This is a genomic window from Burkholderia sp. THE68, from assembly GCF_009938265.1.
In the GTDB taxonomy this organism is placed as follows: Bacteria; Pseudomonadota; Gammaproteobacteria; order Burkholderiales; family Burkholderiaceae; genus Caballeronia.
In genome coordinates, this window is the sequence record NZ_AP022315.1 from 2,665,233 (window position 1) to 2,722,903 (window position 57,671).

Sequence of the window (57,671 nt, forward strand, 5' to 3'; positions counted from 1 at the left end):
AGACAGTCGTTTGCGTGCACAAAGTCGAGCGAAGAGTCGGCGATGCTCGCCATGTAAGTCTCGCCGCCCAGCGACGTGTTCCACCAGAGCACGTGCGAGAGACGCGGAAAGAGATGCGTCAGCGGTCTCAGGAACGACTGGTCCGGCGCGAGATCGATGCCCTCGCCAGCCAGATAGCGTTGTACGAATTCCGGGTCGCGCGCACGGCGCTCTGCAGTCTTGATCGCTTCTTCCACTTTGTCCTCGTTTCCTCCGAAGGGTTCGGTCCTGTACGTGTTACGGCCGTTCGAAAAGCTTATTCCCGAGCGTCTGCGACGGGCATAGGACAAAGCCGATATAGCCGACAGACGCGCCGAATCAAGCAGCTTTTCAGAAAGGAGGGGGCGGCTCGGCACGCTGGCGTACTCGCAACTTTGCTGCAACATGCCGTTTCTTCAGCGGATCTTTGATGTGGGAATCGCGCAGGTGGGACGTCGGAGATACGGTCGCCGGAATAGTTGTTCCAGTAACAATAGAAGCATCTCGGCATTTTCCTGTGCCAGTAGTTCGCGCAAGCCCGCGCGGGGAAGACGCAATCGCGGGATCAAATACCGTCGATGCAGTTCCAGCGAGTCGCTTCTGCACCGCGTTCCGTCAAATTCAAGCATCTTCGCAACATAGTCCGGGTTCCTCGTCCTCGCCGCGAGTTGCCCGATCTCGCCAATTGTATTGCCCGTGTGATATTCAAACGGCTCAACCTCTCCAAGAGGCGTCGAAGCCCGGATCAACTCGTCCACCATGATCGGAATCAGAAATGCCGCCCGCACGTAAAGCTCGATCATGCATTTCAGTGCGTGCGCCGATTCGGGCCTGCAGTGAAACTCTCGGCCCAGCAATTCCCCCAGCGCATCGGGTTCAGTGCTGTCGTGTGTGCTTGGTCTGGTCAGGTTGTAGGAGGTAACCAGCCATTGCGTTCGACTGAACACCCAGATTCCTGATTGCAGACCACATCAAAGCAAATAGGGAGCACCGCGTCCCCACGATGCTCCCTACAAAGCCACACAAACCCCGCCCGCTCAATTCCCGATGTAATCAAACAACGACATCTTCTGAATCTGCGAAAACGCCATCTGCGCCGCCTGCAACGAGTTCTGCGTCAACTCATACTGACTGATCGACGAAACCAGATCGATGCTCGTCAGGTTCGCGATATCGCTTGCCGTCTGCGTCTGGCTCGTCTGCATCGCGGTCTGCGTCGACTGCACTTCCTGCTCGCGTCCGCCCACCACCGTCTGCGCCGACAGCACGTTGTTGAACGTGTTGTTGATCTTCGTGCCCGCCGTCGTCAGCGCGTTGGTCAGCGTGGCCTGCGCAGCCGGCGTGCCCGTCGGTTGCTTGAGCGCGCTCACGATGTTGTCGAGCGTCGAGAAGATGTCGTTGTTGTCCGTCGCCGCTGGCTGCACGGTGAAAGTGTCGCCGTCCGCGGGCGTTCCTTCGATCGTCACCTTCTGGCCGCCGAGCGTGATGTCGCTCTTGCTCGTGTACGGAACATTGGTCGGCAGCGTGTTGTCCACCGGGTTCGACTTGATCGAGTAAGTCGTCGAGCCGTCCGTCTGCGAAACCGCGAACGTGATCGTGTACTTGCTCGCGTTGCCGGCGTTGCTCGCGTCGCTCATGCTCACCGGGCCGATCGTCGCCGTGCCCTTATTCGACGCGCCCGCGCTCGACACCGGATCGCTTTCCGTCGGCGATACGCTCTGGAAAATCGACACGCCGGTATCGCCCACCGAGATCGAACGCCCTTCGCTGATCTGCACCGAGCGCTGGCCGAAATCGCCGGAGTAGTTCGCGCCGACGCCCGAAGGATCGTTCGAGAACGGCGCAGTGCCGCCCTTCAGCCCGGAGAAGATGTAGTTGCCGTTGCTGTCCGTCGTGTTCGCGAGGCTGAAGAGCTGATCGCGCAGACCCTGGATCGTGTTAGCGACCGATGTGCGGTCGGCATCGGTGAGCGAGCCGTCGCCCGCATGCACGATCTGCGTCTGGATGCTCTGCAGCACGCTGCTCACGTTGCCCAGCGTCGAGTCTTCCTGCTGCAGCGACGAAAGCGCGGTCGTCTGGTTCGTGCTGTACTGCGCGAGCGCGCCGCTCTTCAACGTGAGCTGCACTGCCTGCGCCGCGCCGAGCGGATCGTCGGACGCAGTGAGAATGCGCTTGCCCGACGAGATCTGCTGATACATCGATGCGAGCGTGCTTTGCTGGTCGCTCATCGAAGCGACGTTCAGATTGAAGTACTGGGAACTGGAAATACGCATCGCGTTTAACCTCAGTTGAACATGCCGAGCAGCGACTGGAACAGCGTCGCGGCGGTCTGAATCACCTTGCTGTTCGCTTGATAAAGCTGCTGATACTGAATCAGGTTGGCGGCTTCTTCGTTCAGGTTCACGCCCTGTACCGATTGCTGCGCCGACGTCGCCTGCGTGAGCAGCGCGGTCTGTGCCGAGCTGGTCGCCTTGAGTTGATTGGTCGTGTTGCCGATCGTGTTGATGTAGCCCGCGTACGAGCTCGTCAGCGTGTCGGTGCCGCCGTTGAGCGACTTCGCCGACACCAGGTTCGCCATCGCGAGCGCGTTGCTGCCGTCGCTCGTGCCGCCCTTGTTCTGCGCGATCTTGAAGGCGTCGTTGTCCTTCGGCGTGCCGCTGATGGTCGCGGAAACGCCGTTCGCCGAGACCGTCAGGCCCTTCGACGCATCGTAGGGAATCGTCTGGCCGACGGCGTAACTGGTCCCGTTGACGGTGACCGCCACGTCAGAGGTGAAGCCGTTCGCCGCCGCGCTGTACTTCAGGTTGATGTCCGACGACATCGCGTTTTGCGTCACCGTCGCCGACGAAATCGACGCCGTTCCCGTGTTCGTGCTGCCCGCCGACGTCACCGCAGGCGATGCCGCCGCGATCGCCGCGCCGTTGCTTGTCGTGAGCTTGAACGCGTCGAGCGCGCCGCGCGTCGGCTGGATCGTGAACGAGTCGCCCTTTTGCACGCCGGTCAGCGACGACACGTCGATGTTCAGGCCGTTGATCGTCTTCTGCGTCTCCGTCGCCGGATCGATGGTGCCGAGCTGCTGGCCCGACGCGGGGTCCGTCACGGTGTACTTGCTGCCGTCGTAGGTGACGGTGAAATCGTTGGCGGGCGGCTGCGTGCCATCGGCGATGGTCGCCGTCGGCAAGCCGGTGCCCTTGTTGCGCGCGTTGGCGATGATGTTCGGATCGCTGGTCGCGAACAGCGCGCCGCCGGGCTGGCCGTTCAGATCGAGGCCGAGCGCGTTCTGACCGTTCAACTGGCTGGCGAAGCTCGTCGCGATCGCGCCGAGTTGCGCCTGCGCCGGGTCGAGCGTCTGCGTGCGGAAGTCGATGAGACCGCCGACCACGCCGCCCGTGAGCGCCGAGTTATCGAGGTATTGCGTGTTCGCGGCCGTTTGCGTCGAGCCGTCGCGGCTCTGGAACGCGACGGTGAGTTCGCTCGGATCGGACGCCGAGGGCACGGCTTGCAGCCCGTATTGCGTATTGCCGACGACGAGCGGCTGCCCGTTGCCGATGAACACGTTGTAGTTGCCGTCCTGCTGCACCACCTGCACGCCGACCATCGAGCTCAGGTTCGTGACGAGCTGATCGCGTTGATCGAGCAACTGGTTCGGCTGCTGGCCGCCCGCGCTGGCGATGTTGATCTGCTTGTTGAGATCGGCGATCTGTTGCGAGTAGCTGTTGATCTGCGAGACTGCGCTCGTGAGTTGCGTGTTGACGCTCTGGCGCAACTGGTCGTATTGCTCGCCCGCCGAGTTGATCTGATCCGCGAGCGTCTGCGCGTTGCTCATCAGCGACTGGCGCGCGGCCGTGCTGCTCGCGGAGTTCGCCACCGACTGCAGGCCGGAGAAGTAATTGGTGATGCCTTGCGCGATACCTTTGGTCGGATCGCCGACGAGGTTGTTCAGTTGCGAGATCAGCGAGTAATACGTGCTGGCCGCGCTGCTGGACGATTGCGTGTTGTTCACCTGCGTCGACAGGTACTGGCTGTACTGGCGCGTGACGGTGACCGCCTGGACGCCGTTGCCGAGATAGCCCGAACCGGTGAATTGCCCCGACGCTTCCTGATACGAGACCTTCTCGAGCGTATAGCCCGGCGTCGCGGCATTGCTGATGTTCTGCCCTGTCGTCGTCAGACCCCACTGGGCCGCGTTCAGACCGGAAAGACCAATGCTGAAGATGTTATTGGACATGCATGAATCCTGGTGAGGCGGCGTGGAGATGGCGCTGCCGCATGGCTGATTTGTATATCGGCCGATTGCCGGGGAAATTGAGTGGGGCCGCGCTCTGCGTTTGCGGGTTTTGTTAGGGCGGTTCTTTGCGATGGGGCCATTATCGGAGGAGGGGCGCAATGGCTATTGCGCGAAGAGCGTGGGGTTTTGGGGTTAATTCGTTGGTTTTGTTTTTTGCTCTTTGCTCTTTGCTCTTTGCTCTTTGCTCTTTCGATTTCGCCGGATCCCGTGGTCGTGTCGGTCTATTAGCACTGCCCCTGTGCGGGGCGGCAGTCACTTTCTTTGCTGCTGCAAAGAAAGTAACCAAAGAAAGCAGCTCGAGACGCCCGCGGTCACACGCAATTTGAGTGTTCTTCTCGTCGATCGTGGCGTCAGTAGCGAGTGCCCTCGTAGGCCTAACCGGGCTTGGACCGCGCACGGTCTGACTAGCTAGAGCTTCTAGCGCGCTGGTTCAGCACGAAAGAGTTCCGGCACAGCGCTACGCGCTGCCGCCGGGTATACAAGGGAAACCGTTGGTATGGATAGCTTAGTAATGAAGCGCGCGCAAACCCGATTGACCGGTCGGCCGCGAAGCGGGCCGGAGCCATTTGGTGCTGAACCAGTCCGTTATGCGGCGCGACGTGTCAGACCGTGCGCGGTCCAAGCCGAATGTGGCCTATGAGGGCACTCGCTACAGAGGCCACGGGTGAGGAGAAGGATACCCAAATTGCGTGTGACCGCGGGCGTCTCGAGCTGCTTTCTTTGGTTACTTTCTTTGCAGCAGCAAAGAAAGTGACTGCCGCCCCGCACAGGGGCAACGCTAATAAACCGACACGCCAACGGGATCCGGCGAAAACAAACTCACTTCGCCAGCGAGCGCCGCTTCATCTCCAACTGAGTAATCAACCGCTGCAGGGTATTCTCCGCCGACCCCGGCATCGAAACAAACTTGAACCCGATCGTATACCGCCGATCCCCCTTCGCCGTCATCGACTCCCGATGAGAAACCAGCTTCATATCCAGCGTAACCCTGCCATTAGCGCTGAAATGCAGCTCAGCATCCTGAATCACGATGCCCATTTCCAGATCCGCGACGCGCTCATCCGTCGTACGCAACGCGACGCCACCGAGCGAAAGATCATGCACCTCGAAGCGAAACCGCTCGCCATCCGGCAACGAGCCCGTGCAGATGTAAGGATCCAGCACCGGCGCCTCGACGCGGAAATACTCGCGCCGCTGCATGTAGTACAGCACCGGCGGAAACTCAGCCTCGAACGCCGGACGCCCGTCGAACACCGTCTCGCGCGGCGTCGGTGTCGTGAACTCGACGCGCACGCCGTCCGGCGCCGCGCTGAACACGAGCCTCTGCGAGGCGAGCACGCCGCGGTTCTGCTCCGGCACGCCGCCCCAGTCGAACGTGAACCGGTGCGCGGTCACATCGACGTCGAGCAAGCGCGTGACGATTTGCCCGTCGCCGTATTGCGCCGTCAGAAAGTCGCCGCGGTTGGCGAGATTGCGCAGCGCCACGCCAATTTCCAGCGGATTGCGCCGCCCGAAATCCACGATCGGCGCAATATCCTCGTCGGCAACGTCATGCTTTTGATAGGTGTTCATGGTGCTAGCCGTGTTCATTGTGCTCGCGCCGTCCAGTCCCGGGCGTCGCGCGTCGACCGAACCTGAATCGGTCCGGCACTTCGATTATTCAGGTTAGCGGCATACCTCTTCAAAAGTTTAGGGTCGCCCGGCGATAAATGTATGTGGTGCGCCGTCCCGACGAACGTAAAACGTTTGCCGTTACTTTTGATCGGAACATTCGCGCTTCCCGCGCGCCGTCAGACGATCTGACGCATGATCGAAATCAGCTTCTTCGCGTACTGCGGATCGGTCGCGTAGCCCGCCTTCTGCATGCCGTGCGCGAAGCCCGCGACATCGCGCGAAGCCTGGATCACCGGCGCATAGCGCGGATTGTTCTTGATCACGCTCGCGTAATCGGTGAGCGCTTCTTCGTACGAATCGTAAGCGCGGAAGCGCTCGACGACCTTCTGCGGCCGGCCGTTCACGTATTCGGTCGTGACCGAATCGACGGTCTTGCCGGTCCAGTTGCTCGTCGCCTTGATGCCGAAGATATTGTGGCTCGTCGCGCCGTTCGCGCTCTTGATCTCGCGCTTGCCCCAACCCGATTCGAGCGCCGCCTGGCCGATGATGAAGCGCGCCGGAATGCCCGTCGCCGCGCTCGCGGCCTGCGCCGGCACGGCCAGGCGGTCGACGAACGCGTTGACCTTGTCCGAACCGTTGCCGCGCGCGGGCGGTTCGAGCGAGTCAGCCGCCGTATAGCCCTTGCCCGCGAGCGACGCACTGCTCTTGCTGGCCTGCGCCGCCGCATAAGCCTTCGCCATCGCGTTCATCGCGGCGAGATTGCCCGCGTTCGCTTCGAGATCGCCGCTGCCGCCCGACATGCCGCCGAGCGCCTGCATCGCGTTCATCGCATTGGCGCCGCCCGTGCCGCTCGCGTCGGTCTTGCCGCCCGCGTTGCGCATGAGCTGCTTCAACATCATGTCCGCCACGCCGATGCCCTTCGACGACATCTGCTGCGAAAGCTGCTGATCGAGCATCGACGTGAACGATTTCGTATCGTTCGATTCGAACGGGCTGTCCGAAGGCGTCGCGTCGCGCATGCTCTTGAGCATCATCTGCGTGAAGACCGCGTCGAACTGTTTCGCGGCCTGCTTCAGTCCCTGCTGCGGATTCGCGCCGGCCTGCGCGCGCAATGCATCGAAACCCTGCGTGTCGAGCGCGAAACGGTTCGACAGGTTCGATAAGCCGCTCGTCGTATCGGTCGATGCCAGCGCGGTGCCGGCGATTCCGCTCGTGTTCGAGTTCATGTGGCTTCGTTCCTTAGATGATTTCGAGGTCTGCGCGCAGCGCGCCCGCGGCCTTCATCGACTGAAGAATCGAGATGAGATCCGCCGGCGTCGCGCCGAGCGCGTTGAGCGCCTTCACGACATCCGCGAGATTCGCGCCCGCGTTGAGCATCTTGAGCGCGCCGCTATCCTGTTTCAGTTGAATCGACGATTCCTTCGCGGCCACCGTCTGGCCATTCGAGAACGCACCCGGCTGGCTCACCGCCGTCTTCGTGTTGATCACGACCGACAGATTGCCGTGCGCCACCGCGCAGTTCTGCAATGTGACCATCTGGTTCATCACGATGGAGCCGGTGCGCGCGTTCAGGATCACCTTCGCGGCGGCCTGCGCCGGACGCACGTCGATGTTCTGCAATTGCGCCATGAACGACACCTGCTCGCTCGCGTCCTGCGGCGCGCGCAGTTGAATCGTGCGGCCGTCGAGCGCGAGCGCCGTGCCCATGCCGAACTGGTTGTTCACCGCCGCGACGATCCGTTGCGTGGTGTCGAAGTCCATGTCGCGCAGCTCCATCTGCATGACGCCGCCCTGCTGCTGCAACGCCGACGGCACCGCGCGCTCGACGATCGCGCCCGCCGAGATGCGACCGACGGCAAGCTGGTTCACCTGCACCTTGCTGCCGTTCGCGCTCGCGCCCGCGCCGCCGACCACGAGGTTGCCCTGCGCCATCGCGTACACCTGGCCGTCGGCGCCCTTCAGCGGCGACATCAGCAGCGTGCCGCCGCGCAGGCTCTTCGCGTTGCCGAGCGACGAAACAGTCACGTCGATCGCTTCGCCGGGGCGCGCGAACGGGGGCAGCGTCGCGGTCACCATCACGGCGGCCACGTTCTTCAACTGCATGTTCTGCGTCGTCGCCGAATTCACCGTGATGCCGAGGTTGCCGAGCATGTTGGTGAGCGATTGCGTGGTGAACGGCGTCTGCATCGTCTGGTCGCCGGTTCCGTCGAGACCGACGACGAGACCGTAGCCGATTAGCGGATTGTCACGCACGCCCTGAAACGAGACGAGGTCTTTCAGACGCTCGGCGTGCGCGGACGGTGCGGTATGGATCGCCACCAGCGCGGCGGCGAGCGAGAACGAAACGAAACGAAGAAGCGGATTCATGATCAGAACGGCGCGACGTTGAGGAAGAAGCGCTGCAGCCAGCCCATGTTCTGCGCTTCGTCGATATAACCCTTCGCCGAATATTCGATTTTCGCGTCGGCGACTTGCGTGGAGAAGACGGTGTTGCTGCCCGAGATCGTCGTCGGGTTGACGACGCCCGAGAAGCGCACGAATTCGTTGCCCTGGTTGATGAGCATCTGCTTTTCTCCGCTCACCATCAGGTTGCCGTTCGACATCACTTCCGTGACGGTCACGGTCAGCGTGCCGCTGAACGTGTTGGCCGCGCTTGCGCCGCCCGCCGCGGTGAACTTGTTCGCGCCGGTGGCCGACAGGTTCGTGTTGTTGAAGAGACCGCCGAAGAGGCCCGGCGTCGTCGGCACGGAGAACGAGCCGTTGCCGGCGCGGTTGGTGTTCGCCGCCGACGACTTGGTCGCGTTGACGTTTTCCGAGATCACGATGGTCAGGATGTCGCCGACGTTGCGCGGACGCTGGTCTTCGAACAGCGGCCGGCCCGCGTAGCCCGCGTTGTAGATCGCGCCGGGCGAGCGCGTGCCGACGGGCGGCTGCGGCGGACGCGCGGTCATCGGCTGCTGGACGATCGGCTCTTTCGGCACGAGGCCGCACGCGCCGAGCGCTGCGATGAGCGCGGCGATCGTGGCACGCGAGAGGATTTGAGTAGGCGACATCCTGGTGACTCGAAAAGTTAAACCTGCATCTGCGAGAGCGTCTGCAGCATCTGGTCGGACGTGGTCACGGCCTTGCTGTTGATCTCGTAGGCGCGCTGGGTCTGGATCATGTTGACCAGCTCCTGCACCACGTTCACGTTCGACGCTTCCACATAGCCCTGCTGCAGCGAACCCGCGCCGTTCAGACCCGGCTGCGACACGTTCGGGGCGCCGGAGCTGCCCGTCTCGGAGAACAGGTTTTCGCCGCGCGCTTCGAGGCCGGCCGGGTTGATGAAGGTCGCAAGCTGGATCGCGCCGACCGTCGTGCTGTTCGTGCTGCCCGACTGCACGATCGACACCGTGCCGTCCGAGCCGATGGTCATCGAGGTCGCGTTCTGCGGAATCGTGATCGCCGGATTCAGCTGATAGCCGCTCGACGTGACGAGCTGGCCCTGGGCGTTGGTCTGGAACGAGCCGTCGCGCGTGTAGGCGGTCGTGCCGTCGGGCATCGTCACCTGGAAGAAGCCCTGGCCGTTGATCGCGACGTCCTTCGAGTTGCCGGTCTGCTGCAGGTTGCCCTGCGTGTAGAGACGCTCGGTCGCGACCTGTTGCACGCCGGTGCCGAGCTGCACGCCCGATGCGAGTTCGGTCTGTTGCGTCGAGTTCGCGCCCGGCTGACGCGTGGTCTGATACAGCAGGTCTTCGAACACCGCGCGCGAGCCCTTGAAGCCGTTCGTGCTCACGTTGGCGAGGTTGTTCGAGATCGTGTCCATCTGCGCCTGCTGCGCATTCATGCCGGTCGCGGCGATATAGAGTGAGCGATTCATGTCTGTTTCCTGATGTCCTTGCTTCGCCGCTTAGGAGAAGTTGAGCAGCTTGTTGGCCGATTGTTCGTTCTGGTCCGCCGATTCCATCAGCTTCGTCTGCATCTGGAACTGGCGCGCGTTGGTGATCATCGAGACCATCGCGGAGACCGGGTTCACGTTGCTGCCCTCGAGCGCGCCGCCGGCCACGACGACGTTCGGGTCCGCATCGGCAGGATCGCCGGTCGCGGTGCGGAAGAGGCCGTCGTCGCCGCGCGTGAGCGTCGCCGGATCGGGATTCACGAGCTTGAGCTGATCCACCACCGCGATCGCCGTCGGCGGGTCGCCCGGAATCAGCGCGGAGATCGTGCCGTCCTTTCCGATCGTCACTTCCGCGCCCGGCGGGATCGACAGCGGGCCGCCGCCGCCCAGCACCGGCAGGTTGTTCGCCGTGACGAGCTGACCGTTCTGATCCACATGCAGATTGCCCGCGCGCGTGTACGCCTCGCTGCCGTCCGCCGCCTGCACGGACAGCCAGCCGGGGCCCTGGATGGCGACATCGAGCGGATTGCCGGTCTGTTGCACCGGGCCCGCCGAGTAGTCCGCGTTCGGCGTCGACGACAGCACGAAGGTGCGCGTCGTGCCATCGGCGGACTGGTTCTCGAACGACATCGGCACCTGGCGGAACGCCGCGAGCTGCGCCTTGAAACCCGTGGTCGACGTGTTCGCGAGGTTGTTCGCCACGACGGCTTGCTGCTCGAGAGCCTGGCTTGCGCCGGTCATCGCGGTGTAGATCAGACGGTCCATGAATCGCTTCCTTCCTTGCGTGCGGACGACACTTACAGATTGATCAGCGTCTGGTCGACGGTCTGCTGCGTCTTGATCGTCTGCGCGTTCGCCTGATAGTTGCGCTGCGCGGTGATCAGGTTCACGAGCTCGCTCGTCAGATCGACGTTGGAGTTTTCCACCGCGCCACCCTGCAGCGTGCCGTGGTTGGTCGAGCCCGGCACGGAGACCTGCGCCGCGCCCGAAGCCGCGGTTTGCGCGTACACGTTGCCGCCGAGGTTCTGCAGGCCGTTCTGGTTGTTGAAGTTGGCGATCGCGATCTGGCCGAGCGCCTTCGTCTCGCCGTTCGAGTAGTTGCCCGTCAGCATGCCGTCGGTGCCGACCGTGAAGCCCGTCAGCTCGCCCGTGCTGTTGCCGTCCTGATGCAGGTTCGTGAGGCCGCTCTTCGCGCCGTATTGCGTCGTGCCGGAAAGATCGAGCGTCAGCGACTGGGTCGCGCCCGCCGTCGCGCTCGCGCCGTCCGGAATCGTGAACGTGAAGGTCTTGCCCGAGGTCAGGTTGCCCGACGAATCGAACGTGACCGGGCCGAGATCCGTGTGGGTCGTGACCGGATCGCCGTAGCCCGCGAACGCTTCCCATGAGTTCGTGCCGGACTTCGTGAAGTACACCGACACCTTCTGCGTGCCGCCGAGCGAGTCGTAGGCATCGACGGAGGTCGACGCGTTGTACGTGTTGCCGTTGGTCGGGTCGAAGTCCGCGGCCGCCTTCACGCTGTCCTGCGAGTTCAGGTTGAATGCGGCGGTGATCGTCTTGGTCGCCGTCGGCGCGATGTTCGCGGTCGGCACCGTGAGCGGCACCGTGCTCGCGCTGTTGACGACGCCGCTCGAATCCGCCGCGTAACCCATCAGCTGCAGGCCCGACGAGTTGACGATCTTGCCGGTGTCGTCGAGGTGGAACACGCCGTTGCGCGAGTACACGACCGAGCCGTTGTTCGACAACTGATAGAAACCGTTGCCGTTGATCGCGACGTCGAGCGCCTGGTTGGTCGTGGTGATCGTGCCTTGCGAGAACTGCTGCTGCACTTCGGAAAGACGCGTGCCGATGCCGATCTGGTTGCTGACGGCCGTGGCCATCGAGTTGGCGTACATGTCGGCGAACTGCGCCGCGCCCTGCTTGAAGCCGACGGTGTTCGCGTTCGCGATGTTGTTGCCGATCACGTCGAGGTCGCTCGATGCAGCGCCCAGACCGCTCAGTGCTTGTTGATAACTCATGTTCTGTATCTCCGTGAATGCGGAATCAAAGAATCGAAGCGACGCTCGTCAGCGCAACGGTCGAACCGTTCGCGAGCTTCAGGCCCGGCGCGCCGCCCGTCATCTGCACGACGCTCTGGACCTGCGAAGCCGACAACGTGGTCGCCGTCGCCTGCTGGCCGTTGATCGTGCCTTGCGCGGTGATCGTGTAGCTGCCGTCGGCGAGCGTGGCGCCCTTCGAATCGACCGGCTTCCAGCCCGTCACCGGCACGACGCCCGCGCCCTGCGCACCGAGATCGAGCGTGTTGACGATCTGGCCCGATGAGTTCTTCACGACAATCTGCAGGTCGCTCACGTCGTTGGCGAGCTGCACGCCGAAGCTCGACGACGCGCCGCTCGACACCGTCATGCTGTTTCCTGCCGCGAGCACGTTCGAGCCGATGAGCAGCGCGGCCTGCGTCTGCTGGCCGGCGGAAAGCTGCGTCGCGAGCGACGACAGCGACGTGTTCAACTGGCCGATGCCCGTCACCGTGTTGATCTGCGCGAGCTGCGAGGTCATCTGCGAGCTGTCGGCGGGATTGGTCGGGTCCTGATTCTTCAGCTGCGTCACGAGCAGCGTGAGGAAGGTGTTCTGCAGATCCGACGCCGATTGCGCGCCGGTCGCCGAGGTCGACGTCGTCGACGCACTCGACGCGCCGTTCATGGTGTCGAGCAGCGTCTTCGACACGTTCGTGCCGTTGCTGCCGATGGTTGTGCTGGTCGTCACGTTGTGTTCCTTGAATGTCTGAATCAGGTTCCGATGGTCAGGGTCTTGAGCATCAATTGCTTGGCGGTATTGAGCGTCTCGACGTTCGCCTGATAGGAACGCGACGCGGAAATCATGTTGACCATCTCCTGCACCGGATCGACGTTGGGCATCGTCACGTAGCCGTCCGCGTTGGCGGCGGGGTTGCTCGGGTCGTAGCTGGTTTTCATCGGAGTCGGATCGTCGATCACGCCGGTCACCTGCACGCCGCCGACCTGCTGGCCCGACGCGGTGCGCGCGCCGCCGAGCGGATCGACCGCGAACACGACCTGCTTCGCCTTGTACGGCTGGCCGTCCGGGCCGGTCGTGCTGTCCGCGTTCGCGAGATTCGACGCGGTGACGTTCAGGCGCTGCGCCTGGGCGGACATCGCCGAACCGGCGACGTTGAAGATGTTCATCAAAGAGGGCATCGCTATTCCTTAACTGTTCGACGTGATCGCCGCGAGCATCGACTTGATCTGCGAGCTCAGCACCGTCATGCCTGCCTCGAAGTGCAGCGCGTTGTCCGCGAACTGCACGCGCTCGGCGTCGAGATCGACCGTGTTGCCGTCGAGCGACGGCTGGCTCGGCACGCGATAGGCGAGCTTGCCGTAGTCATCGCTCGAACCGCCCGACGCGGCGAGCTTCGACGTGCCGCTCATGTGGCCCTTCGCCGTCGCGGCCATCCCGCCGCTCGTGCTCACGCTGACGGGCTGCGCCATCTTCAGCGTCGAATTGTTCGAGGCGCCGCCGCTCTGCTTGAGCGCGCCCGACAGCGCGCTCGAGAAATCGACGTCGCGCGCCTTGTAGCCGGGCGTGTCGGCGTTGGCGATGTTCGACGACAGCAATTCCTGCCGATACGCGCGCACGTCGAGCGCCTCACGGCCAAAAGCGAATTCCTTGTCGAGTCTGTCTAGCATTGCGGTTTCTCCTGTCGGCAGCGCCGAGGCCTTTTTGCATGACACGAATCTTAGGAGCGACGCGCAATAACTAATCCGACGAATAACCGGGAAACGGGGCCTCTATTCGACGCTTGCCCGCGCCAGCCGATATCTAGAATTCGTTTCGTCAGTAGTCGCCGCGTGTTTTGCGGCTCGTTCGAATCACGTATGGAGAAAGTCGATGAGCAGGTCCGTCAAGCGTGCATCGAACCCTACGGCTCGCGCCGCAGCGAAGTTCGCGCGCCGCACGCTGTGTGGCCTGCTGTTCTCGGGCGTCGCGGCGAGCGCGTTTGCGCAGCAGAGCGACGGCCCGATCGTCATTCCGGGCAATGCGGAAACCAATCCCGCCGCAGCGGCCGATATGGCGAAGAGTCTGAATGCAACGGCGTCGCGCGCTCCGGCTCCGGTTGCGGCGATGCCTGCGCCTGAAGGCGCGCGCCCGAGCGGCTATCGCTCGGCGACGAAAGCCGCCGACGCCGCGATGCGCAATGCCGCGCTGGCGCTCGAAGCCCGCGCCGATGCCGCCGACGATTCCATGAACGATGCGAGCGGGATGATCGTGATTCCCGGAGCGGGCGAGGCGAAGGCCGCTGCTCCTGCGCCCGTACTTCAGAAAGCGCCGGTAGCGTCGCTTTCGCGCGACGTGATGCCCGTCGTCGTGACGCGGGATGACGGCGCGCCGGTTCGCAACACGAATACACGCCCCGTCGCGGCAAGTCCCGCGACGCCCGTCGCCGGCGCCGCTTCGCCGATGAGGCGCGTGAGCTTCAATCCGTCTGCCGCGCCCGTCGCCGCCGCGCTGCCGCAAGCGCCCGGCGCGCCCGCGACGATGCAGGACGGCGAATCGATCCGCGTCGCCGCGCTCAATTTCCTCCAGCAACAGGCCGCGGGTCTGCCGGGCAAGGTCGACATCACCGTCACGCCCGTTTTCCCGCGCGGCCTCGCCGCCTGCTCGTCGCTCGATCCGTTCATGCCGACCGGCGCGCGGCTCTGGGGCCGCATGACGGTCGGCGTGCGCTGCGTCGGCGAGCGTCCGTGGACGCTCTATGTACAGGCGCGCGTGTCGATCAACGCCACGTACTATCTGGCCGCGCGCGCCATCGCGCCGGGCGAGGTGCTGAGCAACGCCGATCTGGTCGCCCGCGACGGCGATCTCACCGCGATGCCGCAGGCCATCGTCACCGATCCGGCGCAGGCCGTCGGCGCGGTCGCGCTGTCGCGCGTGCCCGCCGGATTGCCGCTGCGCACCGACATGCTGCGCGCGGCAAGTTCGGTCGCGATCGGTCAGAACGTGCATGTGGTCGCCGGCGGCTCCGGCTTTTCGATTTCGGCCGAAGGCACCGCGATGAACAACGCCGCGCCAGGCCAGCAGGTTCGTGTAAAAACCGCCGGTGGCCAGATCATCACCGGCATCGTGAAGGACAGTCAGACGGTGGAAATCGCGCTGTAACGCGCGAAGTGTTCGGTCCCCCACGTTTGTTTCATTTTGTTGCAAATGCGCTCGAAGCCCGCCAGACAAGGCTTTCACGGCGATGAGCGCGGCGAACGGAAGTTGGCGGTCCCCCGGCAGGGTAAAGTTTTCAAGCACCCTCGCCGATAAAGGACTCAACACGTTCGGGAATGGACATCGTGAAAATCGAAACGAATAGCAACACCACGCTGGCAGGCCTTCAAGACAACCTGCAACGCGCGTCGCAAAACGACGCGAAGGGCGCCACGGGCGCCGCGCAACAGTCGGGCGCGAACCCGGCGAAGAACTCGACGGTGAGCCTTTCGCCGCTGGCGAGCGACCTGCGCGCATCGAACGGTTCCGACATCGACACGGCGAAAGTCGAATCGATCAAGGCCGCGATCCGCGACGGCAGTCTGAAGATGGATACGAGCAAGATCGCCGACGGCATTCTGAGCACCGCCCGCGACCTGCTCCAAACGAGAACCCCGCCGACCGGCGGCTGAACGCGGTGACCCGGCCGCGCCTGCATCAAGGGCGCGCGGCGGCAAGCGGCGTTCGTGACACCGGCGGCTTTTGTGAAACCGCTTTTCGAGCGATGCAATGAGAGACGCCCTGCTTGCCACCGTCACCGAAGAAGTCGCCGCTGTACAGGCCTTCGAATCCCTCCTCGTCGATGAGGAAAAAGCGCTGATTGCGGCGCAGCCGCTGCCGGTGCTGCCCGAGATCATCGCGAACAAGACCGCGCTCACCGAGCGCATCGCCGCGCTCGAAAAAGCGCGCGACGAACAGTTGAACGCGCTCGGTTTCCCCGCCGGATTCGCCGGCATGGAGGCCGCCGCCGCGGACGACAGCCAGATTGCCGAGCAATGGGCGCTGCTCACCGCCGCCGCCCGCCGCGCGAAGCAGGGCAACAACAACAATGGCGTGCTGATCCGCACGCGCATGGAATACAACCGCAAGGCGCTCGCCGCCTTGCAGGTCGCGCCGTCCAAAGCCGGTTTCTACGGCCCGGATGGCCGCGTGCCGGGCGCCTGATCGTCCGACACGCATTACTCATCGAACGGCGCGTGCTTCCTGCGAGGCACGCGCCGCTTTTGTTTCCCGCGCTTTCATCTACCGAATAACCCCCTTTTCCCCAGCCTTATCCGTCGATGGCTGCTCGACGCCATCCGCAATAATCGCTTTCATCAAAAAGCGGCTTCGCGCCGCCCGCATGTGACAACGATGCAAGCAACGGAGTAAGGCCCGGTGGCAGAAGAAAGCGATCTCGAAAAAACCGAATCAGCCACTCCCAAGCGCCTGGAAAAGGCGCGGGAGGAAGGCCAGGTTGCGCGTTCGCGGGAACTCGCGTCATTCGCGCTGCTGGCGGCGGGATTTTTCGGCGTGTGGGGTTTGTCGGGGCCGATCAGCCAGCATTTGCAGTCGATCCTGCGCGGCGCGTTCACCTTCGACCACGCGACCGTGCTCGACACGCGCCAGATGATGATCGGCGCGGCGAACGCGGGCAAGGAAGGGATGTTCGCGGTGCTGCCGGTTCTCCTGCTCTCCGGTTTCGCCGCGCTCGCCGCGCCGATGGCGCTGGGCGGCTGGCTCATCACGACGAAGCCGCTCGCGCCGAACTTCGGGCGTCTGAATCCGATCAGTGGTCTCGGCAAGATTTTTTCGGCGCAAGGCCCGGTTCAGCTCGGCATGTCGATGCTGAAGACGATGGTCGTCGGCGGCATGGCGGGCTCGGCGATCTGGAGCCGCAAGGCCGAAGTGCTCGGTCTGCTGACGAAACCGCTCACGCTGGCGCTCGCCGACGCGATGCATCTGATCTTCGTGTGCTGCGGCATGGCGATCGGCGGGTTGTTTCTGGTCGCGGCCGTCGACGTGCCGTATCAGCTTTACTCGCACGCGAAGAAGCTGCGCATGAGCAAGGAAGAAGTGAAGCGTGAGCACAAGGAAAACGAAGGCGATCCGCACATCAAGGGCAAGATCCGCTCGCAGCAGCGCGCGGCCGCGCGTCGCCGGATGATGCAGGCGATTCCGACCGCCGATGTGATCGTCACGAACCCGACGCACTTCGCCGTCGCGCTGAAATACACCGATGGCCAGATGCGCGCGCCGAAGGTCGTCGCGAAGGGCGTGAATCTGGTCGCGGGACGCATTCGCGAACTGGGCCGCGAGCACAACGTGCCGCTGCTCGAAGCGCCGCCGCTGGCGCGCGCGCTGTATCACAACGTCGAGATCAACCGCGAGATTCCGGGCGCGCTGTATGGCGCGGTCGCGCAGGTGCTGGCGTGGGTCTACCAGCTCAAGCGCTACAAGGAAGATGGCGGCACGAAGCCGGACGAACCGTCCGATCTCGACGTGCCGAAGGAACTGGACAAGGGCGGCGTATCCGACGCCGACGCCGAACAGGAAGCCTCCGAGGCCCTGACCGGCGACAACACTGACAAGGGAGCCGCAGCATGAACGCGCGCGCTGGATTTTTCGCCAAACGGCCCGACGCGCTGGGCACGCAGAACTTGCGAGCCCTCGCCGGCCCGATCCTGATCTGCATGATCTTGGGCATGATGATTCTGCCCTTGCCCGCATTTTTGCTGGACTTGCTGTTCACCTTCAACATCGCGCTGTCGGTGATGGTGTTGCTCGTCAGCATGTACACGCAAAAGCCGCTCGACTTCGCGGCGTTCCCGAGCGTGCTGCTGTTCTCGACGTTGCTGCGGCTGTCGCTGAACGTGGCGTCGACGCGTATCGTGCTGCTCGAAGGCCACACCGGCCCGGATGCGGCGGGTCAGGTGATCGAATCGTTCGGGCATTTTCTCGTCGGCGGGAATTTCGCGGTCGGTATCGTCGTGTTCGTGATTCTGATGATCATCAACTTCATGGTGATCACGAAGGGCGCGGGGCGGATCGCCGAAGTGGGCGCGCGCTTCACGCTCGACGCGATGCCCGGCAAGCAGATGGCCATCGACGCCGATCTGAACGCCGGCCTCATCAACGAGGAAACCGCGAAGAAGCGCCGTCAGGCCGTGGCGCAGGAAGCCGAGTTCTACGGCTCGATGGACGGCGCCAGCAAATTCGTGCGCGGCGATGCGATCGCGGGCCTGCTGATCATGGTGATCAACGTGGTGGGCGGGCTGATCGTCGGCATGCTCCAGCACGACATGGACTTCGGGCACGCGGCGACCAACTACACACTGCTGACCATCGGCGACGGCCTCGTCGCGCAGATTCCGTCGCTCATCATTTCGACGGCGGCGGGCGTGATCGTGTCGCGCGTCGCGACCGAGGAAGACATCGGCACGCAGCTGACGGGCCAGTTGTTCCAGAATCCGCGCGTGCTGATGATCACGGGCGTGATCATCGGCATCATGGGTCTGATTCCGGGCATGCCGCATTTCGCGTTCATGCTGCTCGGCGGCGGCCTGATCTACGCCGCGCGCACGATGAACAAGCGCGCCGAAGCGAAGAAGAAGGCCAGCGCCGTCACCGATGTCACGCCGCTCGCGGCGAGCGCGGCGGCTGCATCGGCGGAAAATGCGGAGGCGAGCTGGGAAGATGTGTCGCTCATCGATCCGCTCGGGCTGGAAGTGGGCTATCGGCTGATTCCGCTCGTCGATCGCAACAGCGACGGCGAACTGCTCAAGCGCATCAAGGGCATTCGCAAGAAGTTCGCGCAGGAAATCGGCTTTCTGCCGCCGGTCATTCACATTCGCGACAATCTCGAACTTCGGCCGAACGGCTACCGGATCGCGCTGAAGGGCGTGGAAGTGGGCGTCGGCGAAGCGTTCCCGGGCCAGTGGCTCGCGATCAATCCGGGACAGGTGTCGGCCGCGCTGCCGGGCGCGCAGACGCAGGACCCGGCGTTCGGGCTGCCGGCAGTGTGGATCGACACGAATCTGCGCGAACAGGCGCAGGTGTACGGCTACACCGTCGTCGATGCGAGCACGGTCGTCGCGACGCATTTGAATCATCTCGTCGTGACGCATGCGGCCGAGTTGCTCGGGCGTCAGGAAGTGCAGGCGCTGCTGGAGCGCATCGGCAAGGACACGCCGTCGCTCACGGACGATCTGGTGCCGAAGGTGCTGTCGCTCACGACGCTGCAAAAGGTGTTGCAGAACCTGCTCGACGAAAGCGTGCCGATCCGCGACATGCGTACGATTCTCGACGCGTTGCAGGAACACGCGCCGCGCACCTCCGATCCGCACGACCTCACGGCGGCGGTACGACTGGCGCTGGGGCGCGCGATCACGCAGCAGTGGTATCCGGGCGCGGACGATTTGCAGGTGATGGGACTTGATCCGACGCTGGAGCGCGTGCTGTCGCAGGCGTTGTCGACGGGGGCGAATCCGGGGCTGGAACCGGGGCTCGCGCAGACGCTGATGAACTCGACGCAGAACGCGATCATGCGTCAGCAGAATCTGGGCTTGCCGCCGGTGCTGCTCGTGCAGCACTCGCTGCGTGCGATGCTGGCTCGCTTTCTCCGCAGAAGCCTGCCGCAGTTGAAGGTGCTGTCTTATGCGGAAGTGCCGGATACGCGAAATGTGAAGGTGGTGAATCTGATTGGCGCTTGATTACGCCGACGCCTCGTTCAACTCCGGCTTCGATGTGTCGGAGATGTAGAGCCGAATGGGATTACCCTCGTCGTCCAGTTCCGCCTTCGCGAGAAAGCGGATCGGGTCGGCTGAGGTCATCGCTTTCACGTAGCGGTTGTTCGGGCGATCGAAAACCGGGTCGACCACGATGGCCGGGATGCGCGAGGTTGCGCCTTCCAGCGTGAGTCTGCATGCGCCTGTGGTCATGTCGAATTGCGAGATGACGCCGACGTAGGGTTCGAGGTGCTCCGTGACCGTGCCGGAATTTTGCGAGAAGGCGCGCTTGTGATCGGAGTCCAGTGTCATGAACTGCTTGCCTTCGGCGTAGAGGTCGATGCGTTGGCAGGAGTGGTCGATCGGGGACAGTGCCTGGCGTGCGGCGGGGCGTAGGGCGTCGGCGAGCTTGTCGGCGAGTGCTTTCAGTGTTTCGAAGTTCTGTTGATTGTTTTGCTGGGACTGCTGCAGCGCTTCGTTCATCGACTTCGCCTGGCTCTGCATAGTAGCCTGCATAGTCTGCATCGCTTCGTTCATATGCCTCGTCTGGTCCTGCACAAGTCGCATCCGGTCCTCCGCAAATTGCATCCCGTCCTGCGCAAATTGCAGCGCTTTATCTGAAAATCTCATCTGATCTTGATCGCGTCGAGAAAGTACATACTGAACAACGACAGCGAGCACAGCCCCGAATGCACCAGACCACAGGTCCCTGCTGGTCGCCATGCTTTTCACCATCGCGAGGACTTCGAAGCAACGATGTTCGGCGACGGGAAGCGAAACCACACGAACATCGAGTGCATCAAGTTGAAGGGTGAGTCTACCCGTTGCGAGCGTGTTCGCGCATAGCGCAAAGACAGAAGCGAAGCCCTGAATCGATACACCCAGCTGATTCAGATCTATCTCATGCGATGCGGCATCGTTGCCTTCGTATCGCACGCTGAGAACGCAGAGGCAGACTTCGGAATTCGTATTGACAGCTTGCAGCATTGTTCGCTCCGCATGACATTCATATCGTCATGCTAAGCAAAGTGGGTGCGTTCAGAAATCTGCCGAACGGACGACTTGCGCCGAATCTCGATCCGACGCAAGCCACGAAGCCTCAACACTCCACGATATTCACCGCCAGCCCGCCGCGCGACGTTTCCTTATATTTGGTCTTCATATCCGCGCCGGTCTCTCTCATGGTCTTGATCACCGAATCCAGCGATACATAGTGAGAGCCATCGCCCCGCATCGCCATGCGCGCGGCATTGACGGCTTTGACCGAACCCATCGCGTTGCGCTCTATGCACGGAATCTGCACCATCCCGCCGACCGGATCGCACGTCAGCCCGAGGTTATGCTCCATGCCGATTTCCGCGGCATTCTCGACCTGCGCCGGTGTTCCGCCGAGCACCGCGGCCAGCGCGCCCGCCGCCATCGAACACGCGACGCCGACTTCGCCCTGACAGCCGACTTCAGCACCTGAGATGGAAGCGTTCATCTTGTACAGAATGCCGATCGCCGCCGCCGTCAGCAGAAAGTCGATAACGCCCTGCGTGTTCGACCCCGGCACGAAGCGATCGTAATAGTGCAGCACCGCCGGAATGATGCCCGCCGCGCCATTGGTCGGCGCCGTGACGACACGTCCGCCGATTGCGTTCTCCTCGTTCACCGCGATTGCGTAGAGATTGATCCAGTCGATCATCGACAAAGGATCGCGCAGCGCCTGCTCCGGCTTGCCCGTCAGCGCCCGGTACAACTGCGGCGCGCGCCGCTTCACCTGGAACGGCCCCGGCAAGTGCCCTTCCGCCGCCGGATTGCCGATACCGCACCCGCGCGCGACGCAATCCTGCATCACGTCCCAGATACGCAGCAGGCCGCTGCGGATTTCGTCCTCGCTGCGCCACACGCGCTCGTTTTCCCACATCAGTTGCGCGATCGACTTGCCCGATTCCGTGCACATCTTCATGAGCTCGTCGCCGGTCAGGAACGGATACGGCAAATGCTCGTGCGCCGTCAGCACCGCCGTGTTCGCCGCGCCCGCCGTGACGACGAACCCGCCGCCAACCGACAGATACGTCGCCTCGCGCAGCAACGCGCCGTTCGCATCGAACGCGTGAAGCTTCATGCCGTTCGGATGCTCCGGCAACGCCTGCCGATAGAACGCGATGTTCTCCTTGATCGTGAACGGAATCTTGCGCGTGCCGAGCAGCGCGAGCGTCTTCGACGCGCGCACGGCGTCCAGCCGCGCGACGATGCTCGACGCATCCACGGTATCGGGCGCATCGCCCATCAGGCCGAGCATCACGCCGCGGTCGGTGCCGTGGCCTTTGCCCGTCGCGCCGAGCGAGCCGTAGAGCTCGCACTTCACCGATGCCGTCGAGTCCAGCAGCCCGTCCCGCTCGAGCCCTTGCGCGAACATAAGCGCGGCGCGCATCGGTCCGACGGTGTGCGAACTCGAAGGGCCGATGCCGATCTTGAAGAGGTCGAATACGCTGACTGCCATGACTGCTCCTGCCTGTAAGAGTTATCGCGCCGGCACCGGCAGACACACCGCGAGCCAGGCTGGCGGCGCCGGTGCGAGCCGCAACGCGACCGGCGTGTAGCGGCCGTCAAGACGTGCCGCGAGATGAAAGAGTTCAGCCGCGTTCTTCGGATCCCACTGTCCCGAGAAACCCGGCAATCCGGCTTCGCGCCGCTTGGCGTCGAATGGTACGGACGATTTCACGAACTCATCGTGCGTCTTCGTGCCGAGCGCGTACGGCGTGAGCCAGTTGAGCGCTTCGGCGAGCGTCGCGCCCGACTGCGCGCGCTCCGGCAGCCAGTTGCGGTTGTGCCGCCGCGCGGAGAGGGCCGCTGTCACGAGCGGCTGAAGATCGTAGGTGACATAGCGCAGCGCATCGCGCTCGGCGAAATCGACGGTCGATCCATCCGGCGCGATGTTGTCGCCGATATGCTCGACGAACAGCCGCTGCGCCGCGTTGATGAGCTTGCGGTCGTCGATCGTGAACGCGCCCATCGCCACCAGCTTCACGCGATGACTTTGCCAGTTGTTCCGGTAATTGCCCGTGAGCGGCCGCGGCTGCTTGTCCATATCGGCGATATAACCGGTCACCATCTTCGTGATGAACGCGTTCGCCGCGTTGCGCGTCTTGACCGGCAAGGCGCTCGCCGTGAGGTCGTACGCGAGAATCAGCGATTCGAAGTTCGTCTCGTCGATCGGGTTGAAGCTCGGCTGATAAGTCGTCGTCCACGCGAGCAGGAAGCGGTCGACGAGCCGCAGATAACGCTCGTCGCCGGTCGCGCGCCACGCGAGCGCGGCATCGCGCATCAGGCCGAGGTCTTTTTCCGCTTCGATGCTTTCGTCGTAAATGCCTTCGTGCGGCAGCGTGCCCTCGGTGTGCAGCTTCGCGCGCGGCTTCGGCTGATCGCTCACATGCGATTGCACCATTTTCACGAGCGCCTTCACGCCGGGATCGGCGTTGGTGCGCTCGCTCGTCTGCATCGCGGGCGCGGCGCAAAAATTCATCGCGGCCTGCGCGGACGATGCCGCGATCAGCATCGCGCCGAGCATCGCTCGCGCCGCACGCACGCGGTTCGTCCCTTTCACCTCTCGCACCTTGAACGCCATGTGTACTCCCTGTTTTGGCTTTTTGGTCCGGGGTGAGATGTTAGCTGTTCTGGAACGCGCCGCAAAACCGCCCGACAATGCTTTACGCTTTCGGGCGGTGCTCTCTCTCAGGTCCTGCGCGATACCTTACTCGTCCGCGTATTCCGATACCGGCACGCACGAGCACATCAGGTTGCGGTCGCCATACGCGTTGTCCGCGCGGCCGACCGGCGACCAGTACTTGCGCGTCACCAGCGACTTCAACGGATACGCTGCTGATTCGCGCGTGTACGTGTGCGCCCACGCATCCGACGTGACCACCGCCGCCGTGTGCGGCGCATGCTTCAGCACGTTGTCCTCGCGATCGGCGCGGCCTTCTTCGACCGCGCGGATTTCCTCGCGGATCGCGATCATCGCGTCGATGAAGCGGTCGAGCTCTTCCTTCGATTCCGACTCCGTCGGCTCGACCATCAGCGTGCCGGGCACGGGGAAGCTCATCGTCGGGGCGTGGAAACCGTAGTCGATCAGGCGTTTCGCGACGTCTTCCACCGAGATACCGCTCGATTCCTTGATCGGCCGCACATCGAGAATGCACTCGTGCGCTACGAGTCCGCCCGCACCGCTGTACAGCACCGGATAGTGCGGCGCGAGACGCTTCGCGACATAGTTCGCGGCGAGAATCGCGCTTTCGGTCGCGGCGGTGAGACCTTGCGCGCCCATCATCGCAATGTACATCCACGAGATCGGCAGGATCGCGGCCGAGCCATAAGGCGCGGACGACACCGCGCCAATGCCCGCCTCATCGCGCTTGTAACCGGTGGACGCCTGATTCGGCAGGAACTTCGCCAGATGCGCGCCGACCGCGACCGGACCGACACCCGGTCCGCCGCCGCCGTGCGGAATGCAGAACGTCTTGTGCAGATTCAGGTGCGACACGTCGCCGCCGAACTGGCCGGGCGCGCACAGGCCGACCATCGCGTTCATGTTCGCACCGTCGACATACACCTGGCCGCCGTGCGAATGCACGATGTCGCAGATCTCGCGGACATTGCGCTCGAACACGCCGTGCGTCGAGGGATACGTGATCATGATCGCCGCGAGATTCGCCGAATGCTTCTCCGCCTTCGCCTTCAGATCGTCGATATCGACGTTGCCGTTCGCATCGCACGCGACGACGACGACCTGCATGCCCGCCATCTGCGCCGACGCCGGATTGGTGCCGTGCGCGGACGCCGGAATCAGACACACATTGCGATGCCCTTCGCCGCGCGACTCGTGATACGCGTGGATGATGAGCAGGCCCGCGTATTCGCCTTGCGAACCGGCATTCGGCTGCAGCGACACCGCCGCGTAACCGGTGCACGCGACGAGCATCTGTTCGAGCTGATCGATCATCGTGCGATAGCCGGCCGTCTGCTCGGCGGGCGCGAACGGGTGAATCTGCGCGAACTCGGGCCACGTCACCGGCAGCATTTCGGACGTTGCGTTGAGCTTCATCGTGCAGGAGCCGAGCGGGATCATCGTGCGATCGAGCGCGAGGTCCTTGTCGGCGAGGCTGCGCAGGTAGCGCAGCATTTCGTGTTCGGAATGATGGCGATTGAAGACCGGATGCGTCAGGTATTCGCTCGTACGGTGCAGTTCGGCGGGCAGCGAATCGGACGCGGCCTGATCGAGCGCGTCGATATCGAACGTTTCGGTCTTGCCCGCGACTTCCGCGAACAGCGCGAAGAGCTTGAGCAGGTCGTCGCGCGTGGTGGTTTCATCGAGCGATACGCCCACTTGCGTTGCGCTCACGTGGCGCAGATTGACATGCGCGGCGTATGCAGCCTGATGCAGCCCGGTCGTGTTCGCGCCGCTGTCGATCGTGACCGTGTCGAAGAACGTGTCGTTGGCGATCGTATAGCCGAGCTTCTTCACGCCCGCTGCGAAGATCGATGCCACGCGGTTCACGCGCAGTGCGATCGTCTTCAGACCGCGCGGGCCGTGATACACCGCGTACATGCTCGCCATGATCGCGAGCAGCGCCTGCGCCGTGCACACGTTCGACGTCGCCTTTTCGCGGCGAATATGCTGTTCGCGCGTTTGCAGCGCGAGACGCAGCGCCGAGTTGCCTTGCGCATCGACGGTCACGCCGACGAGACGCCCCGGCATCTGGCGCTTGAATTCATCGCGCACGGCCATGTATGCCGCGTGCGGGCCGCCGAAGCCGACCGGCACGCCGAACCGCTGCGTATTGCCGATAGCGACATCCGCGCCCCATTCGCCCGGCGGCGTGATGAGCGTCAGCGCGAGCAGATCCGCCGCCGCGACGACATGGCCGCCCGCAGCGTGAATCGCTTCGGCCAGCGCGCGATAGTCGCGCACATCGCCGTTCGCGCCCGGATACTGCAGCAGCACGCCGAACGCGTTCGCGCTCGCGGCGTCGGCGGCCGGGCCGACCTTGACTTCGATGCCCGCGGGCTTCGCGCGCGTCTTCACCACTTCGATGGTCTGCGGCAGCACGTCATCGGCGACATAGAACACGTTCGATTTCGGCTTGCCGACGCGTTGCAGCAGCGTCATCGCTTCGGCGGCGGCGGTGGCTTCGTCGAGCAGCGAGGCGTTCGCCATCGCAAGGCCCGTCAGGTCCATCACCATCTGCTGGAAATTCAGCAGCGCTTCCAGACGCCCTTGCGAAATTTCCGGCTGGTACGGCGTGTACGCCGTGTACCACGCCGGATTTTCGAGCACGTTGCGCAGGATCACCGCCGGCGTGTGCGTGCCGTAGTAGCCCTGGCCGATATAAGTTCGAAACACCAGATTCTCGTCCGCCAGCTTGCGCAGTGCCGCGAGCGCTTCCGCCTCGCTCTTGGGCTGCGTGAACGCGCCGAGCGGCAGCGTTTCCTTGCGGCGGATCGATTCAGGAATCACCGCGTCGATGAAGGCCGCGCGTGACGCGAAACCGAGCGCGTCGAGCATGGCGCGCTGGTCCGCGTCATCGGGGCCGATGTGCCGCTCGGCGAATGCGTCGTGGCATTCGAGCGCGGCGAGTGACAGGGAGGTGCGGTTCATCAGGCGATCCGGGTGTTCGAGCTTCATGTGAATTCCTGCGATGCGGCTCGTTGCCCGAGCCGCCATCGTCATTGAGATGGGTTATTCGCCGATCGACTTGCCGTAGCCTTCGGCGTCGAGCAGCTTGTCGAGACCGGCGTCGCCGGCCGGCTTGATCTTGAAGAGCCAGCTTTCGTACGGCGCGCCGTTCACCTGGTCGGGCGTCGCGCTGAGCGAGTCGTTGGCGGCGACGATCTCGCCCGAGACCGGCGCGTAAATGTCGGATGCGGCCTTCACCGATTCGATCACGGCGATGGCATCGCCCGCCGCGACGGTCTTGCCCACCGCGGGCAGTTCGACGAACACGATGTCACCGAGCGCTTCCTGCGCGTGATCGGTGATGCCGATGGTCAGCGTGCCATCGGATTCGGTGCGGACCCATTCGTGCGATTCGGTGTATTTCAGATCGGCCGGGATGCTCATTGAATGCTCCTTGCGTGGTTCTTTCGTGAGGTTCTTGATCGGAGAAAACGAGCGCGACGGCGTCAGGAGAGGTCGACCAAAACCTTGCCGTTGCGCACGAACGGAAGTTTTACCACGCGCGCGGGCAGTTGCTTGTCGCGGATGACGACCTGCACCGTGTCCCCGGCGGCAACGGCCGTCGGCACGCGCGCGAACGCGATCGACTCCTGCATCGACGGCGAAAAGGTGCCGCTCGTGATTTCGCCGTCGCCGTGTTGCGTGACGACTTTCTGATGTGCGCGCAGCACGCCGCCCGCCTTGCCGTTTTCCTTGATCAGCACGAGCCCGACGAAGTTCGCCTTCGAACCGTGCGCCTCCAGCGCGCTGCGGCCGACGAAATCGCGCTCCGTTTTCAGATCGACGGTCCACGCAAGCCCGGCGTCGAGCGGTGAAACCTTCTCGTCCATGTCCTGGCCGTACAGATTCATGCCGGCTTCGAGACGCAGCGTGTCGCGCGCGCCGAGACCGGCCGGCTTCACGCCGGCGGCGGCAAGCGCGTTCCACAGCGCTTCGACATGCGTCGCCGGGGCGACGATCTCGAAACCGTCCTCGCCGGTGTAGCCGGTGCGCGCGAGCATCAGCTCGCCGTATTGCGTCGATGGAAACACGACGGCGTTGAACGGCTTGATGTCCTGAGTTTGAGCGCGCGTATCCGGCAGCACTTGCCAGGCCTTTTCGCGCGCATTCGGGCCTTGCACGGCGATGATCGCGAGATCGCGGCGCGGCGTGATGGAAAGATTGAATTCGCCTTCGGCGTTCAGCTGCCCGAACCAGGCGATGTCCTTCTCCGCCGTCCCCGCATTCACGACGACGCGAAAGCGCGTTTCGGAGAAGTAGTAGACGATCAGGTCGTCGATCACGCCGCCGTTGCCGTCGAGCAGACACGAATAGAGCGCCTTGCCGGGCGTCGTGAGTTTGTCGACGTTATTGGCGATCGCGTACCTGAAGAAATCGCGGACGGCTTCGCCCTCGAAATCGACGACGCGCATGTGCGACACGTCGAACATGCCGGCGTCGGTGCGTACGGCGCGATGCTCGTCGATCTGCGAACCGTAGTTGACGGGCATGTCCCAGCCGCCGAAATCGACCATGCGCGCATTGAGCGCGAGGTGTGCAGCGTGCAGGGGCGTGTGTTGAAGAGAAGTCATCGGGGCCTCGGTTCGCCAGACAAAAAAGGCCACGCAGCGCACATTTCGCTTTGCAGATGGACCTTTCGTGCTGCCGGAAGCAGCGCGCAAGGCTCATGCCGCTGAGCGATTGCGATGCGTGACCCCTCTGTCCTCGGTACCTGAGAGATTGCGCGAACCGTGCACGGTCGTGCCGCGGTTCATCGCGCGCCCCTTCGGTGGGCAGCCTGCTCATCGTTTTCGATGAAACCGCTGCCGCTCTCCAGAGTGCGAGGAACTTCGTTCCTCGACGCCGTCGGTCCTTTTGCCTGAGAGTTTGCGGGTGTGCCCCTTCGGCGGCGCGGTTCTCGATGCATACGAAAACCACGCGCTCTCCCGACGCGTGCGGCAGAATTTACGCGACCGAATTGGGGTTGTCAAACGGATTCGGGCGGGTCCGATGGACGGGGGGCCGCTGGTGGCGGCTGGCTCCTGACTGACCCGGGCTAAGCGGTCAAGATGTAGCCGTTTCCGTGCGCTCCAGATGCGCGTCGAGCAAGTCCGCCATGGGCAAGAAAAGTTGACATGTCGCAACAAAATCAGATGCGTCAGGCTGCTCGAACGCGATGGCCAGTCGATAATCGGCTTGCGTTCTTACTTTCTTCAATTCACGCAGCATGTACGCGAGTTCGCCGCCTTTCTTTCCGGCATCGACTAGCCGCCTCTCAAGCTGCACATGAACACCGGCCTTGTCTCGACACGACGGTAAATGGCGGTCCGCAATTTCCAGCGCCCGATGGTAAGCAGCGTAATACGCACGCGACGCGCCCGCTCTCCATTCACACTCACTCTTCCCTTCTGATAGTTTCTGCGCCAGGCTTAACAGGTCGCTCACGTCGATACTCACGCAAGGCTCTCCGCAAAGGTATTCGCTGGCCTGTATGAGGTGAGCGGACGGCACGAGAAGGTAATCAACTCAGGGTAAGCGTCGTCAAATTTCTCGACGAGGGCTTCTGCAATCGCGAAGCTCAATTCGGCACATCGGCGAGCAGGTGCTTGCGCATAGAGTTCATACCTCATGGTGTCGTCTTCAGGATACAGGATGGGCATGACTTGCCTGATTGCGCATCCTTTCGAGCGGACAGCCAAAACCGCCGACTCCAGCAACGCCACGCGTAGATCGGCGTCGACTCCGGCGGTTTGGAACAGGTCCACTGCGTTATCTATATCTCGCAGAAATTCGTCTTCTCCCAGAATCGAATCATGCTCATCGAGCGCGTGCCGGACGCCTCGTGAGTGCATGATCTGCGCGGCTGCTTCGAGATGCAGGGCTGCGCACAACACTCGAGCGGCATGGATGGCGAACCTCGGATTTCCAGAGGACACCGCTGCGAGCCGATCTGCATAAGATGCCGCCCGTCGGGCATCACCCATGTTCCCGAAGAGCGACGAAACATTGCCCAAGATCATAGTTTCGTGATTCGCCAACGCACAGGCCGCCTCCGCGCATCTGATGCATTCGTCTCGTTCGCCTTGCAGGAATGCGGTGAAAGCAAGAAGAAGCCAGCACATCTCTGGTCGTTCCGCGCGCTTCTCTAAAAGCGCGCGGGTGTCTCGCTCGATCCGCTTCACGAGCAAATCATTGTTCTGCGCTGTGACCACGAGCTCGATCAATTGATCTAGCCAATCCAGCGACGCGGGTTTCGGTAGATTCAATGACCTGTCTCCGAATAAAAGTCAGTTGATCCGGATACTAGCAGCGCCATCGAACTGGCGGATTAAGTTAATAAAAATAAGGAATAACCACTGCCAATGCGCACTAAATAAATGGATACGGCAAGCATTTGAGTAGCCGCAATTCCACGCGCTAGTCAGTGCTGGAACGCCACCCGCCTTCCTTCCCTCTCACTCCGAATCGCCAGTTCGATGATGGTCATCGTATCGACCGCGTCCTGCGGCGAAACCGGAAACGGCTTGCCCTCCTGAATCGAAGCCGCCAGCGCCCGATAGAACTCGACATACGCGCCATCCTTCGTGGCGAATTCGTGACGCAGATCGAGATCGCCATCGACTTCGCGCAGCACGCCCGGCGGATTCTTCGCAAACTCCTGATTCCCCGGCCGCATGCCCGCGCGCAACTGATCTTCCTGCGTGTCGAGTCCGTTCTTCACATAGCTGCCGCGCGTCCCGTGGATCGCGAACCGCGGCGGCTCCAGCGCCGCGAGCGCGCTGGCGTGCAGGATCACTTCCTTGTCGTCGTAACCGAGCACGAGATGCACGTAATCCGGCGCGTGCGCGTGATCCCGGTGCACCTTCACGAACGCCGTCACTGTCTGCGGCGCGCCGAACAGCGTCAGCGCCTGATCGATCAGATGCGGCCCCAGATCGAACAACAGGCCGCCGCCGCGCTCCGCTTCCTCGCGCCAGCGCTGCGGCACTTTCGGGCGAAAACGGTCGAAATGCGATTCGTAATGCGTGATGCGCCCGAGCCGCCCGCTCTCGATGAGCGCGCGCACCGTCATGAAATCGCCATCCCAGCGGCGATTATGAAACGGCGCGAACACGAGGCCTTTTTGCTGCGCGAGATCGGCGAGCGTGCGGGCGTCGCGCGCGGACAGCGTGACGGGTTTGTCGACGACCACGTGCTTGCCCGCCGACAGCGCGCGGTGCGCGAGATCGAAGTGCGTGTCGTTCGGCGTCGCGACGACGACGCATTCGAGCCCGTCGACGGCGAGCAGCGCGTCGAAATCCGCGACGATCTGCGCGTTCGGATAATCAGCCTGTGCGCGCTCTGCCTGGCTCGTCGCGATGGCCGTGACTTCCGCCCGGCCGCAGTGCTCGATGACGGGCGCGTGAAACGTCGCCCCGGCGAGGCCGTAACCCATTACGCCGACTTTGAGTGCTGTGTTCATGCGGGCATCGTCCTGTCGTGGAATCAGTTCGATATTGTGTCACGATGCCCATCCGGCGCGGAACGAGGGCCGGAACCGGCCGCTTTCTATCGTGTTAACATCGCGCACTCTTCCACGCGCCGGCGCTTGCCGCGCGCCTCAAATTCCAGAAGCCCAGAACGATGTCCGCAGGTCTGAACGCCGCGCAAAGCGAAGCCGTGCGCTATCTCGACGGTCCCTGTCTCGTGCTCGCCGGCGCCGGCAGCGGCAAGACGCGCGTGATCACGCAGAAGATCGCGCATCTGATCGAAGGACGCGGCTTCGAGCCGAAGCACATCGCCGCGCTCACCTTCACGAACAAGGCCGCGCTCGAAATGCGCGAACGCACCGCGAAGCTGCTCGAAGGCAAGACGCTCACGACGCCCGGCAAGGAAGGCCGCAAGATTCCCGTCAATCAGTTGACGATCTGCACCTTTCACTCGCTCGGCGTACAGATCATGCGCCAGGAAGCGGAGCACGTCGGACTGAAGCCGCAGTTCTCGATCATGGATTCGGACGATTGCTTCGGCATGGTTCAGGAACAGCTCGGCACGACGGACAAGGGGCTGATCCGCAAAGTGCAGTCGACGATCTCGCTGTGGAAAAACGCGATGGTCTCGCCCGATCAGGCCGCCGTGCTCGCGAGCAACGAGGACGAGCATCAGGCCGCGATCGTCTTTCGCAGCTATGCGGCGACGCTGCACGCGTATCAGGCGCTCGATTTCGACGATCTGATCCTGCGCCCCGCGCAGCTTTTCGCGCAGAACGAGCAGGTACGCGACAAGTGGCAGAACCGCCTGCGCTATTTGCTGATCGACGAATATCAGGACACCAACGCCTGTCAGTATGAATTGCTGAAGCAGCTCGCCGGCCCGCGCGCCGCGTTCACGGCGGTCGGCGACGACGATCAGGCCATCTACGGCTGGCGCGGCGCGACGCTCGAAAACCTCGCGCAGCTCGGCAAGGATTTTCCGAAGCTGCACGTGGTCAAGCTGGAGCAGAACTATCGCTCGACGGTGCGGATTCTGACGGCGGCGAACAACGTCATCGCGAACAATCCGAAGCTGTTCGAGAAGAAGCTGTGGTCCGAGCACGGCATGGGCGACACGATCACCGTCACCGGCTGCAACGACGAAGAGCACGAGGCCGAATCCGTCGTGTTCCGGCTGTCGGCGCACAAGTTCGAGCGGCGCACGCAGTTTCGCGACTACGCGATTCTCTATCGCGGCAACTTTCAGGCGCGCATCTTCGAACAGGTCTTGAGACGCGAGCGGATTCCCTACGTGCTGTCGGGCGGGCAGTCGTTCTTCGACAAGGCCGAGATCAAGGACCTCATCGCGTATCTGCGTCTGATCGCAAATCCCGACGACGATCCCGCGTTCATCCGCGCGATCACGACGCCGCGGCGGGGCGTCGGCAACACGACGCTCGAAGCGCTCGGCGCGTTCGCGGGCGCGGCGAAGGTGTCGCTGTTCGAGGCGGTGTTCATGGGCGGCATCGAGGCGCGGCTTTCGGCGCGGCAGGTCGAGCCGCTGCGCACGTTCTGCGAGTGGATTCGTCGTCTGTCGGACCGCGCGGCGCGCGATCCCGCGACCGAAGTGCTCGACGACATGATGGAAGCCATCCACTACGAGGCGTATCTCTACGACGCGTACGACGAACGCCAGGCGCAATCGAAATGGCAGAACGTGCTCGAATTTCTCGAATGGCTCAAGCGCAAGGGCACGAAGCCGGAAGCCGCGCCCGGAACAGAGCAGACCGGCTACGACACCGCCGACGGTTTCGCCGATGAAGGCAAGAACCTGCTCGGCCTGATCCAGACTGTCGCGCTGATGTCGATGCTCGAAGGCAAGGACGAAGATCCGGATGCGGTGCGGCTGTCGACGGTGCATGCGTCGAAGGGGCTGGAGTATCCGCACGTATTTCTGGTGGGCGTCGAGGAAGGCATCATGCCGCATCGCGGCGGCTCGGACGATGACGCGCCCGTCGACGATGCGCGCATCGAGGAAGAGCGGCGGCTGATGTATGTCGCGATCACGCGCGCGCAGCGCAGCCTGCATCTGAACTGGTGCAAGAAACGAAAGCGCGCGCGGGAGACGGTGGTGTGCGAGCCGTCGCGTTTCATCCCGGAGATGCTGCTCGACGACGCGCCGCCGCCGACGGCCGAGGAAAAGCCGCTTTCGCCGAAGGACCGCATGGCGATGCTCAAGGCGATGTTGCAGAAGAGCTGATGCCTTTTTCGTGCTTCAAATAAAAAAACCCTGCGCCATGAAACGCAGGGTTTTTCTTTGTGGCCCGGCGAAAACGTTACTTGGCCGCGTTCACCATGTAATCGACGGCGGCCTTCACGTCCGCATCCGGCGCGTTCGATCCGCCCTTCGGCGGCATCGCGCCCTTGCCGTGCAGCGCGTAGTTGTAGACGGTGTCCATCGGTTCCTTGAGGCGGGGCGCCCATGCGGCCTTGTCGCCGAACTTCGGCGCGTTGAGCACGCCGGCTGCGTGACAGGCCTGGCAGACTTGCTCGTAGAGCGCCTTGCCGGCCTGTGCGGCATCGGCGCTTTGGGCGCCCGCTGCCGGCGCCGCCGCCTGCGGTACGGACGCCAGCGCTGCGACGGCCGCAGCCGCTTGAGCGTTCTCGTTGGCGCTCGCGCCTGCCGGGGCCGCTGCCGCACCCGGCGCGCTCGCGCTTGCCGCCGCGCCCGAAGCGGGTTGAGCCGGCTCCGCCAGTTTGCCGCCGCTGCCGTTCGCCATGTAGACGACCGCGCGCGCGATTTCGAAGTCGCTGTAATCGTCGGGATTGGTGCCGCCGCGCGCGGGCATGGCGCCTTTGCCGTTGAGCGCGTTGTGCAGGAGCGTGTCGTAACCTTCGCCGATGCGCGCCGCCCACGCGCCAGCATCGCCAAACTTGGGCGCGCCGGCCGTGCCCGTTGCGTGACAGGCCGAGCACACGGCCTTGAAGACTTCCTCGCCGGATTTGTAGACGCGCGGCGCGTTGGCGTCGCGGACATCGACCTGCGCGGCGGGCGCGATGCGTTCCTTCACCGATTGCTCGATGTCCGTGCCCGCGCCGACACGCGTCGAGTTGTTCACGTACACCGCGAGCAGGATGATGATGGCGACCGGGATGCCGAATCCCGCGATGATCGCGGCGATGAGTTGGCCGGGCGTCTTGATCGGGGCTCCGTGGGGTGCTTCGCTCATGCTTGTCTCGTCTCCCGTTTTTTGGTGTGAGTCGGTTCAGTGACAGCGTGACAGCTACCGCATTGCGCTTGGGCGCGCCTTGGGGAAAGGCACGGTCGATTATAGACGGAACGCTTAACTGTCGGCGCGGGGTGGCGGACGCAGTGGAGCGGGCGTTTACCCGAATCGTGTGATGCTTGCGGCGATGTTTAGCGCGATGCGTCCGTCCCCATGCGATGGACGAAGTCACGGAAAACAGGTATCCTCTCGGATTCGCATGGGCCTTGCAGCCGCCTTTCGGTGTGCTTCTTTCTTCGCAAGGCATCCCTCCGATGCGCCCGTAGCTCAATGGATAGAGTACTGCCCTCCGAAGGCAGGGGTTGCTGGTTCGATCCCAGCCGGGCGCGCCAAATCTTCTCCCTGACGCGCGATCATTCTGCGGCCGCTCCCGCGATCACCGTCCCCCATCCAAACCCCATCCCCGCCAGCCACCGTCTGTAAGCCACCGCCATCCGATCACATCGCTGATGCAACTCCGCATCCAGATCGAGCGGCAGACGCTGCGGCCATTGCGACTCCACGATCGGCGTGTCCTGCATCAGGATCTCCATATTGAAGTCGTAAAGCTCCTGGTCGCTGTGCGTCGAATCATCCTCGTGAATGGAAACGAGCCACGCGCGCGTTTCCGTCTGCGTCACCGGCGACGCCGCCAGCATGATGTGCAACGCGCCCTGCCCGCCCGACGCCATCTTCGTGAGACTCGCGATCAACGGCCGCTTCACGCGATACACATAGTCGATCATCGCGCCGCCGCCTTGTCCCGGAATGCCCGCGGGCTGCCAGTATCGACATTGCCGCGCTTCGAGTCCTCCATCGGCAGTCTGCACGACGTCGTAATCCGGCACTTCCGTATGCGCCTCTTCGCCCAGAATCCCGGCATGCACGAACGAGAAGTGCGCCATATCCAGAAAGTTCTCGACCACGCGCGGCGCCGATGACCTCACCGTCTGCGGCGCAAGATTGATGCGCCGGCCGCCCGCGATCTCGGCTTCGGGAAAGAAATCGAGCGCATGCGCGGGCTCGCCGAAGCACATCCACACGACGCCATACTTCTCTTCGCTGGCGAAGGTCGTCGCGCACGCACGCTTCGATGGACGCAACGACGGATTCGATGGAATCCGCAAACACTGCCCTTCGATGTCATAACGCCAGCCGTGATACGGACACACGATCTGATCGCGCATCACGTGTCCGAGCGACAACTGCGCGCCGCGATGCGGACAGTAATCGCGCCACACATGCGCCGCGCCGATACTGTCGCGCCACACGACGATGCGCTCATCGGCAACGATGAACCCGCGCGCGCCGCCGTCGGGCACGTCCTCGCTATTGCAGATCGGCAGCCATTCGCCTGCCAGGGAAAGCATTCCTTCGCTCATCGCAGTGAATCAGAAATAGAAGTCCGAAAGCCGTTCTTACACGAAACACAGCGTCTTCGCAAAACGTTGCAAAATAGCGGATCGCTCGCTCGGTGCAACTCGATGCCACTCCACTCAACCGATGCCATGCGACGGGGCCGCAGGTCATAACAGCAAGATAAAAGCAAGAAATCACCACCCAGGGGTTCAGTATGGAGCAGGCGCATCAACCGGCACGCCGGGCTTATGCCTTCGCATGGTCCGAGCACCGGAATCCCGAACGCGAGCAGGCCACGCTGCGGGTCTGGATGGGAGCGGCGGTTCTTCTGGCCTACGGCATTTTTACCTGGCTCCGCCCGTCGCACGATGCATTGCTGGTCGCACGCATCGTCGCACTCTATGTGTCCTACGGCGCGGTTACGCTGCTGATCGTCAGCCGCATGGCGTCTCCTTCGGAGAAGCGTCTCACCGTCACGACCATCGCCGATCAATCGATTCTCGGGCTCGCGCTCGCCGCGGGCGGCGCCATCGCGCTGCCGCTCATCTGGGTGATCTTCTGGTTTCTGATCGGCTCGGGATGCCGTTACGGCAAGCGCACGCTCGCCGTTTCGTGCACGACGGCGCTCGTCATCGTCGTGGCGCTGGGAATCTGGCAGCCGTGGTGGCACGCGAATCTGCCCGCCGCGATCGGTCTAGGGCTGAGCGTGCTGGGCGCATCGGTTTATCTGAGCGTGCTCGTCGACCGGCTCGGCAGCGCGAATCGCGATCTCGCGCGTCAGGCATCGACTGATCCGCTCACAGGTCTATCCAACCGATACGCGCTCGAACATATCGTCGATCGCGCGATGAACGCACGCGAAACCGATGGCAATCAAGCCACCGCGCTCCTGCTCATTGATCTCGATGGCTTCAAGGAAGTCAACGACACCTACGGCCACGCCGTCGGCGACATGCTGCTGCAATCGTTCGCGCAATCGCTCGAAAAGCGCATGCGCAAGACGGACACCATCGCGCGACTGGGCGGCGACGAGTTCGTCGTGCTCGCGCATCACGTGCGCGACCGGGCGGCCGTGCTCGCAGTGGCCGACAGCATCCACTCCGTGCTGAACGCGCTCACGTCGGTGCAGGAGCGGCCGGTGTCGGTGTCGGCGAGCATCGGCGCTTGTCTGCTTTCCTGTGCGACGGCCGCGCATCAGTCCGGCATGACCGCCGTGCTGCGCGCCGCCGACCGCGCGATGTACCGCGCCAAAAGTCTCGGCGAAGGCAAAACCGTCTTCGCCGAGACGCGGGACTTCGAAACGAACTGAATCAGGCCTCGACGCTCGTCCACGCCTGCTCGCGCAGCTTCACGCGCAGACGGGCGACCGCCTGGCTGTGCAACTGGCACACGCGCGACTCGCTCACTTCCATCACCGCGCCGATTTCGCGCAGGTTCAGACCGCGTTCGTAGTAGAGGCTCATCAGGAGCTTCTCGCGCTCGGGCAGCTTGTCGATCGCTTCGATCAGCGCACCGCGCAGACTGTCGTCGAGCAGCGCGGACAACGGGTCCGAACGGTCGACGCAGTAGCGGTCGAGGAACGGTTCGTCGTCGGCGGAGCGGTCGAAGTCTTCGTAGTAGATCAGCTGGCTGCCGTGCAAATCCTGAAGCATCGACTGATACTCGGGAAGCGGCAAGTTCATGTGCTCCGCGATCTCCGTCTCGCTCGCGGAGCGGCCGAGGTTCTGCTCGACCTTGTGCACCGCCGATTCCACTTCGCGCGAGGTCTTGCGCATGCTGCGCGGCAGCCAGTCATTGGCACGCAGCTCATCGAGCATCGCGCCGCGAATGCGCTGGCTCGCATACGTTTCGAATTGCGCGCCCTGATCTTCCTTGTAGCGGCTCGCCGCGTCCATCAGGCCGATCATGCCGGCCTGGATGAGATCGTCGAGATCGACGCTCGCCGGCATCTTGGCGACGAGCTGAAGCCCCAGCCGGCGAACGAGCGGTGCATATTTCGTCAGCACGTCGGACTGTGAGAGTTTGCCTTGGGCGTTATACATCCTGGTCACCTATCTTGATCACATCGACGCCGTGCTGCTCATTGCAAAGTCGTGAAGCGCAACCGCACGATGCGTCGCCTCCCGCCCGCCCTGTTCAGAGTCGCCAACCGGAATTCGCGCGTCTGCCTGGCCGTCCGCCGCGCGCATATAAGGCGCGGGGCGCATCGGCCAGTGGAGGAGCTCCGCCGCTATCGCGCGGTAGTCGCGCGCCGCGGCCGTGGCCGGGAACGCTTCGACTGCGCAGCGTGAGAGATCCTTCGCCCGAGCGACGCGCGCATCCTCGGACACATACCCTGCCTGCACGAGCGACACGGCCAGATACCGGCTCGCGACGCCCGACAGGTTGTCGAACGCGACCGCCGCGTCGGCCGGGTTCTGCACGTGATTGATGAGCACGCGGAACTGGCCGATCGCATGGGCGTAGTGCAGACGCTTCATGCACGCATACGCCTCGGTGATCGCCGACGCGGCCACCCGCGTCACGATGAGAAAGTCATGCGCCTGCGCCGCGAGGCTCGACAGCGCGCCGTGGCGGTCCAGTTGCGCATCGATCAGCACGATGTCCGCCGGACCATCGAGCAATGCGCGGCACTGGGCGGCATCGTGGCTGATGCGCTCGTCGCGCGGTGCTGCGATCAGCGAGAAGCCGAACGGCGTGCGCTCGACGACATCCGCGAGCGCGCGGCGGCCGGACATCGCCGCGGCGAGCGCGCCTCGGTCGGACAGGCCCAGCATGCGGCTCACCGATGCCGAATCGCGATGCTCGTCGATCACGAGCACGTCCTTGCCATGCACGGACAGCGCCGCGCCGAGATTCACCACCGCCGACGAGCAGCCGATGCCCGCCGGACCGCCCGCGACCGCCACCACGCGCGAACCGGCACGCGTGAGGAGCCGTCGCAGACCTTCCGCCTGGTCGAGCACGAGCTTATCCAAAGTGCACCCCATGCATTTCGGTCGTGGCGCGCGCCGACAAAGCGGACAGCAGCGCCGGCACTTCTTCGTCGTGCGGCACGAACGGCGAGCCGTCGCGCGGAATGCAGAACGCGCTCTTGATGAGAAACCGCTTGGTCGCGACGTACAGGTTCTCCGGCACCTTCTGGCCGGTCGATACGTAATGCACGGGCAGCTTGTAGCGGATCACCGTATCGAGCACGCCGCCGAGATTGGTCGCCTCGTCCAGCTTGGTGAGGATGCAGCCCGCGAGCGGCGGCTGATCCGGCGCGCTCTTGTATGCCTGCACGACTTCGTTGAGCGTGTCGCCGTGGCTGGTCGCGTTGAGCAGCAGGATGCGCTGCACCGGTTGACCCGCGCCGCACAGCATCGCGATCTGGTCCGAAACCATGCGATCGCGCTGGCTCATGCCGATCGTGTCGATCAGCACGATATGTTTGTTGCGCAGCTCGGACAGCGCGAGCTGCAGGTCGGCGGCGTCTTTCACCGCGTGGACCGAGACGCCGAGAATCTTGCCGAAGATGCGCAGTTGCTCGTGCGCGCCGATCCGGTAGCTGTCGGTCGTGAGCAGCGCGACCTTGCTCGCGCCGAAGCGCATCACGCAGCGCGCCGCGAGCTTCGCGGTGGTCGTCGTCTTGCCGACGCCCGTCGGGCCCATCAGCGCGAACACGCCGCCGCGCTCCATCAGCGCGTCTTCGCTGTCCATCACCGGAATATTCGTTTCGAGCACCTGCTGCACCCATTCGAGCGCGCCTTCCACGCTTTCCATCTCCGGCATGTTGTCGACCACCATGCGGACGAGCTGCGCGGAAAAGCCTGCTGCGAAGAGACGCTTGGTCAGCGCGCCGCCCGTCGCGTTGCGACGCTGGCGCTCGCCCCAGAGCAAGCCGGAGAAGTGCTCTTCCATCATCGAGCGCATCGACGACAGCTCGTTCATCACTGTTTCGTTGACCACCTGTTCCATGCGCGCGCGGATCGCTTCGGTCACGACCGCAGCCGCGTTCGCGGGCAAACCTTCGAAAGCGCCTTCCGGCGTGGCGGGCGCGGCGTTCGTGGCCGGTGCTTCGGCGTGCGGCGCGCTCGCGTTGATCTTCTGCGCGGCGCGACGCGCGGCGACTTGCGCGGCTTCGCGCGCCCAGTCGGGCGTTTCGACCTTCGATTGCACCGGCGCCTGAACTTCGGGCGCACGAGTCGCCGGCGCTTGCTGGCGCAATGCGTACTTGCCCGTTTCCGGCGTCTTTTCGGCGCGCGTTTCCTGCCGCGCTACCGGCACCGGCACGCCCATGCCACGCGCAATGGCGGCGGACGCCGAGAGCGGACGGTTCGACGGCATCGTCGCCTGCTGCGCGATCCGCTTCGCGTGCTCGATCAGCCAGGGATTCGAATCGGCCATCGTGCGCGGCGCTTCGTCGTCGGCTTCTTGTTCGTGCGTGAGCGCGTCTTCATCGTCGGCGTCGGTGTTCGCGCCGAAGACCGAGGAAAACACGTCGCCGCTCGCGTAAGGATTCGCGGCGGCTTGCCTGGCCGGCAGCGCGGCCGCCGCAGCAGCCAGCGCGGCGCGCGACGTGCCCGACGAGCGCACGGCCTGCTCATTCGCGGCGGGCGAGATCGACGCGATATCGCTGTCCGCGACGCCGACGATCTCGACGGAGCCATCATCCAGCGTGCGATTGGACAGCACCACGGCATCGGGTCCGAGCGCTTCACGAACCTGGCGCAGTGCGTCGCGGCTGTTCGCGCCGATGAATTTACGAATGTTCAAACTTGCCCCCGATGAGGTGAGACTGCGATCTTTAGCCAGCGGGCTCACTCGATTCATTGCGATGCCCGCTTTTCAGTGAGGCCATTATTGCGAACTTCGCCTTTTGCCCATCGCTGGATAAAGGGTGAGAAAAAGGGGTATTTCGGCTGATGGGAATACGGCGTCCGGCGTGAAAGCTCGCGCGCGCCGGAAAAAGATTCCGCTTCGCCGCTGTTCGAACACTTGCCCGACGGCGTAAGCTTTAGGGCATTTCGCTCACCGTCCGGCGCGCGTTCCGGCCGCATCGGATATTCAAAGGAGACTTCTTCGCATGGCGTCTGCTGTCCCTTCCGAAGGTCGAACCACCGGCGCGCGTCTCGTCGTCGATGCGTTCGTGCATCACGGCGTCGAGCGCGTGTTCTGCGTGCCCGGCGAGAGCTTTCTGGCCGTGCTCGATTCCCTGCACGATGAAACCTCGCAAATTCAGACGATCGTCTGCCGCCACGAAGCGGGCGCGGCGAACATGGCCGAGGCGGTCGGCAAGCTGACGGGCAAACCGGGCATCGCGATCGTGACGCGCGGGCCGGGCGCGACGCACGCGTCGATCGGCGTGCACACCGCGTTTCAGGATTCGACGCCGATGATCCTGCTGATCGGCCAATGCGCGCGCGATCACATGGACCGCGAGGCGTTTCAGGAGATCGACTACCGGCGCATGTTCGGGCAGATGGCGAAATGGGTCGCGCAGATCGACGATCCGCGCCGCGTGCCGGAATATCTGAGCCACGCGTTTCACACGGCGACCTCGGGCCGTCCGGGTCCGGTCGTGCTCGCGCTACCGGAAGACATGCTGACCGAAGCGGTCGACGCGGCGCCGCCCGCGCCGCCGTATCAGCGCGTGGCCGCGTCGCCTTCGGCGGCGCAGATCGAACGCCTGCGCGCGTTGCTCGCGAACGCGAAGAAGCCGTTCGTCATCGCGGGCGGCAGCGGCTGGAACACGCAGGCGACGCAGGATTTCGCGCGCTTCGTCGAACAGTGGCAATTGCCGGTGGGCTGCGCGTTCCGCTATCAGGACACGCTGAACAACGAGCATCCGAACTACGCGGGCGATGTCGGTCTCGGCATCAACCCCGCGCTCGCCGCGCGCGTGCGCGACGCCGACGTGCTTTTCGTGCTCGGCCCGCGCATGGGCGAATCGACGACGGGCGGCTACACGCTGCTCGACATCCCGAAGACGAAGCAGACGCTCATCCACGTCCATCAGGGCGCGGAGGAACTGGGGCGCGTGTACAGCGCGGATCTGCCGATCGTCTCGGGCATGCCGGAAATCGCGTCGATGCTGGCCGCGCTGGAAGCGCCGTCCGATGTCGCGTGGAAGGGCGAAGCCGAGGCCGCGCACGCCGCGTATCTGGAATGGCGCACACCGCGCCCGATGCTCGGCAATGTTCAGCTCGGCGACGTCATGCGTCAGCTCGCGGAGACGATTCCCGCCGATTCGATCCTCACCAACGGCGCGGGCAATTACGCGACGTGGCTGCATCGGCACTATTCGTATCGGCATTTCCGTTCGCAGGTCGCGCCGACGAGCGGTGCGATGGGCTACGGCGTGCCCGCCGCGATCGCCGCAAAGTCGCTCTATCCGGAGCGCACCGTGATTGCGTTCGCGGGCGACGGCTGCTTCATGATGTCGAGCCACGAACTCGCCACGGCGATGCAGTATCGGCTGGCGGTGATTTTCATCGTCGTGAACAACGCGCAGTTCGGCACGATCCGGATGCATCAGGAGCGGCACTATCCGCATCGCGTGCATGGCACGGGGCTAACGAATCCCGACTTCGTCGCGTATGCGCGCGCATTCGGGGCGCACGGCGAGCTGGTCGAGACGACCGATCAGTTCATGCCCGCGTTCGAACGCGCGGTCGGTTCGGGTTTGCCCGCAGTGATCGAAATTCGCATCCCGCAGGATCAGAGCACGCCGGGCGCGACACTCGAACAAATTCGCCAGCAAGGCCAGCGCTAAGGGACAAACTTTCAATCTTCTTGCAGCACGCTCCCGGTGGCAGTAGAGTAGCCAGTTCGAAAACACTGGGAGTTAGCGATGCTTAAGATTCTGGCTTTGTCGTTGGCAATGGGTTTGTCGGGCGCGGCGTTCGCGAAGGCCGACTGCACGGCGCATCCCAAGAGCGAGTGGATCAAGGAGTCGGACGCCAAGGCGCAACTCGAAGCGCAGGGCTACAAGATCAAGAAATTCAAGGTCGATGGAAACTGCTACGAGATCTACGGCCACGACAAGAACGGCAAGAAGGTCGAGATCTATTACGACACGAAGACGCTTGCCGTCGTGAAGTCGGAAGTCGAATAAGCGTGACGCCCGTGGCTCGCGTGAGAGTGTGGGACGCGTGGGTGCGAGTCACGCATTGGGCGGTCGCGGGCATCGTCGTGTGGAATCTGTTCGGGCCGACGGATTCCATGCATCGTCTGCTTGGGTATGTCGCGGCGGGGTTCGTGGTCGCGCGCGTCGTGTGGGGCTTCGTCGGGTCGCGGCATGCGCGCTTCTCGGCGTGGTGGCCAACACGTCCGCATCTCGTTGAATATCTGCGCTCGCTTGCGTCAGGCAAGCCGATGCATCACGTCTCGCACAATCCGCTCGGCGGGTTGATGGCGCTCGTTCTATGGTTTCTGATTCTCGCGCTCGCGGTGTCGGGCTGGATCATGCGCCTCGATGCATTCTGGGGCCAGGAATGGCCGCAGGAGATTCACGCGTGGCTCTCGGTCGCGGTCGAGGTGTGTGTTTGCGTGCATGTCGCGGCGGCTGTGCTGATGAGCGTGTGGACGCGGGAGAATCTCATCGGGGCGATGGTGACGGGGAATAAACGCGACAAGCATCCACGCAAATGACCTGCTTCGAGGCAGCTTAAATTCAGCATTCGGCACTACCAATGGCATCTAGCCGCTTCCGATAATCGAATCCGCACTCTCGATACCGAGAGTCGACTTGATGATCGATAAAAAGGAGCGACTGCACGATGTCCCACGCAGCGAGGCAACTGACCAAGATCGGCGTTTTCTATGACGGGAATTACTTCGATCGCGTCAGCAAGTACTACAACCATCGGCATGATAAAAGGGCCTGGATTTCGATTCCGGGGCTTCACGAGTACATACGCTACAAGGTCGCCGACGAAGAAAAGGTCGATCCGCGCAACTGTCAGGTAATCGACGCGCATTATTTCCGAGGTCGCTTCTCTGCGCAGAAAAGTCAAGAGAAGGGCAACGACGCGCTCCTGAACGACCGTGTCGTCGACGAGATTCTCATGCGCGCGAACGTCACAGCGCACTACCTGCCGATGAACTTCGCCGGCAAGGAAAAGGGCATCGACGTCTGGCTCGCGCTGGAAGCGTTCGAATTGTCGATCCACAAGCAATTCGATGTCGTCGTGCTGATTGCGAGTGACAGCGACTTCATCCCACTCGTGCGCAAGCTCAAGACGCTCGGAATCCGGGTGATGGCGATCAGCTGGTCGATCACCCGTGACGCGGTGGACGGCGACGCCAACGTGGAACGGCCCAGCCAGATGCTACATAAGGAAGTGACCTATTCGGTCACGATGTCGGAGGTTATCGACAGGATGGACGAATCGAAAGGAGCGGAGCGTGACGCGTTGAGCACCTTGTTCAAGCGACAACGAAACCGGCAGCCGCCTGCGGGAGCGGTGGAGTCGGACTGGAAAGTCGGCGTGATAGGCACCCTGAAAGAGCACTGGGGCTTCATCAAACCGGAGACGGGTTCGAAGGACGTGTATTTCCGCTATTCCACACTGGCTGATCTTGATCCCGATGATCTGGAGGCAGGCATGGAGGTCAGTTATCTGGAAGCTGCGGAAAGCTCGAGAGGCCCGATGGCCGACAAGGTGAGAACGAGCTAGAGTATTCGCGGAATACCAAAACAAAAACGGCCCGGCCGCCAGCGCGGACCGAGCCGTTCGAAACAACGCAGAAAACCCGAACGTTTACTTCCCGCCCACGCTCTGCAACGTCGTCCACTTCCCGCCGACGACCTTATACAGCGTGATGCCGCCGTTCTTCAGATCGCCCTTCGAGTCGTACGACAGGTGCTTCGCCGTGACGCCCTGCATGTCGGTCTTCGCGAGGAACGGCAGGTACTTCGCCGGGTCCGTCGAGTTGGCCGCCTTCATCGCGTTGAACATGGCCATCGCGCCGTCGTAGGCGTACGGCGAGTACGTCTGCACGTCTTCGTTGAAGCGCTTCTTGTACTTCGCCGAGTAATCCGCGCCGCCCGGCATTTCGTCCATCGGCAGGCCGGCGAGCGATGCCACCGTGCCGTCAGCCGCGTCGCCCGCGATCTTCACGAAGGTGTCCGTCTTCACCATTTCGCCCGCCATCAGCGGCGCGCGGAAGCCGAGCGTCTTCATCTGCTTGACCATCGGGCCGGCTTGCGAATCCGCGCCGCCGTAGTACACGAGGTCCGGATTCATCGACTTGATCTTGGTCAGAATCGCCTTGAAGTCCACGGCCTTGTCGTTCGTGAACTCGCGCACGACGATCGTGCCGCCCGCGGCCTTCGCCGCCTTCTCGAACTGGTCGGCGAGACCCTGGCCGTAGGCCGTGCGGTCATCGACGATCGCGATCTTCTTGACCTTCAGGTTCTTCACCGCGTACTCACCCGCGACCGAGCCTTGCTGCGTGTCGGAGGTCATCATGCGGAAGGCCGTCTTGAAGCCTTGCGTCGTGTATTCGGGCGCCGTCGCCATCGCGATTTCGGGGATGCCCGCGTTCGCGTAGATGCGCGATGCCGGGATCGTCGTGCCCGAATTGAAGTGGCCGAGCATGCCCTTGATGCCGTCATCGACGAGACGCTGCGCGACGGTCGTGCCCGTGCGCGGGTCAGCCTGGTCGTCGGCCGAGTTCAGCACGATGCGAACCGGCTTGCCGCCGATCATCGGCTTCGTGGCGTTGAAATCTTCGACAGCCAGCGTGATGCCGTTCTGCATGTCCTTGCCGTAGTGCGCCTGCGCACCGGTCAACGGGCCTGCATAACCAACCTTCACGTCCTCGGCTTGCTGCGCAAATGCGGTCCCCGCGAGCGACAGGCCGGCGAGCGTCATGGCTGCTGCCAGCTTGGTCATCGTGTGCTTCATAGCTTCTCCTGGTTCCAGTGTGGATGGCAGCTTGTGCCGGGATCGCCGTGCCTGCTGCCGCTTGTTTGAATTCGTTTGAATCGAGCGCTCGAGGGATATCTCAACCGATCGTCATCAAATTCGCATTACCGCCCGCCGCCGCCGTGTTCACGCTCACCGAGCGTTCCGTCAGCAGACGTTCGAGCGCGTAGTCCTCGCCGTCGTGGCCAGCGTCGGCGAATGCCCCCGCCGCCACACCCTGCACCGATACGATCGGCCCCGGGCGCTTCGCGACTTCCTTCACGAGCGACAGCAGTTCATCGCTGTCGCCCTCGAACAGCACGGCGTCGAAGTCCTCCGCCGCCTTGCGCACATAAACATAAGGCTTCAGCGACGCCGGCAGCGAAGCCGCCAGCTGCTCGCCCGCCGATCCGCTGAACAACGCGCGGTTGCCCGTCGCGAGCACGGCGGCCAGTTGCGCACGCGCGCCGCTCGCCGTCGCCGCCACGCACAGCACCGTGCCGCGCGCGCCGAGCGTGTACGTGTTGCGCTCGCCGGTCGGGCCGTTCAGCACCGCCGTCGCGCCCGCCATTACGTGTTGCAAATAGCCATCGCAGCGCGCGGCCGTCTGCGGATCGCGTTCGCCGATCGCCCAGTCGCGCAACGCGGTGAGCGCCGCGGCGGGCGTGTCCTTCGACGCGGCCTGATCCACCACGAGCGTGCTCGCGAGCGACTTCGGCAAACCGGTCGGGCGCTTGGCCAGCAGCCGCTGCAAATACAGCGCGCCGCCCGCCTTCGGACCCGTGCCCGACAGCCCTTCGCCGCCGAACGGCTGAACCCCGACGACCGCGCCGATCACATTGCGGTTCACGTAGATGTTGCCCACGTGCGCCCGCGCGATCACATGCGCGATGGTTTCGTCGATGCGCGTATGGATGCCGAGCGTGAGCCCGTACCCGGTCGCGCGAATTTGGTCGAGGAGTTTATCAAGGTTCGACCGGCGATAACGCACCACGTGAAGCACCGGGCCGAACACTTCGCGCTTCAGTTCGTCGATGCCGTCGAGCTCGATGAGCGTCGGCGGCACGAACGTGCCTTGCGCGCAGTTGTCGGGCAGCGGCAGTTGCGTCACGTTGCGGCCCTTGTCGCGCATGCCGGCGATGTGCGCGTCGATGCCGCGCTTCGCGTCCGCGTCGATCACCGGGCCGACGTCGGTCGACAGGCGATCCGGATTGCCGACCGCGAGCTGGTTCATCGCGCCGGTCAGCATTTCGAGCGTGCGGTCGGCGACATCGTCCTGCAGGCACAGCACGCGCAGCGCCGAGCAGCGCTGGCCGGCCGAATCGAACGACGACTGCAGCACGTCCGCGACGACCTGCTCCGCGAGCGCGGACGAATCGACGATCATCGCGTTCTGGCCGCCGGTTTCGGCGATCAGCGGAATCGGGCGGCCGTCCGGATCGAGGCGCTCGGAGAGCGTCTTGTTGATGAGGCGCGCGACTTCCGTCGAGCCGGTGAACATGACGGCGCGCGTGCGCGGATCGGCGACCAGCGCCGCGCCCACGGTTTCGCCATTGCCCGGCAGCAGTTGCACCGCGCCTGCCGGCACGCCCGCTTCGCGCAGAATCCGCACGGCTTGCGCGGCGATCAGCGGCGTCTGTTCAGCCGGCTTCGCGAGCACCGGATTGCCAGCGGCGAGCGCGGCGGCGACCTGCCCCATGAAGATCGCGAGCGGGAAATTCCACGGGCTGATACACACGACCGGACCGAGCGGGCGATGCGTGTCGTTCGAGAATTCGGCGCGAATCTGCGTCGCGTAGTAACGCAGGAAGTCGATGGCCTCGCGAATTTCCGCGATGGCGTTCGGCAGCGACTTGCCCGCCTCGCGCACGACGAGGCCCATCAGCGTGTGCATCTGCGCTTCGAGCAGATCGGCGGCGCGCGTGAGGCAATCGGCGCGATCTTCGACGGGCGTCGCCTGCCAGATCGGCGCGGCGGCCACCGCGTTCGCGATGGCGGCGCTCACCTGTTCCGGCGACGCTTCCACGACCGTGCCGACGAGATCGCGCAGATCCGACGGATTGCGCACGTCGCGCGCGACGCCGTTGGCGATGTCACCGCCTTCGAGCATCGGTTCGGCGCGCCACGGATGATGTGCGCTCGCCAGCAACGCCGACGACAGCGACGCCAGACGATGCTCGTTCGACAGATCGAGGCCCATCGAGTTGAAGCGCTCGTTGCCGTAAAGCTGACGCGGCAGCGGAATCTTCGCGTGCGGCGCGCCGAGCGGCGTGATCTCCTGCGCTTCGTCGATAGGATCGCGCACGAGTTCCTTCACCGGAATGGATTCATCGGCGATGCGATTCACGAACGACGTGTTCGCGCCGTTCTCCAGCAGCCGGCGCACGAGATACGCGAGCAGCGTTTCGTGCGTGCCGACCGGCGCATACACGCGGCACGGACGGTTCAGCTTGTCGCGGCCGGTCACTTCTTCGTAGAGCGGCTCGCCCATGCCGTGCAGGCACTGGAACTCGTACTGGCCGGGATAGTAGTTCTGTCCCGCGAGGTGATAGATCGCGGACAGGGTGAATGCATTGTGCGTCGCGAATTGCGGGTAGACGGCATCGGGCGCGCCGAGCAGTTTCTTCGCGCACGCGAGGTACGAGATGTCCGTGTAGATCTTGCGCGTGTAGACCGGATAACCTTCGAGGCCATCGACCTGCGCGCGCTTGATTTCCGTATCCCAGTACGCGCCCTTCACGAGACGAATCATCAAACGATGACGACTGCGGCGCGCGAGATCGATCAGATAGTCGATGACGAACGGGCAGCGCTTCTGATAACCCTGCACCACGAAACCGATGCCGTTCCAGCCCGCGAGTTCCGGATCGAAACAGAGCGCTTCGAGCAGATCGAGCGAGATTTCGAGGCGGTCGGCTTCCTCGGCGTCGATGTTCAAACCGATGTCATAACGCCGTGCCAGTTGCGCGAGCGAGCGCACGCGCGGCAGCAGCTCGTTCATCGTGCGTTCCTGCTGCGAGCGCGAATAGCGCGGATGCAGCGCGGACAACTTGATCGAAATGCCCGGGCCTTCGTAGATGCCGCGGCCGCCGGCCGCCTTGCCGATCGCGTGAATGGCCTGCTCGTACGACGCGTAGTAGCGCTGCGCGTCTTCCTCGGTCGTCGCGGCTTCGCCGAGCATGTCGTACGAGTAGCGGAAACCGCGCGCCTCGTACTTGCGGCTGTTCGCGAGCGCCTCGGAAATCGTTTCGCCGGTGACGAACTGCTCGCCCATCAGGCGCATCGCCATGTCCACGCCCTTGCGGATCAACGGCTCGCCGCCCCGACCTATCAGACGCGTCAACGCTGACGACAGACCCGTCTCGCTGTTCGTCGTCACGAGCTTGCCGGTGATCATCAGGCCCCACGTCGCCGCGTTCACGAACAGCGACGGCGCCTGGCCCATGTGCGATTTCCAGTCGCCCTTGCTGATCTTGTCGCGGATCAGCGCGTCGCGCGTGGCGCGGTCGGGAATGCGCAGCAGCGCTTCGGCGAGACACATCAGCGCGACGCCTTCCTGGCTCGACAGCGAGAACTCGTGGATCAGCCCTTCGACGCCGCCGCCCGAACTCTTCGCGCGCAGCGCTTCGACGAGCCGCGTCGCGAGCTTTTCGGTTTCGGCGGAGACGGTCGCGGGCAGACGCGCCTGACCGATCAGGAACGGCACGCACTCCGGCTCCGGCCGGCGATACGCCGCCGTGATCGCCGCGCGAAGCACGGATTGCGGCTGCACGTTCTGCGCGAAATCGAGGAAGGGATGCAGCGCGCCGTCTTCGTCGCCGTCGACGGGCGCGGCGTCGGACATTTCGGACGAGCCGTTCGCGCCCGACAGCTCGGGCGGAAGCTGGCCGTGCTCGATGCGCTCGAGGTAGGCGAAGATCGCCTGCTTGATCAGCCAGTGGGGAGTGCGTTCGAGACGCGTCGCGGCATCTTTCAGCCGGGAACGCAGGAGATCGTCGACTTTGACGCCAAGGGTTGTGCTCGCCATATTTCCTTCGTTTGCCGGTCGTGCTCAGCCGGCCAGAGACCTGAAAAGTTGGCGAATCGTACTCCGCTGATATAAAAGGTGCAACCGAGATTTTCGCTAGGGTTGCACCACGATGAACCCTTACGCCACAAGGGCTTGAGCGGTGCACCGCCAGCCGGTCGTCAACGCGTTCGTCCTAGTATTTTCCCTAATCCGATATTTTCGAGACATCCCCTAAATCAATGCCCGGCCTGCGCCGATATAAACGCAATGCGCCGCATGGCGCGGCATGCGCGGCCGATTCGCCGCGATATCGGGAGAACGACGAGCATGAGCACTTGGATGGTGATAGCCAGCGTTTGGGCGATGTTCGCAGTCTGCGTCGTGCTGTTCGTGCGAGGCGCATCGCCGCACGTCCAGCGGTCCGACAAGATCGCCGATGAACCCGACCGGCCCGCCGGCGATGTGTCCCGCGCCAAGGTTTGAGCCGCGCGATCAGACGTCCAGCGGATCGACTTCGACGTTCCAGCGCAGCACGCCCTTGAGCGAGCGCAGCACCGGCTGCCACGCGCGCAGCGACGCCTGCAGCGCCGCACGCGACGCGCTTTCGAGCAGCAATTGCGCGCGGTGGACATTGAACACTTTCACGATGGTGAGCGGCACCGCATCGTAGACCGTCACGCGGTCCGCGCCCGGTAGCGGCGCGAATCCCGCCGCCGCTTGCTCCAGGAACCCGAGCGCGGCTTCCAGCGTGCGGCCTTCGGCGCGCAGCATCGCCTGATAGACGAACGGCGGCAGGCGCGCGTCGCGCCGCTCGGCGAGCGTCGAGTTGGCGAAACCCACGTAGTCTTGCCGCGACAGCGCCTGATACAGCGCGTGGCGCGCATAACGCGTCTGGATCATCACTTCGCCGGGCAAACCCGCCCGCCCCGCGCGTCCGCTCACCTGCGTCAGTTGCGCGAACAGCCGCTCGCTCGCGCGGAAGTCGTGCGAGAACAGCGCGGTGTCGGCATTGAGCACGCCCACGAGCGTCACGCGCCGGAAGTCGTGGCCTTTCGCGATCATCTGCGTACCGACGAGAATGTCGACTTCGCCCGCGTGCACGTCCGAAAAGAGCGCCTGCGCGCTGCCCTTGCGGCGCGTGCTGTCGGCGTCGATACGCAGCACGCGCGCGCCCGGCACCACGCTCGCAAGTGTCTCCTCGACGCGTTGCGTGCCGCGGCCCATCGGCGCGATATCGATGTTGCCGCAGTCCGGGCACGACTTCGGAATGCGCGACTCCCATCCGCAGTGATGACAGCGCAGCGCGCGCTCCGGCTTATGCAGCACGGCATAGGCGCTGCAGCGCGGGCAGCCCGCGACCCAGCCGCAGGCGTCGCAGGAGAGGATCGGCGCATAGCCGCGCCGGTTCAGAAACACGAGACTCTGCTCACCGCGCTCGAGGCGCGTCTTCAATGCGGCGATGAGCGGCCCCGCCAGTCCGTCCACCGACGCGCGGCCGCGTTGTCTTTCCTCTTCCAGATCGATGAGCTTCACGCTCGGCAACGCCGCTTCGGCGACGGCGCGGCGCGAGAGCGTCAGCCGCGTGTAGCGGCCCTGCTCCGCCTGCCACCAGGTTTCGAGCGACGGCGTCGCCGAACCGAGCACGACGGGAATGTCCAGTTGCTTCGCGCGATAGATCGCCAGATCGCGCGCGGAGTAGCGCAGGCCTTCCTGCTGCTTGTAGGCGGGATCGTGTTCTTCATCGACGACGATGATCGCGAGCTTCGGCATCGACGCGAGAATCGCGAGGCGCGTGCCGAGCACGATGCGCGCGCTGCCGGTATGCGCCGCGAGCCAGTTGCGCGCGCGCTCGCCTTCGGCCAGGCCGCTGTGCATCGTGACGATCGAGCCTTCCGCGAGCGCCGCGAAACGCGCGCGGAACGCGGCTTCGAACTGCGGCGTCAGGTTGATTTCGGGAACGAGAACGAGCGCTTGCGCATCCGGGCGGGCGGCGAGCAGCGCAGCGAGCGCGTGCAGATAGACCTCGGTCTTGCCGCTGCCCGTCACGCCGTGGAGCAGGAACGGCGCGAAACCTTGCGCGCCGGAGATGGCCTCGACGGCGTCGCGCTGTTCGTCGGTCAGCATCGGCAAAGGCGCGGCGCCGGTCGGAGAAATAGCATCGGGCTCGATGACGTTTTCCGTTACTGCTTCGATCCAGCCGCGCGCGAGCCAGTCGTCGAACGTCGCGCTCGCTTTCGGATGCAGCGCGCGCGCATCGGACAAGGCGAGCCACGGTTGTTCGGCGAGCGCATCGGCGAGACGGCGCAGGGCGCTTGCGCGCGCGGGCAACGCGTCCGGCAGATGCACGCGCCCTTCCGGCAATAGCCGATAACGCGGCTCGACGGCGAAAAGACGATCCCAGCGCGAGGCATCGCGCAGCGCTTGAGGCAGCGCCGGCAACGCGACTTCGCCCAGACCGCGCTGATAGTAATCGGCGGCGAAGCTGGCAAGCGCGATCCACGCTTCGGATAACGGCGCGCAACGCTCGCAGATCCCCGTGACGGCGCGCAGTTTGTCGGCAGGCACGTCACTTGTAGGGGTGATTTCGCAGATCAGTCCGACGATTTCCCGCCGCCCGAACGGCACCCGCACCAGCATGCCGATGGCCGGTGTCTGCTCCAGCGTGTAGCGATAGTCGAACAGCACCGGCATGGGCTGATCGACGGCCACGCGGACGAAGAGGTCGATCACCGTGCGCGGCCTCGCGCGCAGCGTTGTGGTACACGGGCGAGGCTGTAGCCGACGAAGTTAAAGTGAAACATCAGAATCGCCTGTAAACCGCCGATTATTTTTGGATTTCCGTCGCTTTCCACAGGCCTGTGGATAACTTTGTTGAGAAGTGCGTTTGCGAAGACCGCAAAGTGCGCCGCGAAAGCTCTATGTGCGCTAGCCCACATTTCGGGCGAAGCTTTGAAAAATCGTTAAATATCATTGACTTGAAGCACATATAGCGACACTTTATTGGCTGCTCGGACCCATACGTCTGATGGCGCGCCGCAGCGAACAAAATGTGCATAAGTTCAGTCTTGACATCGGGGAAGGTCGCGTGAGCCGGGCGATCCGGACGGAATGATCCAGCCCCTGACAACCCGTCGTGGCGCATCGACGCTGCACTGCAGCATGCGGCCCGCGAAGGAATCAACTTGCCGACGAACCTGCGCGCATCGCACGGCTGTGACGATGAACTTCGTCGACGAGTTCCGCCACATGCTCGGGCGGCGTGAACTGCGAAATGCCGTGGCCCAGATTGAAGACGTGGCCCGGAAAATTCCCGAAGCTATTCAGCACGGCGCGCGCTTCGGTTCGGATCGCCGCAGGCGGCGCGAAAAGCACGCTCGGGTCGATATTCCCTTGCAGCGCCACGCGCGACCCGACTTTCTGCCGCGCGGTATTCAGGTTCATGGTCCAGTCGAGACCGACGGCATCGACGCCCGTCGCGGCGATTTCCTCGATCCACAAACCGCCGCCCTTCGTAAAGGTGATGACCGGCACGCGCTCGCCATCGTGCTCGCGCTTGAGGCCCGCGACCACCTTCGCGATGTATTCGAGCGAGAAGCGCTGATACGCGCCATCGGCGAGTGCGCCGCCCCAGGTGTCGAAGATCATCACGGCCTGCGCGCCGGCTGCGATCTGCGCGTTCAGGTACGCGGTCACGGCTTGCGCGTTGATGTCGAGAATGCGGTGCATCAGGTCGGGGCGCGAGTACGCCATCGACTTGACGGTGCGATGATCGTCGGAGCCGCCGCCTTCGACCATGTAGCATGCAAGCGTCCACGGACTGCCCGAAAAGCCGATCAGCGGCACTTTCTGGCGGCCTTGCGCGTCGGTGAGCGCGCGGCGGATCTGGCTCACGGCGTCGGTGACGTAGGACAGCGTGGCGCCGATGTCCGGCACGGCAAGGCGCTTCACGTCGTCTTCCGTACGCACGGTGCGCTCGAAACGTGGACCTTCGCCCTGGACGAAGTTCAGGCCGAGGCCCATCGCGTCGGGCACGGTGAGGATGTCGGAAAAGAGAATCGCGGCGTCGAGCGGAAAGCGTTCGAGCGGCTGGAGCGTGACTTCGGTCGCGTAGTCCGGATTCTTCGCGAGGCCGAGAAAACTGCCCGCGCGGCCGCGCGTCGCGTTGTACTCCGGCAGATAGCGTCCTGCCTGGCGCATCAGCCAGATCGGCGTGTAGTCGGTCGGCTGGCGCAGGAGCGCGCGCAGGAAGGTGTCGTTCAGAAGAGTGTGTGCCACGTCGCTCGATGCTGAAGGCAGAGAATCGTCCATTCTACCGGAGCGGCCCGGCGTTTTCGTTGACTGAGCCCGGCAATTCGGGGAGGCTCATGCAGCGCGGCCTATGCCGTTCAGCCGGGTGTTCAGAGACCCAAAGGCCTAGTTATCATCGACACGCCTCTACAACTAAAACCAGGAGAATCGATGCAACGCACGTCTGTCAGTCTCGCTGCTTCCGCCCTTGTCATGTCGCTCGCGCTCACGGGCGTCGCGCAGGCTCAAACGATTCAGGCCGGCGCTGTCGCCGGCGCGAAGCCTGCGGCATCGGCGCCCGCCGCCGTGGCGCCCTCGCGGCTCGACGATATCCTCGCGCGCCACACGCTGCGCATCTGCACGACGGGCGACTACAAGCCTTACTCGTTCCTGCGCCCGGACGGGCAGTTTGAGGGGATCGACATCGATCTCGCGGACAGCCTCGCGAAGTCGCTCGGCGCGAAGGCGGAGTATGTGAAAACGTCGTGGTCGACCCTGATGAACGATTTCGTCTCCAAGTGCGACATCGCCGTGGGCGGCATCTCGACCACGCTGGAGCGACAAAAGCGCGCATTCTTCACCGCGCCGTACATGGAAGACGGCAAAACGCCTATCGTGCGTTGCGGTGATGTCGACAAATATCAGACCGTCGAACAGATCGATCAGCCGAACGTGCGGACCATCGTCAATCCGGGCGGCACCAACGAGCGCTTCGCGAAGCAGTTCTTTCCGCACTCGCAGTTGATCGAGTATCCGGACAACGTGACCATCTTCAAGCAGATCCTCGACGGCAAGGCCGACGTGATGGTCACGGACGCATCCGAAACCCTGCTTCAGCAAAAGCTCAATCCCGGCTTGTGCTCGGTGCATCCGGACAAGCCGTTCCAGTTCGGCGAGAAGGCATATCTGCTGCCGCGCGGCGACGTGCCGTTTCAGCAGTATGTCGATCAGTGGCTGCATCTCGCCCGGTCGTCGGGCGAGTTTCAGGGCGTGTACGACAAGTGGCTGAAGTAACGCTCAGCGCGCCGCGCGCGTGAGTTCGCCCGCGCGTTCGCCGAGCCGGCGCAGCCAGCCGAGTGCCGCGTCGGACTGCGAATGGATGCGCGCAAAGCCGTGCGTCATGTCGCGCGCATCGATCATCTCGACGCGGCCGCCGTTGGCTTCCAGAAAGCGCTTGAGCTCGCAGGCGTCGTCGTAGAGCGGATCGTAGCCCGCCGCGACGACGATCGCGGGCGCCGGCGTGCGCTCGTACGGTTCGGACAGCGGAAACGCGCGCACATCGTGTTCGTGCGGCGCTTCGCCCGACAGAAACTGGGTCCAGTACCACTTCATTTCGTCGTTGGTGAGGCCGGGGCCGTTCGCATTGGCGATGCAACTGGGGCTTTCGAACTGCCGCCGCAGCGCCGGATAGAGCAGCAATTGCAAGCCGACGAGGCCAGCCACGCGCTGGTTCGCGCCGCGCGCCGCGACGACGGCCAGATGCGCGCCCGCGCTGTCGCCGCCGACGGCGAGCCGGTCGGTCGCGAAGCCGAGACGCGAGCGATGCTCCGCGAGCCAGATCAGGGCGTCGAGCGCGTCATCGCACGGCGCGGGAAACGGGTATTCGGGCGCAAGCCGATAGTCGACGCTCACGACAGCGCACTGTGAATCCAGTGCGAGTTGTTCGACGAGACCGTCGTGCGTGTCCAGATCACCGATCACCCAGCCGCCGCCATGGAAGTAGACAATGAGCGGCAACGGGCCGCGGGCTGCTTTCGCCTTGTAGACGCGGGCGGCAAGCGTGCGGCCTTCCAGCGGAATCTCGATGTCTTCGAGAATCACGTCGCTGCCACGTTCGCGGGCGTAAGCTTTGGCAATGTCGCTGAAGCGCTTGCGCACCGTTTGCGCGTCCGCATCCGCCCCCAAAGGAGGAAAGGCTTCGGCACTTGCGCGGTAGTAGCGAAGCAAGGCTGCATCGATGGTCATGCGTGTCTCCATAGCTTTTTGTCAGTGAAATATCGTTGGGAACGGGGCTTTGCGCATCGATTTCATGCGTCCGCGCGTTCGATTTTCGCGGAAAGCTAGAATAATCGCACTAGTCCTTAAAGCGGCATTTATCGGTCGACGGGGACCGAACGCGTAAATCCTCCGAATAACGGACAATATATCCGCGCAAATCAGAAGAATCGCGCGAGAAAATTGCCCGTGAGCCTTATTCCACGGGGGTTACAACCTGAAACACTTTGTTACGGCGACCCGGAATCAATTCGCCCACAATCTGTTGAAACGGTTTCAACACGGATGTATTCGGGCGCGCTGTGCAAAAGCCGCGTGATCCGGTGGCAGACTTTTGGTCGAAGCTCTCTTGCTGGGGGCATCCGTGTTGGGATCGTTCTTCGAGTGCACAAGCATTCGAAACATCCCACGTTTGGTCTCCTCGCGCTAACCCCGTAGCGTGTGGTTTTTAGCGGGCTCCAGGCCCGCTTTTTTTTCGCCTGGACAAACGTTTGCCATGTCTGAAGGTTCAAGGACATGGGCGTTTGGTTCCACGACAAAGGGAGCGCCACGGCGCTCCCTTTGTCATTTCATGCCCCGTGTAGCGTGCGGCTTACGCGGTTTTCGCTTCGGCCAGCTTCAACTCGTCGATCATGCGGGCGCGCATCACGAACTTTTGCGCCTTGCCGGTGACGGTCATGGGCAGTTCGTCGACGAAGCGGATATAGCGCGGGATCTTGTAGTGCGCGATCTGCCCCTGGCAGAACTCGCGGATATCCTCTTCGCTCGCCTGTTCGCCCGGACGCACGACAATCCACGCGCACACTTCCTCGCCGTACTTCTGATCCGGCACGCCGAACACCTGCACGGATTGCACCTTCGGATGACGGAAGAGGAATTCTTCGATTTCGCGCGGATAGATGTTCTCGCCGCCGCGGATCAGCATGTCCTTCAGCCGCCCGACGATGTTGCAGTAACCTTCTGCGTCGAGGGTCGCGAGGTCGCCGGTGTGCATCCAGCCGTCGACGATGGCCTCGCGCGTCTTCGCGTCGTCGTTCCAGTAGCCCTTCATCACCGAGTAGCCGCGCGTGCACAGCTCGCCGGTCTCGCCGACCGGCACGATATTCCCCAGCGGATCGACGATCTTCACCTCCAGATGCGGCTGAATGCGTCCGACGGTCGTCGTGCGCTTGTCGAGGGGATCGGTCGTCGAGCTCTGGAACGATACCGGACTGGTCTCCGTCATCCCGTACGCGATCGTGATCTCGCTCAGGTGCATCGTCGAAACGACACGCTTCATCGTCTCGATCGGACATGGCGAGCCCGCCATGATGCCGGTGCGCAAGCGGCTCAGGTCGTATTTCGAGAAGTCGGGGTGATCGAGTTCGGCAATGAACATCGTCGGCACGCCGTGCAGCGCGGTGCACTTCTCCTCGTGGACCGCGGTGAGCGTCGCGCCCGGGTCGAAGGCTTCGCCAGGAAACACCATCGCGCAGCCGGTCGAGACGCACGCCAGCACGGCCAGCACCATGCCGAAGCAGTGGTACAGCGGCACGGGGATGCAGAGCGAATCCTGCTCCGTGAGCCGCATCGCCATCGCGATGTAGCGTGCGTTATTGACGATGTTCCGATGCGTCAGCGTCGCGCCCTTCGGATTGCCGGTCGTGCCGCTCGTGAACTGGATGTTGATCGCCTCGTCCGAGCCGAACTGCGCTTCGAGCGCATCCAGTTTCGCGGCATCGGCCTGCGCGCGGCCCGTGTGCATCACGTCATTGAAGTTGAGCATGCCGGGCGTCTTGCCCTCGCCCATGCGGATCACGGCGCGCAATTCCGGCAGCTTCGCGGCGTTCAGTGCGTTGAGCGCGGCGTCGGCGAGTTCGGGTGCGAGCGCCTGGAGCATCTCCAGATATTTCGATGACTTGAACTGCTCGGCCGCGATGATCGCCTTGCACCCGACCTTGTTCAGCGCATATTCGAGCTCGGCCAGCCGATACGCCGGATTGATGTTCACCAACACCGCGCCCATGCGCGCGGTGGCGAATTGCGTCAGCAGCCATTCCGCGCGATTCGGCGACCAGATGCCGACGCGGTCGCCCGCCTGGATGCCGAGCGCGAGCAGCCCGCTCGCCAGCACATCGACTTCATTGGCGAACTCGCGCCAGGTCCAGCGGATGTTCTGCTCG

The 57,671-nt window shown here is 63.7% G+C and carries 47 protein-coding genes, 1 tRNA gene and 2 riboswitches (2 of these 50 cut by a window edge); of the genes, 14 read left to right on the forward strand and 34 right to left on the reverse strand.

Annotated elements, in window-relative coordinates; genetic code table 11:
- From BTHE68_RS12690 to flgB, 14 genes are all read right to left on the reverse strand, one after another.
- Window positions 1-236, reverse strand: the start of a protein-coding gene (locus BTHE68_RS12690; RefSeq protein ID WP_162066582.1) for a glycosyltransferase family 9 protein. It extends 1,456 nt beyond the left edge of the window; 236 of the gene's 1,692 nt are visible here — the first part of the coding sequence; the start codon lies at window positions 234-236; its stop codon lies beyond the left edge, outside the window.
- Window positions 237-434: 198 nt separating this feature from the next.
- On the reverse strand, window positions 435-965 hold the full coding sequence (locus BTHE68_RS12695; protein WP_162066583.1) for a hypothetical protein: 531 nt from the start codon (window positions 963-965) through the stop codon (window positions 435-437).
- 90 nt (window positions 966-1,055) lie between these two features.
- Window positions 1,056-2,291: a flagellar hook-associated protein FlgL gene (gene flgL / locus BTHE68_RS12700; RefSeq protein ID WP_162066584.1), complete on the reverse strand. Its 1,236-nt coding sequence runs from the start codon at window positions 2,289-2,291 to the stop codon at window positions 1,056-1,058.
- Window positions 2,292-2,302: 11 nt separating this feature from the next.
- A complete protein-coding gene (gene flgK / locus BTHE68_RS12705; RefSeq protein ID WP_162066585.1) occupies window positions 2,303-4,246 on the reverse strand; it encodes a flagellar hook-associated protein FlgK in 1,944 nt (647 codons plus the stop codon).
- 879 nt (window positions 4,247-5,125) lie between these two features.
- The gene (locus tag BTHE68_RS12710; RefSeq protein ID WP_162066586.1) at window positions 5,126-5,878 is read right to left on the reverse strand and encodes a flagellar brake protein; all 753 of its coding nucleotides are present in this window, start codon (window positions 5,876-5,878) and stop codon (window positions 5,126-5,128) included.
- Between the two features lie 218 nt (window positions 5,879-6,096).
- Window positions 6,097-7,146: a flagellar assembly peptidoglycan hydrolase FlgJ gene (gene flgJ / locus BTHE68_RS12715; RefSeq protein WP_162066587.1), complete on the reverse strand. Its 1,050-nt coding sequence runs from the start codon at window positions 7,144-7,146 to the stop codon at window positions 6,097-6,099.
- 13 nt (window positions 7,147-7,159) lie between these two features.
- Complete coding sequence (locus BTHE68_RS12720) at window positions 7,160-8,287, reverse strand: flagellar basal body P-ring protein FlgI (protein WP_162066588.1); 1,128 nt, start codon at window positions 8,285-8,287, stop codon at window positions 7,160-7,162.
- Window positions 8,288-8,289: 2 nt separating this feature from the next.
- A complete protein-coding gene (locus tag BTHE68_RS12725; protein ID WP_162066589.1) occupies window positions 8,290-8,973 on the reverse strand; it encodes a flagellar basal body L-ring protein FlgH in 684 nt (227 codons plus the stop codon).
- A gap of 17 nt (window positions 8,974-8,990) precedes the next feature.
- The gene (flgG, locus tag BTHE68_RS12730) at window positions 8,991-9,779 is read right to left on the reverse strand and encodes a flagellar basal-body rod protein FlgG (protein WP_162066590.1); all 789 of its coding nucleotides are present in this window, start codon (window positions 9,777-9,779) and stop codon (window positions 8,991-8,993) included.
- 30 nt (window positions 9,780-9,809) lie between these two features.
- On the reverse strand, window positions 9,810-10,562 hold the full coding sequence (flgF, locus tag BTHE68_RS12735; protein ID WP_162066591.1) for a flagellar basal-body rod protein FlgF: 753 nt from the start codon (window positions 10,560-10,562) through the stop codon (window positions 9,810-9,812).
- 32 nt (window positions 10,563-10,594) lie between these two features.
- Window positions 10,595-11,812, reverse strand: a complete 1,218-nt coding sequence (gene flgE / locus BTHE68_RS12740; protein WP_162066592.1) for a flagellar hook protein FlgE — start codon at window positions 11,810-11,812, stop codon at window positions 10,595-10,597.
- Window positions 11,813-11,837: 25 nt separating this feature from the next.
- Complete coding sequence (locus BTHE68_RS12745; protein ID WP_162066593.1) at window positions 11,838-12,557, reverse strand: flagellar hook assembly protein FlgD; 720 nt, start codon at window positions 12,555-12,557, stop codon at window positions 11,838-11,840.
- 23 nt (window positions 12,558-12,580) lie between these two features.
- Window positions 12,581-13,006 (reverse strand): flagellar basal body rod protein FlgC, encoded by a 426-nt coding sequence (flgC, locus tag BTHE68_RS12750; protein ID WP_162066594.1) that lies wholly within the window; start codon window positions 13,004-13,006, stop codon window positions 12,581-12,583.
- A 9-nt stretch (window positions 13,007-13,015) separates the two neighbouring features.
- Complete coding sequence (gene flgB, locus BTHE68_RS12755; protein WP_162066595.1) at window positions 13,016-13,495, reverse strand: flagellar basal body rod protein FlgB; 480 nt, start codon at window positions 13,493-13,495, stop codon at window positions 13,016-13,018.
- A gap of 202 nt (window positions 13,496-13,697) precedes the next feature.
- Here flgB and flgA point away from each other — a divergent pair, with 202 nt between their 5' ends.
- The 5 genes from flgA to flhA all read left to right on the forward strand — a co-directional run bounded on the left by flgA (window position 13,698) and on the right by flhA (window position 19,531).
- Window positions 13,698-14,966, forward strand: a complete 1,269-nt coding sequence (flgA, locus tag BTHE68_RS12760; protein ID WP_162066596.1) for a flagellar basal body P-ring formation chaperone FlgA — start codon at window positions 13,698-13,700, stop codon at window positions 14,964-14,966.
- A 170-nt stretch (window positions 14,967-15,136) separates the two neighbouring features.
- Window positions 15,137-15,472 carry a flagellar biosynthesis anti-sigma factor FlgM gene (gene flgM / locus BTHE68_RS12765; protein WP_162066597.1) on the forward strand — a complete coding sequence of 112 codons (336 nt, stop codon included), beginning with the start codon at window positions 15,137-15,139 and terminating at the stop codon, window positions 15,470-15,472.
- Between the two features lie 97 nt (window positions 15,473-15,569).
- Window positions 15,570-16,004, forward strand: a complete 435-nt coding sequence (locus BTHE68_RS12770) for a flagella synthesis protein FlgN (RefSeq protein ID WP_162066598.1) — start codon at window positions 15,570-15,572, stop codon at window positions 16,002-16,004.
- Window positions 16,005-16,217: 213 nt separating this feature from the next.
- Window positions 16,218-17,426 carry a flagellar biosynthesis protein FlhB gene (gene flhB, locus BTHE68_RS12775; protein WP_162066599.1) on the forward strand — a complete coding sequence of 403 codons (1,209 nt, stop codon included), beginning with the start codon at window positions 16,218-16,220 and terminating at the stop codon, window positions 17,424-17,426.
- Complete coding sequence (gene flhA, locus BTHE68_RS12780; RefSeq protein WP_162066600.1) at window positions 17,423-19,531, forward strand: flagellar biosynthesis protein FlhA; 2,109 nt, start codon at window positions 17,423-17,425, stop codon at window positions 19,529-19,531. The genes flhB and flhA overlap by 4 nt, the downstream gene beginning before the upstream one ends.
- Here the strand turns inward: flhA and BTHE68_RS12785 are convergent, their stop codons facing one another.
- The 9 genes from BTHE68_RS12785 to BTHE68_RS12825 form a co-directional block, all read right to left on the reverse strand.
- On the reverse strand, window positions 19,532-20,533 hold the full coding sequence (locus BTHE68_RS12785; protein ID WP_162066601.1) for a DUF7946 domain-containing protein: 1,002 nt from the start codon (window positions 20,531-20,533) through the stop codon (window positions 19,532-19,534).
- A 112-nt stretch (window positions 20,534-20,645) separates the two neighbouring features.
- Complete coding sequence (locus BTHE68_RS12790; protein WP_162066602.1) at window positions 20,646-22,034, reverse strand: L-serine ammonia-lyase; 1,389 nt, start codon at window positions 22,032-22,034, stop codon at window positions 20,646-20,648.
- Between the two features lie 21 nt (window positions 22,035-22,055).
- On the reverse strand, window positions 22,056-23,159 hold the full coding sequence (locus BTHE68_RS12795) for an alginate lyase family protein (RefSeq protein ID WP_162066603.1): 1,104 nt from the start codon (window positions 23,157-23,159) through the stop codon (window positions 22,056-22,058).
- A 126-nt stretch (window positions 23,160-23,285) separates the two neighbouring features.
- Window positions 23,286-26,216, reverse strand: coding sequence for an aminomethyl-transferring glycine dehydrogenase (gene gcvP, locus BTHE68_RS12800; RefSeq protein ID WP_162066604.1), 2,931 nt, complete (start codon window positions 26,214-26,216; stop codon window positions 23,286-23,288).
- A 54-nt stretch (window positions 26,217-26,270) separates the two neighbouring features.
- Complete coding sequence (gene gcvH / locus BTHE68_RS12805) at window positions 26,271-26,651, reverse strand: glycine cleavage system protein GcvH (RefSeq protein ID WP_162066605.1); 381 nt, start codon at window positions 26,649-26,651, stop codon at window positions 26,271-26,273.
- 62 nt (window positions 26,652-26,713) lie between these two features.
- Entirely contained in the window at window positions 26,714-27,838 is a 1,125-nt protein-coding gene (gene gcvT / locus BTHE68_RS12810; RefSeq protein ID WP_162066606.1) for a glycine cleavage system aminomethyltransferase GcvT, read from the reverse strand.
- 117 nt (window positions 27,839-27,955) lie between these two features.
- Window positions 27,956-28,093: riboswitch (glycine riboswitch) on the reverse strand.
- A gap of 10 nt (window positions 28,094-28,103) precedes the next feature.
- A riboswitch (glycine riboswitch) is annotated at window positions 28,104-28,205 on the reverse strand.
- Between the two features lie 105 nt (window positions 28,206-28,310).
- A complete protein-coding gene (locus tag BTHE68_RS12815; RefSeq protein WP_162066607.1) occupies window positions 28,311-28,703 on the reverse strand; it encodes a hypothetical protein in 393 nt (130 codons plus the stop codon).
- Window positions 28,700-29,512, reverse strand: coding sequence for a hypothetical protein (locus BTHE68_RS12820; protein WP_162066608.1), 813 nt, complete (start codon window positions 29,510-29,512; stop codon window positions 28,700-28,702). Before BTHE68_RS12820 ends, BTHE68_RS12815 begins: the two co-directional genes overlap by 4 nt.
- A 155-nt stretch (window positions 29,513-29,667) precedes the next feature.
- Window positions 29,668-30,708, reverse strand: a complete 1,041-nt coding sequence (locus BTHE68_RS12825; RefSeq protein WP_162066609.1) for an oxidoreductase — start codon at window positions 30,706-30,708, stop codon at window positions 29,668-29,670.
- Window positions 30,709-30,869: 161 nt separating this feature from the next.
- Between BTHE68_RS12825 and BTHE68_RS12830 the strand changes: the two genes are divergently transcribed.
- On the forward strand, window positions 30,870-32,957 hold the full coding sequence (locus BTHE68_RS12830; RefSeq protein WP_162066610.1) for a UvrD-helicase domain-containing protein: 2,088 nt from the start codon (window positions 30,870-30,872) through the stop codon (window positions 32,955-32,957).
- 76 nt (window positions 32,958-33,033) lie between these two features.
- On the opposite strand, the gene BTHE68_RS12835 is transcribed toward BTHE68_RS12830, so the two are convergent.
- A complete protein-coding gene (locus BTHE68_RS12835) occupies window positions 33,034-33,927 on the reverse strand; it encodes a c-type cytochrome (protein WP_162066611.1) in 894 nt (297 codons plus the stop codon).
- A gap of 313 nt (window positions 33,928-34,240) precedes the next feature.
- Here BTHE68_RS12835 and BTHE68_RS12840 point away from each other — a divergent pair.
- A tRNA-Arg gene (locus BTHE68_RS12840) sits at window positions 34,241-34,316 on the forward strand.
- A gap of 21 nt (window positions 34,317-34,337) precedes the next feature.
- Here BTHE68_RS12840 and BTHE68_RS12845 read toward each other — a convergent pair.
- Complete coding sequence (locus tag BTHE68_RS12845; protein ID WP_232077880.1) at window positions 34,338-35,333, reverse strand: Rieske 2Fe-2S domain-containing protein; 996 nt, start codon at window positions 35,331-35,333, stop codon at window positions 34,338-34,340.
- A 203-nt stretch (window positions 35,334-35,536) separates the two neighbouring features.
- Here BTHE68_RS12845 and BTHE68_RS12850 point away from each other — a divergent pair, with 203 nt between their 5' ends.
- Complete coding sequence (locus tag BTHE68_RS12850) at window positions 35,537-36,631, forward strand: GGDEF domain-containing protein (RefSeq protein WP_162066613.1); 1,095 nt, start codon at window positions 35,537-35,539, stop codon at window positions 36,629-36,631.
- Window position 36,632: 1 nt separating this feature from the next.
- Here the strand turns inward: BTHE68_RS12850 and BTHE68_RS12855 are convergent, their stop codons facing one another.
- Genes BTHE68_RS12855 through flhF form a run of 3 tightly spaced genes read right to left on the reverse strand, consistent with a single transcriptional unit; the run spans window position 36,633 to window position 40,080 of the window.
- On the reverse strand, window positions 36,633-37,364 hold the full coding sequence (locus BTHE68_RS12855) for an RNA polymerase sigma factor FliA (RefSeq protein WP_162066614.1): 732 nt from the start codon (window positions 37,362-37,364) through the stop codon (window positions 36,633-36,635).
- A gap of 18 nt (window positions 37,365-37,382) precedes the next feature.
- The gene (locus tag BTHE68_RS12860) at window positions 37,383-38,300 is read right to left on the reverse strand and encodes a MinD/ParA family ATP-binding protein (RefSeq protein ID WP_162066878.1); all 918 of its coding nucleotides are present in this window, start codon (window positions 38,298-38,300) and stop codon (window positions 37,383-37,385) included.
- Window positions 38,293-40,080 (reverse strand): flagellar biosynthesis GTPase FlhF, encoded by a 1,788-nt coding sequence (flhF, locus tag BTHE68_RS12865; RefSeq protein ID WP_162066615.1) that lies wholly within the window; start codon window positions 40,078-40,080, stop codon window positions 38,293-38,295. The genes BTHE68_RS12860 and flhF overlap by 8 nt, the downstream gene beginning before the upstream one ends.
- Window positions 40,081-40,390: 310 nt before the next feature.
- Between flhF and BTHE68_RS12870 the strand changes: the two genes are divergently transcribed.
- The 4 genes from BTHE68_RS12870 to BTHE68_RS12885 all read left to right on the forward strand — a co-directional run bounded on the left by BTHE68_RS12870 (window position 40,391) and on the right by BTHE68_RS12885 (window position 43,985).
- Window positions 40,391-42,079: a thiamine pyrophosphate-binding protein gene (locus tag BTHE68_RS12870; RefSeq protein WP_162066616.1), complete on the forward strand. Its 1,689-nt coding sequence runs from the start codon at window positions 40,391-40,393 to the stop codon at window positions 42,077-42,079.
- A 78-nt stretch (window positions 42,080-42,157) separates the two neighbouring features.
- A complete protein-coding gene (locus tag BTHE68_RS12875; protein WP_061174062.1) occupies window positions 42,158-42,421 on the forward strand; it encodes a PepSY domain-containing protein in 264 nt (87 codons plus the stop codon).
- A 20-nt stretch (window positions 42,422-42,441) separates the two neighbouring features.
- Window positions 42,442-42,957: a cytochrome b/b6 domain-containing protein gene (locus BTHE68_RS12880; protein ID WP_162066879.1), complete on the forward strand. Its 516-nt coding sequence runs from the start codon at window positions 42,442-42,444 to the stop codon at window positions 42,955-42,957.
- Window positions 42,958-43,085: 128 nt separating this feature from the next.
- Window positions 43,086-43,985: an NYN domain-containing protein gene (locus BTHE68_RS12885; protein ID WP_162066617.1), complete on the forward strand. Its 900-nt coding sequence runs from the start codon at window positions 43,086-43,088 to the stop codon at window positions 43,983-43,985.
- A gap of 84 nt (window positions 43,986-44,069) precedes the next feature.
- On the opposite strand, the gene BTHE68_RS12890 is transcribed toward BTHE68_RS12885, so the two are convergent.
- Window positions 44,070-45,218 carry a branched-chain amino acid ABC transporter substrate-binding protein gene (locus BTHE68_RS12890; RefSeq protein WP_162066618.1) on the reverse strand — a complete coding sequence of 383 codons (1,149 nt, stop codon included), beginning with the start codon at window positions 45,216-45,218 and terminating at the stop codon, window positions 44,070-44,072.
- Between the two features lie 100 nt (window positions 45,219-45,318).
- Complete coding sequence (gene putA / locus BTHE68_RS12895) at window positions 45,319-49,245, reverse strand: trifunctional transcriptional regulator/proline dehydrogenase/L-glutamate gamma-semialdehyde dehydrogenase (protein ID WP_162066619.1); 3,927 nt, start codon at window positions 49,243-49,245, stop codon at window positions 45,319-45,321.
- 309 nt (window positions 49,246-49,554) lie between these two features.
- On the opposite strand from putA, the gene BTHE68_RS36600 reads away from it, so the two are divergent.
- Window positions 49,555-49,710 carry a hypothetical protein gene (locus BTHE68_RS36600; protein WP_174258013.1) on the forward strand — a complete coding sequence of 52 codons (156 nt, stop codon included), beginning with the start codon at window positions 49,555-49,557 and terminating at the stop codon, window positions 49,708-49,710.
- A gap of 9 nt (window positions 49,711-49,719) precedes the next feature.
- On the opposite strand, the gene BTHE68_RS12900 is transcribed toward BTHE68_RS36600, so the two are convergent.
- Entirely contained in the window at window positions 49,720-51,957 is a 2,238-nt protein-coding gene (locus BTHE68_RS12900; protein ID WP_162066620.1) for a primosomal protein N', read from the reverse strand.
- 447 nt (window positions 51,958-52,404) lie between these two features.
- Window positions 52,405-53,502, reverse strand: a complete 1,098-nt coding sequence (gene hemE, locus BTHE68_RS12905) for a uroporphyrinogen decarboxylase (RefSeq protein WP_162066621.1) — start codon at window positions 53,500-53,502, stop codon at window positions 52,405-52,407.
- A 183-nt stretch (window positions 53,503-53,685) separates the two neighbouring features.
- Here hemE and BTHE68_RS12910 point away from each other — a divergent pair, with 183 nt between their 5' ends.
- Complete coding sequence (locus tag BTHE68_RS12910; RefSeq protein ID WP_162066622.1) at window positions 53,686-54,528, forward strand: transporter substrate-binding domain-containing protein; 843 nt, start codon at window positions 53,686-53,688, stop codon at window positions 54,526-54,528.
- Between the two features lie 3 nt (window positions 54,529-54,531).
- Here BTHE68_RS12910 and BTHE68_RS12915 read toward each other — a convergent pair whose 3' ends face one another.
- Both BTHE68_RS12915 and BTHE68_RS12920 read right to left on the reverse strand, forming a co-directional pair.
- The gene (locus BTHE68_RS12915) at window positions 54,532-55,479 is read right to left on the reverse strand and encodes an alpha/beta hydrolase (RefSeq protein ID WP_162066623.1); all 948 of its coding nucleotides are present in this window, start codon (window positions 55,477-55,479) and stop codon (window positions 54,532-54,534) included.
- 622 nt (window positions 55,480-56,101) lie between these two features.
- A protein-coding gene (locus BTHE68_RS12920; RefSeq protein ID WP_162066624.1) for an AMP-binding protein crosses the window boundary here: on the reverse strand, window positions 56,102-57,671 show its 3' portion. 161 nt of this gene lie beyond the right edge of the window; 1,570 of the gene's 1,731 nt are visible here — the last part of the coding sequence; the start codon falls outside the window, past its right edge — the gene reads right to left on this strand; its stop codon occupies window positions 56,102-56,104.

What these genes read in the sequence shown, in the direction of transcription:
- BTHE68_RS12770 (WP_162066598.1), top strand. Translation starts at nt 15,570, where the DNA reads ATGAGAGACGCCCTGCTTGCCACCGTCACCGAAGAAGTCGCCGCTGTA.
- gcvP (WP_162066604.1), bottom strand. Translation starts at nt 26,216, where the DNA reads ATGAAGCTCGAACACCCGGATCGCCTGATGAACCGCACCTCCCTGTCA.
- BTHE68_RS12830 (WP_162066610.1), top strand. Translation starts at nt 30,870, where the DNA reads ATGTCCGCAGGTCTGAACGCCGCGCAAAGCGAAGCCGTGCGCTATCTC.
- BTHE68_RS36600 (WP_174258013.1), top strand. Translation starts at nt 49,555, where the DNA reads ATGAGCACTTGGATGGTGATAGCCAGCGTTTGGGCGATGTTCGCAGTC.
- flgF (WP_162066591.1), bottom strand. Translation starts at nt 10,562, where the DNA reads ATGGACCGTCTGATCTACACCGCGATGACCGGCGCAAGCCAGGCTCTC.
- BTHE68_RS12885 (WP_162066617.1), top strand. Translation starts at nt 43,086, where the DNA reads ATGTCCCACGCAGCGAGGCAACTGACCAAGATCGGCGTTTTCTATGAC.
- BTHE68_RS12850 (WP_162066613.1), top strand. Translation starts at nt 35,537, where the DNA reads ATGGAGCAGGCGCATCAACCGGCACGCCGGGCTTATGCCTTCGCATGG.
- BTHE68_RS12910 (WP_162066622.1), top strand. Translation starts at nt 53,686, where the DNA reads ATGCAACGCACGTCTGTCAGTCTCGCTGCTTCCGCCCTTGTCATGTCG.
- BTHE68_RS12710 (WP_162066586.1), bottom strand. Translation starts at nt 5,878, where the DNA reads ATGAACACCTATCAAAAGCATGACGTTGCCGACGAGGATATTGCGCCG.
- BTHE68_RS12845 (WP_232077880.1), bottom strand. Translation starts at nt 35,333, where the DNA reads ATGCTTTCCCTGGCAGGCGAATGGCTGCCGATCTGCAATAGCGAGGAC.
- flgJ (WP_162066587.1), bottom strand. Translation starts at nt 7,146, where the DNA reads ATGAACTCGAACACGAGCGGAATCGCCGGCACCGCGCTGGCATCGACC.
- BTHE68_RS12870 (WP_162066616.1), top strand. Translation starts at nt 40,391, where the DNA reads ATGGCGTCTGCTGTCCCTTCCGAAGGTCGAACCACCGGCGCGCGTCTC.
- BTHE68_RS12720 (WP_162066588.1), bottom strand. Translation starts at nt 8,287, where the DNA reads ATGAATCCGCTTCTTCGTTTCGTTTCGTTCTCGCTCGCCGCCGCGCTG.
- flgM (WP_162066597.1), top strand. Translation starts at nt 15,137, where the DNA reads ATGGACATCGTGAAAATCGAAACGAATAGCAACACCACGCTGGCAGGC.
- putA (WP_162066619.1), bottom strand. Translation starts at nt 49,245, where the DNA reads ATGGCGAGCACAACCCTTGGCGTCAAAGTCGACGATCTCCTGCGTTCC.
- flgG (WP_162066590.1), bottom strand. Translation starts at nt 9,779, where the DNA reads ATGAATCGCTCACTCTATATCGCCGCGACCGGCATGAATGCGCAGCAG.
- BTHE68_RS12795 (WP_162066603.1), bottom strand. Translation starts at nt 23,159, where the DNA reads ATGGCGTTCAAGGTGCGAGAGGTGAAAGGGACGAACCGCGTGCGTGCG.
- BTHE68_RS12825 (WP_162066609.1), bottom strand. Translation starts at nt 30,708, where the DNA reads ATGAACACAGCACTCAAAGTCGGCGTAATGGGTTACGGCCTCGCCGGG.
- gcvT (WP_162066606.1), bottom strand. Translation starts at nt 27,838, where the DNA reads ATGACTTCTCTTCAACACACGCCCCTGCACGCTGCACACCTCGCGCTC.
- BTHE68_RS12875 (WP_061174062.1), top strand. Translation starts at nt 42,158, where the DNA reads ATGCTTAAGATTCTGGCTTTGTCGTTGGCAATGGGTTTGTCGGGCGCG.
- flgC (WP_162066594.1), bottom strand. Translation starts at nt 13,006, where the DNA reads ATGCCCTCTTTGATGAACATCTTCAACGTCGCCGGTTCGGCGATGTCC.
- flgA (WP_162066596.1), top strand. Translation starts at nt 13,698, where the DNA reads ATGAGCAGGTCCGTCAAGCGTGCATCGAACCCTACGGCTCGCGCCGCA.
- flgB (WP_162066595.1), bottom strand. Translation starts at nt 13,495, where the DNA reads ATGCTAGACAGACTCGACAAGGAATTCGCTTTTGGCCGTGAGGCGCTC.
- BTHE68_RS12835 (WP_162066611.1), bottom strand. Translation starts at nt 33,927, where the DNA reads ATGAGCGAAGCACCCCACGGAGCCCCGATCAAGACGCCCGGCCAACTC.
- flhA (WP_162066600.1), top strand. Translation starts at nt 17,423, where the DNA reads ATGAACGCGCGCGCTGGATTTTTCGCCAAACGGCCCGACGCGCTGGGC.
- gcvH (WP_162066605.1), bottom strand. Translation starts at nt 26,651, where the DNA reads ATGAGCATCCCGGCCGATCTGAAATACACCGAATCGCACGAATGGGTC.
- BTHE68_RS12725 (WP_162066589.1), bottom strand. Translation starts at nt 8,973, where the DNA reads ATGTCGCCTACTCAAATCCTCTCGCGTGCCACGATCGCCGCGCTCATC.
- BTHE68_RS12890 (WP_162066618.1), bottom strand. Translation starts at nt 45,218, where the DNA reads ATGAAGCACACGATGACCAAGCTGGCAGCAGCCATGACGCTCGCCGGC.
- BTHE68_RS12855 (WP_162066614.1), bottom strand. Translation starts at nt 37,364, where the DNA reads ATGTATAACGCCCAAGGCAAACTCTCACAGTCCGACGTGCTGACGAAA.
- flgK (WP_162066585.1), bottom strand. Translation starts at nt 4,246, where the DNA reads ATGTCCAATAACATCTTCAGCATTGGTCTTTCCGGTCTGAACGCGGCC.
- flgL (WP_162066584.1), bottom strand. Translation starts at nt 2,291, where the DNA reads ATGCGTATTTCCAGTTCCCAGTACTTCAATCTGAACGTCGCTTCGATG.
- BTHE68_RS12790 (WP_162066602.1), bottom strand. Translation starts at nt 22,034, where the DNA reads ATGGCAGTCAGCGTATTCGACCTCTTCAAGATCGGCATCGGCCCTTCG.
- BTHE68_RS12785 (WP_162066601.1), bottom strand. Translation starts at nt 20,533, where the DNA reads ATGCTGCAAGCTGTCAATACGAATTCCGAAGTCTGCCTCTGCGTTCTC.
- flgE (WP_162066592.1), bottom strand. Translation starts at nt 11,812, where the DNA reads ATGAGTTATCAACAAGCACTGAGCGGTCTGGGCGCTGCATCGAGCGAC.
- BTHE68_RS12915 (WP_162066623.1), bottom strand. Translation starts at nt 55,479, where the DNA reads ATGACCATCGATGCAGCCTTGCTTCGCTACTACCGCGCAAGTGCCGAA.